Annotated in this window: 54 protein-coding genes and 2 tRNA genes (1 of these 56 only partly in view); 21 read left to right on the top strand and 35 right to left on the bottom strand. The window is 69.1% G+C overall.

The window, feature by feature from the left end:
* Positions 1-39 precede the first annotated feature (39 nt).
* From ACFW0G_RS08075 to ACFW0G_RS08035, 9 genes are all read right to left on the bottom strand, one after another.
* Positions 40-933 carry an ABC transporter ATP-binding protein gene (locus ACFW0G_RS08075; RefSeq protein WP_378324128.1) on the bottom strand — a complete coding sequence of 298 codons (894 nt, stop codon included), beginning with the start codon at positions 931-933 and terminating at the stop codon, positions 40-42.
* Positions 926-1741 carry an ABC transporter permease gene (locus ACFW0G_RS08070; RefSeq protein ID WP_378324127.1) on the bottom strand — a complete coding sequence of 272 codons (816 nt, stop codon included), beginning with the start codon at positions 1739-1741 and terminating at the stop codon, positions 926-928. Before ACFW0G_RS08070 ends, ACFW0G_RS08075 begins: the two co-directional genes overlap by 8 nt.
* Positions 1734-2597, bottom strand: coding sequence for an ABC transporter permease (locus tag ACFW0G_RS08065; RefSeq protein WP_378324126.1), 864 nt, complete (start codon positions 2595-2597; stop codon positions 1734-1736). The genes ACFW0G_RS08070 and ACFW0G_RS08065 overlap by 8 nt, the downstream gene beginning before the upstream one ends.
* On the bottom strand, positions 2594-3634 hold the full coding sequence (locus tag ACFW0G_RS08060; RefSeq protein WP_378324125.1) for an extracellular solute-binding protein: 1041 nt from the start codon (positions 3632-3634) through the stop codon (positions 2594-2596). Before ACFW0G_RS08060 ends, ACFW0G_RS08065 begins: the two co-directional genes overlap by 4 nt.
* A gap of 9 nt (positions 3635-3643) precedes the next feature.
* On the bottom strand, positions 3644-4933 hold the full coding sequence (locus ACFW0G_RS08055; protein WP_378324123.1) for an aspartate aminotransferase family protein: 1290 nt from the start codon (positions 4931-4933) through the stop codon (positions 3644-3646).
* Between the two features lie 40 nt (positions 4934-4973).
* On the bottom strand, positions 4974-6419 hold the full coding sequence (locus tag ACFW0G_RS08050) for an NAD-dependent succinate-semialdehyde dehydrogenase (RefSeq protein ID WP_378324122.1): 1446 nt from the start codon (positions 6417-6419) through the stop codon (positions 4974-4976).
* 238 nt (positions 6420-6657) lie between these two features.
* Positions 6658-7242, bottom strand: coding sequence for a TetR/AcrR family transcriptional regulator (locus tag ACFW0G_RS08045; protein WP_378324121.1), 585 nt, complete (start codon positions 7240-7242; stop codon positions 6658-6660).
* A 504-nt stretch (positions 7243-7746) separates the two neighbouring features.
* Complete coding sequence (locus ACFW0G_RS08040) at positions 7747-8163, bottom strand: YybH family protein (RefSeq protein WP_378324120.1); 417 nt, start codon at positions 8161-8163, stop codon at positions 7747-7749.
* 561 nt (positions 8164-8724) lie between these two features.
* On the bottom strand, positions 8725-9228 hold the full coding sequence (locus tag ACFW0G_RS08035) for a DUF3291 domain-containing protein (protein ID WP_378324119.1): 504 nt from the start codon (positions 9226-9228) through the stop codon (positions 8725-8727).
* Positions 9229-9287: 59 nt separating this feature from the next.
* Between ACFW0G_RS08035 and ACFW0G_RS08030 the strand changes: the two genes are divergently transcribed.
* Positions 9288-9938 (top strand): TetR/AcrR family transcriptional regulator, encoded by a 651-nt coding sequence (locus tag ACFW0G_RS08030; RefSeq protein ID WP_378324117.1) that lies wholly within the window; start codon positions 9288-9290, stop codon positions 9936-9938.
* A gap of 363 nt (positions 9939-10301) precedes the next feature.
* On the opposite strand, the gene ACFW0G_RS08025 is transcribed toward ACFW0G_RS08030, so the two are convergent.
* A tRNA-Ile gene (locus tag ACFW0G_RS08025) sits at positions 10302-10375 on the bottom strand.
* Positions 10376-10647: 272 nt separating this feature from the next.
* Here ACFW0G_RS08025 and ACFW0G_RS08020 point away from each other — a divergent pair.
* Positions 10648-11886 carry an alginate lyase family protein gene (locus ACFW0G_RS08020; protein ID WP_378324116.1) on the top strand — a complete coding sequence of 413 codons (1239 nt, stop codon included), beginning with the start codon at positions 10648-10650 and terminating at the stop codon, positions 11884-11886.
* Positions 11887-12107: 221 nt separating this feature from the next.
* Here ACFW0G_RS08020 and ACFW0G_RS08015 read toward each other — a convergent pair whose 3' ends face one another.
* Entirely contained in the window at positions 12108-12536 is a 429-nt protein-coding gene (locus ACFW0G_RS08015; RefSeq protein ID WP_378324115.1) for an Lsr2 family protein, read from the bottom strand.
* Between the two features lie 253 nt (positions 12537-12789).
* Between ACFW0G_RS08015 and ACFW0G_RS08010 the strand changes: the two genes are divergently transcribed.
* Positions 12790-14430 (top strand): sulfatase, encoded by a 1641-nt coding sequence (locus tag ACFW0G_RS08010; RefSeq protein WP_378324114.1) that lies wholly within the window; start codon positions 12790-12792, stop codon positions 14428-14430.
* A gap of 9 nt (positions 14431-14439) precedes the next feature.
* Here ACFW0G_RS08010 and ACFW0G_RS08005 read toward each other — a convergent pair whose 3' ends face one another.
* Positions 14440-14931, bottom strand: coding sequence for a hypothetical protein (locus ACFW0G_RS08005; RefSeq protein ID WP_378324112.1), 492 nt, complete (start codon positions 14929-14931; stop codon positions 14440-14442).
* A gap of 146 nt (positions 14932-15077) precedes the next feature.
* Here ACFW0G_RS08005 and ACFW0G_RS08000 point away from each other — a divergent pair, with 146 nt between their 5' ends.
* A complete protein-coding gene (locus ACFW0G_RS08000) occupies positions 15078-15551 on the top strand; it encodes an ATP-binding protein (RefSeq protein ID WP_378324110.1) in 474 nt (157 codons plus the stop codon).
* A 25-nt stretch (positions 15552-15576) separates the two neighbouring features.
* On the opposite strand, the gene ACFW0G_RS07995 is transcribed toward ACFW0G_RS08000, so the two are convergent.
* Positions 15577-17283 carry a serine/threonine-protein kinase gene (locus ACFW0G_RS07995; RefSeq protein WP_378324269.1) on the bottom strand — a complete coding sequence of 569 codons (1707 nt, stop codon included), beginning with the start codon at positions 17281-17283 and terminating at the stop codon, positions 15577-15579.
* Positions 17284-17632: 349 nt separating this feature from the next.
* Between ACFW0G_RS07995 and ACFW0G_RS07990 the strand changes: the two genes are divergently transcribed.
* From ACFW0G_RS07990 to ACFW0G_RS07975, 4 genes are all read left to right on the top strand, one after another.
* A complete protein-coding gene (locus ACFW0G_RS07990) occupies positions 17633-18490 on the top strand; it encodes a lysozyme (RefSeq protein WP_378324108.1) in 858 nt (285 codons plus the stop codon).
* Between the two features lie 124 nt (positions 18491-18614).
* Positions 18615-19049 (top strand): MarR family winged helix-turn-helix transcriptional regulator, encoded by a 435-nt coding sequence (locus tag ACFW0G_RS07985; RefSeq protein WP_378324268.1) that lies wholly within the window; start codon positions 18615-18617, stop codon positions 19047-19049.
* Between the two features lie 83 nt (positions 19050-19132).
* Positions 19133-19459, top strand: a complete 327-nt coding sequence (locus ACFW0G_RS07980) for an LLM class flavin-dependent oxidoreductase (protein WP_378324107.1) — start codon at positions 19133-19135, stop codon at positions 19457-19459.
* 171 nt (positions 19460-19630) lie between these two features.
* Positions 19631-20599, top strand: coding sequence for a LysR family transcriptional regulator (locus tag ACFW0G_RS07975; protein WP_378324106.1), 969 nt, complete (start codon positions 19631-19633; stop codon positions 20597-20599).
* Between the two features lie 43 nt (positions 20600-20642).
* Here the strand turns inward: ACFW0G_RS07975 and ACFW0G_RS07970 are convergent, their stop codons facing one another.
* The 9 genes from ACFW0G_RS07970 to ACFW0G_RS07930 form a co-directional block, all read right to left on the bottom strand.
* Positions 20643-21524, bottom strand: a complete 882-nt coding sequence (locus tag ACFW0G_RS07970; RefSeq protein WP_378324105.1) for a sugar phosphate isomerase/epimerase family protein — start codon at positions 21522-21524, stop codon at positions 20643-20645.
* 7 nt (positions 21525-21531) lie between these two features.
* Positions 21532-22278, bottom strand: coding sequence for a cyclase family protein (locus tag ACFW0G_RS07965; protein ID WP_378324104.1), 747 nt, complete (start codon positions 22276-22278; stop codon positions 21532-21534).
* Between the two features lie 28 nt (positions 22279-22306).
* Complete coding sequence (locus ACFW0G_RS07960) at positions 22307-23095, bottom strand: chorismate-binding protein (protein ID WP_378324103.1); 789 nt, start codon at positions 23093-23095, stop codon at positions 22307-22309.
* A gap of 715 nt (positions 23096-23810) precedes the next feature.
* Positions 23811-23984 (bottom strand): hypothetical protein, encoded by a 174-nt coding sequence (locus ACFW0G_RS07955; protein WP_378324102.1) that lies wholly within the window; start codon positions 23982-23984, stop codon positions 23811-23813.
* Positions 23985-24416: 432 nt separating this feature from the next.
* Positions 24417-24488, bottom strand: a tRNA-Val gene (locus ACFW0G_RS07950).
* Positions 24489-24549: 61 nt separating this feature from the next.
* Positions 24550-25200: a VC0807 family protein gene (locus ACFW0G_RS07945; protein ID WP_378324101.1), complete on the bottom strand. Its 651-nt coding sequence runs from the start codon at positions 25198-25200 to the stop codon at positions 24550-24552.
* Positions 25197-25523, bottom strand: coding sequence for a hypothetical protein (locus ACFW0G_RS07940; RefSeq protein ID WP_378324100.1), 327 nt, complete (start codon positions 25521-25523; stop codon positions 25197-25199). Before ACFW0G_RS07940 ends, ACFW0G_RS07945 begins: the two co-directional genes overlap by 4 nt.
* Positions 25520-26209, bottom strand: coding sequence for a DJ-1/PfpI family protein (locus ACFW0G_RS07935; RefSeq protein ID WP_378324099.1), 690 nt, complete (start codon positions 26207-26209; stop codon positions 25520-25522). Before ACFW0G_RS07935 ends, ACFW0G_RS07940 begins: the two co-directional genes overlap by 4 nt.
* 126 nt (positions 26210-26335) lie before the next feature.
* A complete protein-coding gene (locus ACFW0G_RS07930; RefSeq protein WP_378324098.1) occupies positions 26336-27157 on the bottom strand; it encodes an NBR1-Ig-like domain-containing protein in 822 nt (273 codons plus the stop codon).
* A gap of 219 nt (positions 27158-27376) precedes the next feature.
* On the opposite strand from ACFW0G_RS07930, the gene ACFW0G_RS07925 reads away from it, so the two are divergent.
* The 4 genes from ACFW0G_RS07925 (at position 27377) to ACFW0G_RS07910 (ending at position 31255) form a co-directional block, all read left to right on the top strand.
* The gene (locus ACFW0G_RS07925; protein WP_378324097.1) at positions 27377-27820 is read left to right on the top strand and encodes a hypothetical protein; all 444 of its coding nucleotides are present in this window, start codon (positions 27377-27379) and stop codon (positions 27818-27820) included.
* A gap of 176 nt (positions 27821-27996) precedes the next feature.
* Positions 27997-29394, top strand: coding sequence for a DHA2 family efflux MFS transporter permease subunit (locus ACFW0G_RS07920; RefSeq protein WP_378324095.1), 1398 nt, complete (start codon positions 27997-27999; stop codon positions 29392-29394).
* Positions 29391-29825: a MarR family winged helix-turn-helix transcriptional regulator gene (locus ACFW0G_RS07915; protein WP_378324094.1), complete on the top strand. Its 435-nt coding sequence runs from the start codon at positions 29391-29393 to the stop codon at positions 29823-29825. Before ACFW0G_RS07920 ends, ACFW0G_RS07915 begins: the two co-directional genes overlap by 4 nt.
* A gap of 104 nt (positions 29826-29929) precedes the next feature.
* Positions 29930-31255 (top strand): serine/threonine-protein kinase, encoded by a 1326-nt coding sequence (locus tag ACFW0G_RS07910; RefSeq protein ID WP_378324093.1) that lies wholly within the window; start codon positions 29930-29932, stop codon positions 31253-31255.
* A gap of 51 nt (positions 31256-31306) precedes the next feature.
* On the opposite strand, the gene ACFW0G_RS07905 is transcribed toward ACFW0G_RS07910, so the two are convergent.
* The gene (locus ACFW0G_RS07905; protein WP_378324092.1) at positions 31307-32134 is read right to left on the bottom strand and encodes a peptidoglycan-binding protein; all 828 of its coding nucleotides are present in this window, start codon (positions 32132-32134) and stop codon (positions 31307-31309) included.
* 297 nt (positions 32135-32431) lie between these two features.
* Positions 32432-33355, bottom strand: coding sequence for a hypothetical protein (locus ACFW0G_RS07900; RefSeq protein WP_378324091.1), 924 nt, complete (start codon positions 33353-33355; stop codon positions 32432-32434).
* A gap of 185 nt (positions 33356-33540) precedes the next feature.
* Between ACFW0G_RS07900 and ACFW0G_RS07895 the strand changes: the two genes are divergently transcribed.
* Positions 33541-34125 (top strand): D-alanyl-D-alanine carboxypeptidase family protein, encoded by a 585-nt coding sequence (locus ACFW0G_RS07895; RefSeq protein ID WP_378324090.1) that lies wholly within the window; start codon positions 33541-33543, stop codon positions 34123-34125.
* A 158-nt stretch (positions 34126-34283) separates the two neighbouring features.
* On the opposite strand, the gene ACFW0G_RS07890 is transcribed toward ACFW0G_RS07895, so the two are convergent.
* The gene (locus ACFW0G_RS07890) at positions 34284-34889 is read right to left on the bottom strand and encodes a MarR family transcriptional regulator (RefSeq protein WP_378324089.1); all 606 of its coding nucleotides are present in this window, start codon (positions 34887-34889) and stop codon (positions 34284-34286) included.
* Between the two features lie 35 nt (positions 34890-34924).
* On the opposite strand from ACFW0G_RS07890, the gene ACFW0G_RS07885 reads away from it, so the two are divergent.
* Entirely contained in the window at positions 34925-36319 is a 1395-nt protein-coding gene (locus ACFW0G_RS07885; protein ID WP_378324088.1) for a hypothetical protein, read from the top strand.
* 238 nt (positions 36320-36557) lie between these two features.
* Here the strand turns inward: ACFW0G_RS07885 and ACFW0G_RS07880 are convergent, their stop codons facing one another.
* Both ACFW0G_RS07880 and ACFW0G_RS07875 read right to left on the bottom strand, forming a co-directional pair.
* A complete protein-coding gene (locus ACFW0G_RS07880) occupies positions 36558-37493 on the bottom strand; it encodes a dihydrodipicolinate synthase family protein (RefSeq protein ID WP_378324087.1) in 936 nt (311 codons plus the stop codon).
* A 27-nt stretch (positions 37494-37520) separates the two neighbouring features.
* Positions 37521-38936 (bottom strand): sialate:H+ symport family MFS transporter, encoded by a 1416-nt coding sequence (locus ACFW0G_RS07875; protein ID WP_378324086.1) that lies wholly within the window; start codon positions 38934-38936, stop codon positions 37521-37523.
* An 85-nt stretch (positions 38937-39021) separates the two neighbouring features.
* Between ACFW0G_RS07875 and ACFW0G_RS07870 the strand changes: the two genes are divergently transcribed.
* The gene (locus tag ACFW0G_RS07870; RefSeq protein WP_378324085.1) at positions 39022-39702 is read left to right on the top strand and encodes a FadR/GntR family transcriptional regulator; all 681 of its coding nucleotides are present in this window, start codon (positions 39022-39024) and stop codon (positions 39700-39702) included.
* 18 nt (positions 39703-39720) lie between these two features.
* Here ACFW0G_RS07870 and ACFW0G_RS07865 read toward each other — a convergent pair whose 3' ends face one another.
* The 3 genes from ACFW0G_RS07865 to ACFW0G_RS07855 are packed head-to-tail and all read right to left on the bottom strand — an operon-like array spanning position 39721 to position 43402.
* Positions 39721-40743: an alpha/beta fold hydrolase gene (locus tag ACFW0G_RS07865; protein ID WP_378324084.1), complete on the bottom strand. Its 1023-nt coding sequence runs from the start codon at positions 40741-40743 to the stop codon at positions 39721-39723.
* A 9-nt stretch (positions 40744-40752) separates the two neighbouring features.
* Positions 40753-41976 (bottom strand): amidohydrolase family protein, encoded by a 1224-nt coding sequence (locus ACFW0G_RS07860; protein ID WP_378324083.1) that lies wholly within the window; start codon positions 41974-41976, stop codon positions 40753-40755.
* 34 nt (positions 41977-42010) lie between these two features.
* The gene (locus ACFW0G_RS07855; protein ID WP_378324082.1) at positions 42011-43402 is read right to left on the bottom strand and encodes an MFS transporter; all 1392 of its coding nucleotides are present in this window, start codon (positions 43400-43402) and stop codon (positions 42011-42013) included.
* A gap of 125 nt (positions 43403-43527) precedes the next feature.
* Between ACFW0G_RS07855 and ACFW0G_RS07850 the strand changes: the two genes are divergently transcribed.
* Entirely contained in the window at positions 43528-44409 is an 882-nt protein-coding gene (locus ACFW0G_RS07850) for a MurR/RpiR family transcriptional regulator (protein ID WP_378324081.1), read from the top strand.
* 25 nt (positions 44410-44434) lie between these two features.
* Here ACFW0G_RS07850 and ACFW0G_RS07845 read toward each other — a convergent pair whose 3' ends face one another.
* On the bottom strand, positions 44435-45655 hold the full coding sequence (locus ACFW0G_RS07845; protein ID WP_378324079.1) for an MFS transporter: 1221 nt from the start codon (positions 45653-45655) through the stop codon (positions 44435-44437).
* A gap of 114 nt (positions 45656-45769) precedes the next feature.
* Here ACFW0G_RS07845 and ACFW0G_RS07840 point away from each other — a divergent pair, with 114 nt between their 5' ends.
* Positions 45770-46651 carry a LysR family transcriptional regulator gene (locus ACFW0G_RS07840; protein WP_378324077.1) on the top strand — a complete coding sequence of 294 codons (882 nt, stop codon included), beginning with the start codon at positions 45770-45772 and terminating at the stop codon, positions 46649-46651.
* Between the two features lie 270 nt (positions 46652-46921).
* On the opposite strand, the gene ACFW0G_RS07835 is transcribed toward ACFW0G_RS07840, so the two are convergent.
* Genes ACFW0G_RS07835 through ACFW0G_RS07825 form a run of 3 tightly spaced genes read right to left on the bottom strand, consistent with a single transcriptional unit; the run spans position 46922 to position 48527 of the window.
* The gene (locus tag ACFW0G_RS07835; RefSeq protein WP_378324076.1) at positions 46922-47779 is read right to left on the bottom strand and encodes a phosphotransferase; all 858 of its coding nucleotides are present in this window, start codon (positions 47777-47779) and stop codon (positions 46922-46924) included.
* On the bottom strand, positions 47776-48255 hold the full coding sequence (locus ACFW0G_RS07830; RefSeq protein ID WP_378324075.1) for a glycine-rich domain-containing protein: 480 nt from the start codon (positions 48253-48255) through the stop codon (positions 47776-47778). The genes ACFW0G_RS07835 and ACFW0G_RS07830 overlap by 4 nt, the downstream gene beginning before the upstream one ends.
* Positions 48256-48266: 11 nt before the next feature.
* Positions 48267-48527: a hypothetical protein gene (locus ACFW0G_RS07825; RefSeq protein ID WP_378324074.1), complete on the bottom strand. Its 261-nt coding sequence runs from the start codon at positions 48525-48527 to the stop codon at positions 48267-48269.
* Between the two features lie 215 nt (positions 48528-48742).
* On the opposite strand from ACFW0G_RS07825, the gene ACFW0G_RS07820 reads away from it, so the two are divergent.
* Positions 48743-50071 (top strand): helix-turn-helix domain-containing protein, encoded by a 1329-nt coding sequence (locus tag ACFW0G_RS07820; protein ID WP_378324073.1) that lies wholly within the window; start codon positions 48743-48745, stop codon positions 50069-50071.
* 180 nt (positions 50072-50251) lie between these two features.
* On the opposite strand, the gene ACFW0G_RS07815 is transcribed toward ACFW0G_RS07820, so the two are convergent.
* Entirely contained in the window at positions 50252-51349 is a 1098-nt protein-coding gene (locus tag ACFW0G_RS07815) for a S1 family peptidase (protein WP_378324072.1), read from the bottom strand.
* A 191-nt stretch (positions 51350-51540) separates the two neighbouring features.
* On the opposite strand from ACFW0G_RS07815, the gene ACFW0G_RS07810 reads away from it, so the two are divergent.
* The 3 genes from ACFW0G_RS07810 to ACFW0G_RS07800 form a co-directional block, all read left to right on the top strand.
* A complete protein-coding gene (locus tag ACFW0G_RS07810; protein ID WP_378324071.1) occupies positions 51541-52755 on the top strand; it encodes a P1 family peptidase in 1215 nt (404 codons plus the stop codon).
* Between the two features lie 225 nt (positions 52756-52980).
* A complete protein-coding gene (locus tag ACFW0G_RS07805) occupies positions 52981-53796 on the top strand; it encodes an endo alpha-1,4 polygalactosaminidase (protein ID WP_378324070.1) in 816 nt (271 codons plus the stop codon).
* Positions 53797-53844: 48 nt separating this feature from the next.
* On the top strand, positions 53845-54974 hold the 5' portion of the coding sequence (locus ACFW0G_RS07800; protein ID WP_378324068.1) for an ABC transporter substrate-binding protein. It continues 181 nt past the right edge of the window; 1130 of the gene's 1311 nt are visible here — the first part of the coding sequence; its start codon is at positions 53845-53847; its stop codon lies beyond the right edge, outside the window.

Here is a 54974-nt window from a genome sequence, read left to right as displayed (position 1 = left end):
GGGGGGGCGGCGCCGGTCGGTGAGCCCGCCCGGGTTGGGTCAACCGCGCTCCCCCCCGGGGGTCCCCACCGCGCCGGCACGCTGATGCCCGGCCGGAACCTGGCTCTCCGCATACAAAGTCACGCGTTCCGGACGCACGATCGTCACCTCTCCCGGCGTGAAGCGCAGCGCGTTGGACTCGCCGATGAACTGCGCGACGAAGAGCGTTTCCGGCCGCTCGTAAAGATCTTCCGGGGTGCCGACCTGTTCGACGCGGCCCTCGTTGAAGACCGTGATCCGATCCGAAAGCGTCAGCGCCTCCTGCTGGTCGTGGGTCACGAACAGGAACGTCATGCCGAGCTGCCGGTGCATCCGCGCGATCTCCCGCTGGAGCTGGTCGCGGAGCTTCTTGTCCAGCGCTCCCAGCGGTTCGTCCATCAGCAGCGCCCTCGGCTCGTAGACCACGGCGCGGGCGAGCGCCACCCGCTGCTGCTGCCCGCCGGAGAGCTGACGGGGAAAGCGGTCACCGACCGCGGACAACCCGACCATCTCCAGCGCGTCGGCTACCCGCTGCTCGATCTCGGCACGCGGCCGTCCGCGGCGGGCAAGTCCAAACGCGACATTGCGGGACACGGTCATGTGCGGGAAAAGCGCGTACTGCTGGAAAACGACGCCGAGGTCGCGCCGGTGCGGTTTGAGCCGCGAGATCTCACGGCCGTCGACGGTGATCGACCCGGCGGTGAGCGGGGTGAACCCGGCGATCATCGACAGCATCGTGGTCTTCCCGGAACCGGACGGTCCCAGGAAGGTCATGAACTCGCCGTCGGCGATGTGCAACGAGACGTCGTCCACCGCCGGACGGTCGACGCCGGGATAGGCCTTGGTCACGTGCGCGGTGGTGATCCCGCTGCGTTCATCAAAGCGGCGTTCGTCGAAACGGTGATCGTCAGTCATGGTGGCTCCGTCGGCGAAGGAACTGGGGCACGAGCAACAGGACCGTCGTGAACACGACGATGAGACTGGACGCGGCGGCGATGGTCGGGTCGATCTCCAGCACGATCGACTCGTACATCTTCACCGGCAGCGTCTTGATGTCCGGTGTCTGCAGGAAGAGGGCGATGACCACCTCGTCGAACGAAGTGGCGAAGGCGAACACGAAACCGGACATCACGCCGGGCGCGACGAGCGGCAGGACCACCTTCCGCAACGTCGTGAACCGGTTGGCGCCGAGGCTGGCGGCCGCCCGCTCCATGACGGGGTCGTAGCCGGCGAGGCTGGTCTGCACGGAGGTGATCACGAACGGCACGCCGAGCACCGTGTGGGCCAGCACGAACCCGAGCATCGTGCCGTTCAGCTGCCACCGCAGGAAAACACCGTAGACGGCGACCGCCACGACGATCCCCGGCAGGATCATCGGCGCCATCAGCAGCTGCCGGACGGCCCCGCGGCCGCGGAAGCGGGCCCGGTCGAGCCCGAACGCCGCTGCGACGCCGAGCACGGTCGCGAGCGCGGCCGCCAGCAGCGCCACCTGGACGGAGTTGGCCAGCGACCCCAGCCACTGCTTGCTGCCGAAGAACTCGCCGTACCACCGGAGCGACCAGCCGTCCGGCGGGAACTGGAAGGTCGAGCCCGCGCCGAAGCTCATCGGGATGACCACGAGCGTCGGCGCGATCAGGACGAACCCCACGAGCACGACCCAGATCCGCAGTCCCACACCGAGTGTGCGTTCCTTGCGGGCGACGCGGGTGACGGAGTCAGCCACGGTCCGCACCTCCCGTCATGCTGCTGCCGAGCGGCGCGGCGATCCGGCTGATCACCGCGAGCACGATCAGCGTGAGCACGAGCAGGATCGCGCCCAGCGCGCCGGCGCCCGCGAAATCGAGCAGATCGTTGACCCGGGTACCGATCACCTGCGCGGCCAAAGCCTGCTGGGGCGTGCCGAGCAGCGCCGGGGTGAGGTAGAAGCCCAGCGACATGATGAACACCACCGAAACCCCTGCGAGCACACCGGGCATCGACAGCGGCAGGTACACCCGCAGGAACGCGACGGGTCCGCGTGCGCCGAGGCTTCTCGCCGCGTGCAGGAGACTGCGGTCGATGCCCAGCATGGTGTTCTGCAGCGGCAGCACCATGAACGGCAGCATCACCTGCACCATCGCGACGGTCACCCCCGCCACCGAACCGAGCAGGCTCACGCCATGAATCCCGACGGCGCCGAAGAGCTTTTCGATCACCCCGCCCCGCTGTTCCAGTACGTACCAGGCGAAGTTGCGGGCCATGACGCTGGTCCAGAACGGCATCAGCACCAGCAGCGTCAGCAGACCGCGGGCCCGCCTGCCCACGCGGCTCATCGCGTAGGCGTAGGGATAGGCGATGACCAGCGTCGCGGCGGTGATGATCAACGCCGTCCGCAGGGTCCGGAGCACGACGCGGATCTGCACCTTGTCGCCGAGCACGGCCAGGTAGTTGGCCAGGCCGAAGTCCGGCTCGGAGAAGCTGCGCCACAGGATCACGGCCAGCGGGTAGCAGAAGAACACCAGCAGGACCGCCGCCGCGGGGAACAACAGCCAGGACGCGGCGACGCGGCGAGTCGCTCTTCCCGGTACCACGGCGGTCATCCGGTTTTCCAGTCCGACCAGGTCTTCACGACCCTGGTCCGGTTGGCCGCCCACCACTTCACATCGCTGAGCACGCGCAGGTCCTCCTTGTCGTCCCCCCAGATGTCCAGAGCACGGGCGATTTCCGGGTAGCGGGGTTTCGCCGCGGAGTTCGCGGGACCCACCCCGGCCCGCTCGGCGAACGCCGCCGATTGCGCGGGCTCGGCGGCGTAGCGGATCAGCTGCTTTGCCTCCTCCGCCCGGCGGGATCCCTTGGGTACCACCAAAACATCCCAGGTGACCGGGATCGGCACGCCGGAGACCACCTTCCAGTTGGTGGCCCCGGTCTTCAGCAGTGAATAGGCGCGGGCACTGACGATGAGCGCCAGATCCGCCTGTCCCCCGGCCATGCGCTGCTGCTGATCGCCGTAGGTGTCGCTGATCGACAGCTCGGGCCGGATGCGGTCGTACATCGCCAGCGCGCGCGGCACGTCGAGCGGATAGAGCCGGTCCTTCGGGACGCCATCGGCGAGCAGCGCCGCCTCCAGCGTGCCGACGCTCGGGTCGTTTCCGTAGATGATCCGCCGCCCGGGAAACTTGGCGGGGTCGAAGAAATCGGCCAGCCGGGAAGGCGGGTGATCGCCGTAGACGTTCGCGTTGTACATCAGCGTCATGCCGAAGAACGCGTCCGGGATGCCGCAGGGCGTCAGCGTGTCCCGGGGGAACGCCGCGGCCAGCGGTCCCATGTCGACCGGCTCGACCAGGGTGCCGCACGACTGGGCCGCCGACGACGCCTCGGTGTCGACGACGTCCCAGGTGACCTTGCCCGCCTCGACCATCGCCTTGAGCTTGGCCATGCTGGACGGGCCGTCGATCGTGACCGTGGTGCCGGTCTTCTCCGTGTACGGGTTCAACCAGGCCGAGCGCTGGCCCGCCTGGTAGGCGCCCTGGCCGTAGGAGACGAAAACGAGGGAGTTCGCGCCGCCCTCGGAGACGGCGCATCCGGCGGCCAGGAGGATCGTCGCCGCGGACAACAGCGTTGGTATCCGGCGTCGCACGATGCCTCCTCAGCCCGCGGCGGCCGCGACGTGACGGCACAGGACGTCGGCGAGGGTGTCGAGCTGCTCCTCGGTGATCACCAGCGGCGGCGAGAGCACGATGCTGGCGCCCGACGCGCGCACCACGACGCCGTCCGCGCGGCAGCCGGACTGGACGGACGCGGTGGGCACGCCGTCGAACTCGATGCCGTGCATCAGTCCGACCCCGCGCACCTCGCGCACGTGCGGGAGTTTCGTGAGCGGGTCGAGCCGTTCCCGAAGACGCGCGCCGAGGACGCGGGCGCGCTCGGGGAGGTTTTCCCGCTCGATGATGTCGATGTTGGCCAGCGCCACCGCCGCTCCGACCGGATGGCCGTTGTAGGTGAACCCGTGCAGGAACGTGGCGCCGTCGGCCAGGTCCAGCACCCGGCGCCCGATCAGCACCGCGCCCATCGGGATGTAGCCGCTCGTGATGCCCTTCGCGAGCACGATCATGTCGGGTTCGATGCCGAAGTGGTCGCTGCCGAACCAGTGCCCGGTCCGGCCGAAGGCGGTCACGATCTCGTCGACGATGAGCAGGATTCCGTGCCTCCGCAACACTTCCTGCACTCGTGGCCAGTAGCCCTCCGGCGGCGGGACCATACCGCCGACGCCGAGGACGGGTTCGCCGATGAACGCGGCGATGCGGTGCGGTCCGATCTCCTCGATGCGCCGTTCCAGCTCGGCGACGAGGACGCCGGTGGCGTCCGGGCCGTGCTCGATACTGTGCGGTTTGCCCAGCCATTCGACGTCCGGCAGCAGCGGGCCGAACCCCGCTCGCAAGCCGTCGATGCCCGTCGCGGCAAGGGAACCGCCGCCCATGCCGTGGTAGCCGCCGGTGCGGGCGAGGATCACCGTGCGCTCCGGCGAACCGGTGTGGTGGTGGGCGAGACGGGCGAGCTTGATCGCGGTCTCGTTGCCTTCGGAACCGCCGTTGGTGAGGAAAACGCGTTCGAGCCCTTCGGGTGCGAGCTTCAGCAGCCGGTCGGCGAGCCGGATCGCCGGGGCGTTGGAATAGTCCCCGAAGGACGAGAAGAACTCCAGCCTGCCGATCTGTTCGGCGGCGACGGTGGCGAGTTCGGCGCGCCCGTGCCCGACGGGGCACTGCCACAGACCGCAGGTGCCGTCGATGTACTGGCGGCCGTCAGTGTCCCAGAGCAGGGCGCCTTCGCCACGGTCGAGGATGAGCGGTTCGGCGGGCGAGCCGATCACGGTGTGCGGGTGTACCAGGGTTTTCCGGTCCAGTTCGGACAGCTCCGTTGTGGACAGTGTGCTGGTCATCGAGGTCCTTTCCGATGTGGACGGTTCGGAAGCGGGCGGTTCAGAAACGCAGCGCGACGGCCTTGGCCTCGGTGTAGGCCTCGATGCCCTCACTGCCGCCTTCGCGTTCCTGGCCGGAGTTCTTCTGCCCGCCGAACGGGAGTTCCGGACGGACCGGGGCGGGGTCGTTCACGCCGATCACGCCGAAGTCGAGCCGTTCGAGGACACGCCAGATGCGCCGGAGGTCGGAGCCGAACACGTACGCGGCCAAGCCGTATTCCGTCGCGTTGGCGAGAGCGACGGCTTCTTCGTCGTCCGAGAACGTCGACACGGCCAGCGCGGGACCGAACGTCTCTTCCTGGGCGATCAGCATGTCGGGAGTGACGTCGACGAGGACGGTCGGCTGGAAGAAATGGCCTCGCAGAGCCGAATCCTCGGGCTCCCAACGGCTTCCGCCGACGAGTACCCGGGCGCCCTTCTCGACGGCGTCGGCGACCTGACGCTCAACCTTCGCGAGCCCTGCCTCATCGATCAACGGTCCTATCGCGACGCCGTCGGTGTCCCCGCGGCCGAGCCGTAGTGCCGCCGTCTTCTTTTCGATCAACGCCAGAAGGTCGTCGCGGACGCTCTCGTGCACGTACAGCCGGTTCACCGCGGTGCAGCTCTGACCGGCATTGAAGAACTTCGCGGTCACGACACCGGCTGCGGCGGCTTCGAGATCGGCGTCCCCGAAGACGATCGCCGGGGAATGGCCGCCCATCTCCAGCGACGTCCGGCGCAGCACGGAACCGGTGCGGCGCAACAGTCCCAGTCCGACCTCCGTCGACCCGGTGAAGCTCACCTTCCGCAACCGGCGGTCGGCGAGCAGGGCGTCGGCCAGTTCCCCGGGCCGGGTCGTGGTCAGCGACTGGAGGACACCCGCGGGCAGGCCGGTCTCCTGCAGGATCCGAAGAAGCGCCGTGGCGATGAGCGGCGTCTGCTCGGCGGGTTTCGCGATCACCGGGCAGCCCGCCGCCAGCGCGAGCCCCACCTTGCGGATGAGCATGCTGGCCGGGAAGTTCCACGGCGTGATGGCCAGTACCGGGCCCACCGGGCTGCGCAGCACCAGTCCGGGACCCGCCGCGTTCGCCGGGGTCACCCGCCCGTTGGCGCGGCGGCCCTCCTCCGCGGCCCACTCCAGCATGCGCGCGGCACCCGCCAGCTCGCCCGCCGCTTCGGCCAGCGGCTTTCCGTTCTCCTGGCTGAGCAAGCGGGCAAGTTCGTCACGACCGGCGCGGATGGCGGCCGCCCCGGCACGCAGGTAGCCGCCGCGCGTCTCCGGATCCGTGTCGGCCCACCCGCGGAAGGCCGCGGAGGCCGCGTCGATGGCGGAACGAGCGTGCTCGGGGCCGGCGTCCGAGGCCTGGCCGATCACCTCGAGACTCGCGGGGTCGACAACGTCGAAAGCCGAGGGCGCGGCAGCCCAGCTCCCCTCGATCAGCAGGGTCGCGACAGCGGTGTCTGACATCGGAACGCCTTTCACAGCGGAGATTCGGGCCGTGGTGGCCGGGGAACGCGATCGGGTGCGCTGGAGCGTGGCACCTCGATGCGCCGAGTCTGAACTCAAGTGTTGATGAAGTCAACACCCAGGCCGCGGCGAATTCGTCTCGTTACCCGGGGTTTTCCGTTGCAGTACAAGGAAATGATCAATGCCCCCGTGTCGACAGTGGACACGCGGGTCATTGGCGAACAGCGGCGGCGAGAGGTCAGGTGTCCACGATGGACGTTTTCGCGGCGCCGCTCGCCTTCAGCAGCGCGCGCAGCGCGTCGAGTGCCGCACCGGGGTCGGCCCCGGGGTCGGCGACCTGATGCAGGAACATCCCGTCGAGCGCGTAGTAGACGAGCGAAGTGAGCCCGTCGCCCGGCGGGGCCCCGATGGAGGCGAGATCCTTCGCCACCGCGCCGAAGTAGCTCTCGTACAGCCGTTGCACCCCCGGCCGCAGCTCCGCCCGGCCGGCCGACTCGACGACCAGCCGGTACTGGAAGATCTGGATGTCGGCGCTCTCGGCGAAGCGCTTCCGCACGTCCGGCCCGCCCGCGAAGATCCCCGCCCGCGCGCCGAGGAGACCGTTTTCGGCGCTCTCCTCGAGTACCCAGTCGAGCGACGAGCGCAGCAGGTCGTCGATGGACGAGAAGTGATGCTGCACCGCGCCCGTGGTGACCCCGGCCGCACCGGCGACCGCGCGATAGGTCAGCCCGCGGATCCCTTCGCGCGCGACGACTTCGACGGCGGCGCGCTGCAGCGCGCGCTTCATCTCCGCGGGCGCTCGCTGCCCCTTCCGGCTCGCCATGCGGTCTCCTTCCGCGCACCCCCGGACGCGCTTACATTACAAATGTAATGAACAAGAGTCAACCAGCGTTGGAGGCGGGAGTGCCGAAGGACGCCTTCGGTGCACGCAATACACTGAAGCACTTCGGTACCCCACCGGCAGCCGTGCCCGCTGCGCGATCGTGCCTGATCCCTGCCGCATGTGATCGCCTGGCCCCGTTCATCGGGGCTGCCGCCGAGCCGTCGATGCGCCCCACCACGTGCTGGCGCCGGGCACCGGATTCGATCCTCGTCAGGATCGGTATGTCGCCCCCGATACGGCCACCGTGCGGCCGGTGACCGGCCGCCTCGACGGTGACGTCCCCGGCGACGTGATCAGTGCCTGACCGGCCAGGCACGACACCACAACCGCCGATCCCGACCCGCTGCCCGCGGAGCGTCGTGCATCGTCAACTCCCTGCGCCGTCAGCAGCCGGCGATGATGCTCAGCACCCCTGCAGGGAGCCCCTCGCTGATTGCCTGCCGGTCACGGCAGTTCTTCCTGGGTGCCGAAGGGGCTGTCGATGACGAGGCGCCAGTATCCGTCGGTACCTCGCTGGGCGACATCCGTCGCCGTGCCGGAGAGATCGACGGTTTCACCATTGGGTGCGGTGCCGCGCAGGGACCAGTTGGTGATGAGGAGAGCGATGTCGCCTGCGACGTAGGCGTGCCGGAGCCGAATGTCGATGGGAAGCCGGAAGTCGAGGAAGCCCTGGTTGGCGGCGAGCAGGTCGTTACCGGCGACCGGGTGATCGTGGCTGGGCACGAGTACCGCGGATGCACTGTAGAAGCTGGCGACACGCTCGGCGTCACCGCTATTGAAAGCATCCATGAACGCCGCCGGCAGCTTTTCCGCCTCGGTCGGCAGGACTGTGCGCACGGGGTCAGCATCGGGAGAGGCCATAGCGCCGACTTTACAAGCGACTACGCGAATGTCGCACGCCGACGGGAAGGATCCCCGCTTCACGGTGATTGGCGGCGAGCAGAACTCATAGTGTCCTATATGCACTGTTCGGCGAGCGCGCAGCTGATCAGGACTACGGCTTCCCACTCGGGTGGTGGCATCCGCCAACCCGGAGACCCCAAGCCCGCACACCCGGAGATCATGAAGGGACCACCACGTTGCCCGTCGTGGGCCCGCCGGAAACAGGTGATCCACCAAGAGAACACGTTCCAGATCCACCGCGCGGAGCGATCAATAGCGACGGCGACTAAACGTCCGGAAATGCCGAGAAGCGGGCGTGGGAATTGATCCTCGTCGCCGCTGCCCGCGTGGAAGGTTCTCCGGTCAGGTCGGCCGGCTGTGTCACCTGCTCGGACGACAGCGCGCCTCGCAGACTAGCCTGCGCACGTCGCCTTCACGCCTGGGATCAGGCAACAGATAGCGCGGGATCTTGTCCACCCCGTGCCCGCGTTCGCCCTGGTCGGCGGATTCCATTGGCAGCCCAATGACCTCGCTGCGCCGTCATGCTCGGCCCCATCGCGAGCCGAAGGTAAAGCGCTGTGCGGACTCTCCGTCCCGGGCAAGAGCCTCGAGTCTGGCTACGCCGTCCGACCAGCGGGGCACCGAGCCGTCCTCGACGTTCCAGAGAACATGCCCCGGCCAGGACCCCTTCAGGAACCAGTCGTACCTGAGTTTCAGAGCCTCGCGGTGCAATCCTCTGTAGACGAACAGACGTGCGCTCTCGACGTCCTGCCACAGGCTCAATGTCGCGATGTGGACGTGCGGATCGTGACCCGCCAAGCCCGGAAGACCCAGGGGTAGCACGTAGGATCCCCAGCGCCCGAAATCTTCTGCGGGTGCGTGTACCGCGTCTCCGTCATAGTCGTCCTCGGCTCGGCCGAGGAACCCCTGGGCGTGGTCGCCGGCACTGTAGATCTCGTCGCCCCGGCTGGAGAGGTCGTCCAGCGCGGCCGGCTCCATGGCGGGGTCGAGCAGGCCGAATGTGTAAAGCGCAATGTTGCTCACGGGAACTGCTTTCTATTTTTTTTGGACGGGCATTTCAAGCCCGAGGCGGCCCGTCGAGGGTGGGGACGGCCGATGACATGACGGTCGGCGTGCGGGCCCCGCAGCAGGCGCGCAGCCGCGAGACGAAGGCCAAGCTCCTCGCCGCGACCGAGGACCTGCTCATCGAAGGCGGCGCCGACGCGGTCACCATGGGCGCGGTCGCTGCCCGCGCCGAGGTCTCCGTCGGCACGGTTTACCGCCGCTTCGAGAACAGGGAACTGCTCCTGCGCGCCGTCAAGGACCGCATGCTCGCCCGGTTCGGGGACCGGCTCACCGCTCGACTCCGGGACCCGCTGGCCGATCTGGAGTCGGTGATCAATGCCTGCACCGCTGCGGTTGTGGACTGGATGGCCGAGAGCGGACGCCTCCTGCCGGAGATCTTCGGGGTTCGCCTGCGGCCCGTCCCGGACCAGCGCGCCGAGGGCCTGGCCGCCCTGCGGCGGTTGCTGGTCGAGGCAGCCGCACCACACCGGGAAGCGGTCCGGCTCCCAGACGCGGACGCGGAGCTGGGGTTCATCAGCCGTATCATCACCGCCTCGGCGATGCACCGCGCGCTCAGTATCGAGGCGGCTCCGGACGGGATGACCTGGGAGCAGTGGCGCATCCGGACTGCGCTCATGGCGGTGGCCTACCTGACCACCGACCGATCGTCGGCCCCGGACCCACCGTGACGACACCCAGGTCGGCTCCCCGACACCCCGGCCCACCGCGCAGGTCCCCTGTCGATCAGCCCGCGAACGAGTCCAGCAGTTAGCGGACAGGGGTAGCACAACACGCGCCAAGGGGGTATGTCGGCGGACGCGCGAAGATCACGACGACCGTTGACAACCCACTATTCCCCGCAACTCGTTATATACAGCCAAAGCTCACCACACCGAACACCTGCCGGCCCACCCCGAAAAGCGATTAGCCTAAGCCCGCCATCAGCACGACAGTGAGAACGGAGCCCGAACGGAACCCGGAGCGCGATCCGACAGGTCACGCCCAGGTCACAACAACGGGAGAATCCTCGAGCAGGGCCTGATATATCAGGGTGGGCCGGGTCGGGCTCGAACCGACGGCCAAGGGATTATGAGTCCCCTGCTCTAACCAACTGAGCTACCGGCCCCTCGACGGGACACCGCGCAGCATTAGCTTTCGCACAGATGCCCCAGTTCGTTTCAAGCTATCACAGCCGATGACCGGTCCCGAGGCGGCAGGTGACACACGTCGGGTCGACTGTCCCACACCCCGAACTTCGCACCTCGGGACGGGGCAGACATCTGATCTATTGCCGCTTAATCCCGGTGATCAGGACGATCGCCCGCACTAGATCCCGGACAGTAATCCGATGTATTTTGGCGATCCGCGCCGCACCACGTCAACACGAGGGAGAAGTCCATGGGGCAGCCCCGTCCGCACCTGTTCCACCGCGGTCACGTCGTGCTGTGGGCGGCGGTACTCGCGCTGATCGCCGCGGGTGGCGTCGTCGCGCTGACGCGGACGTCCGCGTCCGGCACGCCGGCGATCGCGCGCGCCGCCGCGTCCGCGTCCTTCACACATCCGGGCGTGTCCGACACCAAGCAGAGTCTCGATTTCGTCCGCCGGAAGATCGACGCCGACGCCGAACCGTGGAAGTCCGCTTTCGCGCAGATGAAGGCCAGCCCGCTGGCCTCGCTGAGCCGCACGCCGAAACCGATCGCGGATGTGCAGTGCGGGCCCAGTTCGAAGCCGGACATCGGCTGCACCGACGAACGGACCGACGCCCTCGCGGCCTACACGGACGCGCTGATGGCATACCTCACCGGCAACGAGGCCTACGCCGCCAAAGCGGTCGAGCTCATGGACGCGTGGGCCGCCACGATCACGAAGCATTCGCTGAGCAACGCGCCCCTGCAGACCGGCTGGGCCGGGGTCTCCTGGGCACGCGCCGGCGAACTCGTCCGCGCGACCTCGACGGCCTGGCCCGCGGCGAAACAGGCCCAGTTCGCCACGATGCTGCGCAAGGTCTACCTCCCGGCGCTGTTGAAAGGCTCGCACGCCAACGGGAACTGGGAACTGATCATGACCGACGCCGCCGTCGGGATCTCGGTGTTCCTCGACGACCGCGCCTCCTACGACAAGGCCGTGAACACCTGGCGGGGCCGCGTCCCCGCGTACGTCTACGTCAGCTCGGACGGCGCGCTCCCCAAGGCGGCTCCCGGCATGCCCGACGACCGGGACGCGCTGGTCAAGTACTGGCACGGGCAGACGAAGTTCGTCGACGGCCTCGCCCAGGAGACGTGCCGCGACTTCGGGCACACCGGCTGGGGCCTGGTCGCGGCGAGCCACGTCGCCGAGACGGCGAAGCTGCAGGGCGGGCCCGATCTGTTCGGCGAGATGCGCGATCGCCTGGTGGCGGCGCTGGAGTTCCACGCCGGGTACGACCTCGGCGCGGCCGTGCCGTCCTGGCTGTGCGGCGGCAAGGTGAAGAAGGGGCTGGGGCCGGTTCTCGAAACCGCCTACAACCGCTACCACAACCAGCTCGGCGTCCCGATGCCGCAGACGTCCGCGCTGCTGGCCCGCACCCGGCCCGCCGGGACCGACAACCACTTCCTCGCCTGGGAGACCCTCACCCACGGGGACAACCCGGCTGCCTGAGCCGGGTGGCGCCGCAGGTCAGCGGACATCCATTCACACTTCTGGGTGAATCGATGTCCCAGGCGTCATCCGGGCGCCGCCCCGCCCCTCTCTGATGCCGTGGTGGTACTCCGGTCAGGCAGCCCCCCGACTGGCCGGGGTACCACCATCGACATCCGGCGGCCGGACCCGTACAGCGAAACGGGCCCCGGCCGCGAAGCCGGGGCCCGTCCCACCGGACGTCACGCGGAGGCGCCCGCCTTCTTCCGGGAAGCCCGCTTGCGCGGCGCCTTCACCGGCTCTGGCTCGGCCTCCGCCCGCTCGAACGCCTCGACGACCTCGCGCGGGATTCGTCCGCGCTCCGACACCTCGTAGCCGTTGTCCAGCGCCCACGCCCGGATCGCGCGGGAGCGCTCCCGGTCGGCCTGCGAAACGGGAGCCGGCGCCGCGGTCGCGGCCGCGACCGACTGGCCGGCGGCCAGCCGGACCTTCCGGCCGCCCACGCGCCGCGAAGCCGCCAGGAACGGGGCCAGCCCCTCGCGCAGGCTTTCGGCGTTGTCGTCCGACAGGTCGATCTCGTACTGCACACCGTCCAAACTGAACGGAACGGTCTGGCTGGCCTCGCCACCGTCGATGTCGTCCATCATCTGGACAAGAACCTTCTGCGCCATGGTTACTTCCTTCGAGCTGGAACCCGCCCGGACTCGTACAGCCCGGAACACGCCGCGCAGCCTAACCTCTCGGGTGCCCCGGCACCGCGCGCCGGGCCCGGGCGCGTCCGTTCGGCCTATGTCCGGTGTGGACAGTCGGGGGCCGGGGTGAACCGATGACGGCGCCACGCCGTAGTTACTCTCGGGGCCGCGATGCCGCACGGGACGGTGCCGGGGCCCGGCCGATATCGCCGCGTGGAGGGAAGGTGCGGTCTTGCCGTCGTCTCGTTTTCTCCGCGTGCCCGGCCGAGGACGCCTTCCTCGGGCCGAAGAGCTGGCCACGGCGTCGGCCTTCGTACTCGTCCTGTTCGCGCTCCTCGCGCCCAACGAGATCAGCCACCTCACCCCGGCGATGTTCGTGCGTGTCCCGGTCGAAGGACTCGTCGGGATCGCTGTCCTGCTCGTCCTCCCGCCGCGGCCGAGGCGGGAGGTGGCGACCGTGCTGGGCGTCCTGCTCGGGCTGCTGACCCTGGTGAAGATCGTCGACATGGGTTTCTTCGCGGCCCTCGACCGGCCGTTCGACCCGGTCTTCGACTGGACTTTCCTGCGTGGCGGCCTCGATTTCCTCTCCGGCGGTCTCGGTAAACCGGGTGCGATCGCCGCGGCGATCGGCGTGGTGGTGCTCGCGCTCGCCATGGTGGTCCTGGTGACGATGGCGGTGCGACGGCTGAGCCGGGCCGTGGCAGGACGCCGCACCGCGTCGACCCGGGTGCTGGCCGTGCTCGGGGTCGTCTGGATCGTGTGCGATCTGGCCGGGGTGCAGGTCGCGCCCGGCGAACCGGTCGCCGCGCGCAGCGCCGTCGCGCTGGCCTACGACGACCTCCGCCAGGTGCGTACCGATCTCCGGAATCGGCGGCCGCTGGCCGAGGAAGTCCGCGTCGACGCGTTCCGCGACACACCCGGTGACCGGTTGCTCACCGCGCTGCGCGGCAAGGACGTCGTCTTCGCCTTCGTCGAGAGTTACGGACGGGTGGCTCTCGAGGATCCTCGGCTCGCGCCCGGGATCGGCGCCATGCTCGACGACGGCACCGAGCGGCTGCGCGCGGCCGGATTCGGTGCCAGGAGTGCGTTTCTCACCTCGTCGACGACGGGCGGCGGGAGCTGGCTGGCCCATTCGACGCTGCAATCCGGTCTGTGGATCGACAATCAGCAACGCTACGAGCAGCTGCTCGGGACCGACCGGCTCACCTTGACCCGCGCTTTCGGGCGCGCGGGCTGGAAAACGGTCCACGACGTGCCCGCGCACACCCGCGATTGGCCGGAGGGAAGGTTCTACGGCTTCGAGTCGTACTACGACGCCCGCGACGTCGGCTACCGCGGCCCCGGCTTCTCCTACGCCACGATGCCCGACCAGTACACGCTTTCCGCCTTCCAGCGCGCCGAGCGCGCGCCGGGCCACACCCCGGTGATGGCCGAGATCGATCTCGTCTCGAGCCACGCGCCGTGGACTCCCCTGCCCCGGCTCGTCGACTGGAACGCCGTCGGCGACGGCACGGTCTTCGGCCCGATGCCGGCGCAGGGCGAGGCCCCGGAGTCCGTGTGGCCCGATCCCGACCGGGTGCGCGCCGCGTACGGGAAGTCCCTCGGCTACACGCTGAACACCCTGATCTCCTACGTGCGGACCTACGGCGACGACAACCTCGTCCTCGTCCTGCTCGGTGATCACCAGCCGCCGGTGGTCACCGGCGCCGGCGCCGGGCGGGACGTCCCGGTCACCCTCCTCGCCCGGGACCCGGCCGTGCTGGACCGGATCTCGGGCTGGGGCTGGCAGGACGGCCTGAAACCCGCCCCGCGCGCCCCGGTGTGGCAGCTGGACGCGTTCCGCGACCGGTTTCTGACCGCCTTCGGCCGGTGAACGACCAGGTCATCCCGCCGTGCCGCCGGCGCCGGTCTGTGGTGCTCCCACCGGCTTCACCGGGACTTGGGACGTGCCGGTCTTGGGCGGTTTGGCGGTCGTCTTCGGCGGCGCGGGTTTCGTCGTGGCAGGTGGCGAAGTCGGCGGGGTTCCGATGACGGTGAACGTCTTCGAGGCGACCCTGCCGTCGTAGCAGGTGAACGTCGCGGTGTACTTGCCGGGCGTCTTCACGACAGTGCCGTAACCGCCGTGCTTGCCCCAGTTCCCGCCGATCGTCCACTGGAGCGGCGCGGCGAAGCCCGGCGAGGTCACCGGCGTGGTCGGCGCACAGCCGTTGCCCTGGCCGAAGTAGGTCTGCGCGTAGATCTGCCCGCCGGGCTCCACTTCGAGCGGGAGGAGCGTCCACCCGACCTCCCCGGTGGCCGCGGGCGCGGCCGTCGCGAGCTGGGCCGCGCCGATCAGCGCGGCGCCGCACACCCCGGCTACCAGTGTCTTCCGCATGGCGTTCCCCTTTCCTGACCCCCGGAGGGAACACGCCCTTGCCCGCGGCGACGTTGCCGCGCGGATTGATTTTCGCCGTTCTGGGTATACCCCCTGTGCACGCCTCTTCAGCCGAGAGGAACACGTCTCCGGAGAGGAGTACCGCCATGACCGAAGTGGCCGAGGACGTCCTTCCGGGCACGTGGGTACTCGACCTGCGGGACGCGTCGGCTCGCGCGCTGGCCGAAATGCGGGCGTGGGCCTCGCGGCAGCTGACCGGTCTCGGCGAGATCCACCGCGGTGACGTGCTGCTGGTCGCCACCGAACTGGTGGCCAACGCCTTCGAGCACGGCGGTGGGCCGCGGCACATCCAGCTGTGGCGGTCGGTGTCCCCGTGCGCCGTCCGGATCGAGGTCGCCGACCTCACCTACCGGCAGCCGATGATGGCCCTCCCGGTGGCCCGGGATCCGCGCGGGCGCGGCCTGCTCCTGGTCGACCGGCTCGCCGCGGCCTGGGGCGTCGAGCAGGATCCCCACCGCGACGGCAAGACGGTGTGGGCACACGTGCCCTGCTACGGCACCGGCCGCTGCCGCCCGGTCCGCGGCCAACGACGTCATCCCGTGCTGATCGGCCACGATTGACTGTCCACAGTAGAGGATTGGGCGCTCATCGGTTCCCGGGGTGGTTCATCGGCCCTGCCGAGTCGACAGCGGCGCTCGCGGCCGACACCAGCGCCGGTTTGGCACCGCTGTCCCGGGACAGGTTGATGTACAACGCATTCGACTTGATCAGGTACCGGTGCGTCTGCCTGCTGTAGCCGCCGCGGACCGCGCGACTGGTGTCCTTGTTGTCGTCGCAGATCTCGGCTCCGGGCCCGCTGCCAGGGCACATGATGCCCCAGGAGCCGGAATCATAGGCGTCGTAGGCGGTTTTGGCGGTCTGGTCGTTCTTCATCGGGACGACCCACACCATGACCAGCACCTTGCCGGAGCTGTCGCGGTACGTCCCGGCGACGGCCTTGTCGCAGCCGGAGCGGCGCAGGAGATCCCGCACCTCCTGGCTCAGATATTCGGTGACGCAGTTGCGGACGCCGCCGTTCGTCCGGGTATAGCGCACGTTCTTGTCATCGGTGAACGAGTCCGCGAGCAACGCGGACGCCGTCAGCGGAGTGGTGTCGCCCGCTTCGCTGTCGAGATCCGCGGGCTTGGCGCGCGGGGTGGTCCGTTCCCGGGTGGTGGACGTGGTGCGCGACCGCGACGGAGTGGTGCTCGGCGTGGTGCGTTCCGTGGTGGATGGAGTCGCGCTCGTGGAGGAGCTGGTCGACGCCGACTTCCCGAAGAGGTTGGACGCGACATAGCTGACGGCACCCCGCGTGACGAGCAGGACCACCAGGCCCACGACGACGAGACCGGCCACCGCGCTCCCCACAAGAACCGGAGAAGTGGTCTTCGGCGGCGTTTTCGGCGGTTCGGCGATCTCTTCGAACTTCCTGGTCTCGTTGACCGGCTTGTCGAGCTTTTCGGTCCGGTCGGCCGCGCCGCCGAGCTTCTTCGTCGCCGACGCCGTCAGCAGGGCCCGCGCCTCGGTGATGCCCGGCCGCTGCTCGGGGTCCTTGTCCAGCAGCCGGGTGATCAGCGTGGTGAGCACGCCGCCATGTTCGGGCGGTGGGGCCTCCTCCAGCAGGACCGCGGTGAGCGTGGCGGTCGGGGTGCCGCGGCGGAACGGGGAAAGTCCCTCGACCGCCTGATACAGCGTCACCCCGAGGGAGTAGAGATCGCTTTCGGCGAGGCCGTCCTTGCCGTTGAGCCGTTCGGGCGCCATGTACTCGACCGAGCCGATGAGCGTTCCGGTGCCGGTGATCGTGGTGTCGGCGTGGTGCACCGCGATGCCGAAGTCGGCCAGCAGCGTTTCCCCGTCCTCGGCCAGCAGCACGTTCGCGGGTTTGACGTCGCGGTGGACGATCCCGGCGCCGTGTGCCGCTTCGAGGGCGTCGAGCAGATCACCGGCGACCCGGACCGCCTCCTCGGCGGACAGCGGACCGTCGGCGAGGCGTTTCTCCAAGGACCGTCCGGAAACCAGCCGCATCACGATCCACGGGACGTCCTCCTCGACGACGACGTCGTGGACCGCGACGACGTGCGGGTGATCCCGCAGCGCGGCGGCGTTGCGGGCTTCCCGTTCGGCCCTCGCCAGCCGCTCCTGTCGCTCGTCCGCCGTCATCGCCGGGGACAGCCAAACCTCCTTGACCGCGACGTCGGCGCGCAGGACCTCGTCGTGCGCCCGCCACACCCGTCCCATCCCGCCGAAGTCCAGTGTCCCGACGAGCCGGTACCGCCCGCCGATCACCCGGCCCGACCCGGTTTCCTCCGCCATCACCACCCGCTGACGGTAGATCCCGGTCGATGACATCCCGATGACAAACGGATCCCCCCGCTGAACACGCGAGATCTCCGCCTGATCACGCGAGTTACGCCTCCAGTCACGCGAGATCTCCGTCCGGCACCGGCACCCCGGGCAGCCGCACGTCCGCAAACGGCCCGCTCCCTCGGGTGAGTGAGGCCGTTCGGCCGCATTTCCTGGCCGGTTCCGGCCAGGAACCGGGCATACCGCCGAAACGTCGGTAATGAATTCACCTGACGTAGTCAGAATGCGTCGTTCAGCAACGGATGCCCCGGTGACCGGGTCTGGGGGTCGCCGCGAGCGGACCGAAAGGACGATGATCATGTTCGGACACCGACGGAGATGGCAGGCCCTGTTCGGCGCGGCCGCCCTGATCGCGCTCAGTACGACCGGGACGGCCAACGCCGCCGAGCCCACCGGGCCACGGCTGGACCCGAGCGTGGCTCCCGCGCTCGCCGGGCTGATCCGGCAGGCGGATCACCCGATGGGTTCCCAGGTGCGCGCGCACGAGCGCACCGGCTCCGGCCCGCGGCGGGTCACCGCGCCGGCCCTCGGCGTCGAGGACGCCGTCTACGGCATCGACGTCAGCGGCTGGCAGGGCAATGTGGACTGGAACTCCCAGTGGGGCCAGGGAAAGCGCTTCGCCTACGTCAAGGCGACCGAGGGCACCGACTACACGAACCCGTACTTCGCGCAGCAGTACAACGGCTCCTACGACGTCGGGATGATCCGCGGCTCGTACCACTTCGCCCGGCCCGACGTGTCCGGCGGCGCCGCGCAGGCGGACTACTTCGTCGATCACGGTGGCGGCTGGTCGGCCGACGGCAAGACGCTCCCCGGCACCCTCGACATCGAATGGAACCCCAACGGCTCCGCGTGCTACGGCTACAGCCAGTGGGGCATGATCGGCTGGGTCAAGGACTTCAGCGACCAGTACCACAACCGCACCGGGGTCTGGCCGGTCATCTACACGGCGACGTCGTGGTGGTCGCAGTGCACCGGCAACCTGGCGGGCTTCAAGACCACCAACCCGCTCTGGGTGGCGCGCTACGCCGACGGCCCCGGCCAGCTGCCCTTCGACTGGGACATCTGGACCTTCTGGCAGTACAGCGACAGCCCGATCGACCAGGACGTGTTCAACGGCGGCTACGACCGGCTGGTCGCCCTCGCCCTCGGCTGACCCCGCCGGGTCGCTCCCGGTCCGGCGGGCCGGGAGCGACCCTCGCACAGGAAGTTCGTCCTGCGAACTGTAGCGCGCGAAATGTTAGGCTCGCGATGTGGGCAAGAAGAATGACGGCGGCCGAATGGGAGTGGTGACCGCACTGGTGCGGTCGGCCTTCCTGGTGAACGCGGTATATGCCGAGTCGAGCCGGGAACACGGCATCACACCCCAGCAGGGACAGCTACTGTGCGTGCTGATGGCGCAGCCCTACGGCATGAGCGAACTGGGCGCCACGCTGGGACTGGCCAAGTCGAGCCTCACCGGCCTGGTGGACCGCACCGAGCGCAACGGCCTGGTCCGTCGCGAACCGGATCCGGTGGACTCCCGCGCGGTGCGGGTCACCCTCACCACGGAAGGCCGGCGGCTCGCGGAAGAGTTCTACGCCGAAACCTGCCGCCGCGTCGACGAACTGCCGTCGGGGCTCAGCGCCGCCGAGCGCCAGACGCTCGCCGGGCTGCTCGGCCGCGTCGTGCTGGACAACGAGGTCCCGGTCGTCTTCATGGAGCACGGACACTAGGCGGCAACGGCCACACCTTTCGCTTGCAGTTCGCACTACGAACTAATATAGTTCGCAGAACGAACTCAAGAAGGGTCTGACCAATGTCCACTCAGGAAGTCGTGTTCGGTTTCGGCGCGCACAGCGAGGTCGCCGACGGACCGGAACTGGTGCGCATGGCCCAGCAGGCCGACCGGGAACGGCTGGACCTCATCTCGCTCTCGGACCATCCCTTCGCCAACGTCACCAACCTGCCGACCCGTCCCGCGCCGGTGCTCGCACGAACCGTGACGTCGCTGTCGGCGCTTTCCGGCGGCCGTGTCGTACTCGGCATGGGCGCGGGCGGGCTGTGGGACCGGATCACGGCGATGGGCGTTCCGCGCCTTTCCCCCGCCGACGCCGTCGAAGCCTTCGAAGAGGCGTTGGCGTAGACGAAGGAGCAGATCGCCAGCAGGATCGCAACGATGCCCGCGCATCGGCAACCGCGGCGCGGACCGTGGCTGCTCATTTGGCCTTTCCGCGGAGAATCAGGAGGGGGCGCCGGTCGTGCCCGCTGCGGCATAGACTCTTCTGTCGGTCGCTCGGACTAGTGGAGGCGTGACGTGGAGCTGCGACACCTAACCTACTTCCTCGCGCTCGCCGACCTGCGGCACTTCGGTCGGGCGGCTGCGGCGGTCGGCATCCGGCAACCGCCCTTCTCCCAGCAGATCAAACAGCTCGAGGAGGAACTGTGTGTGCGGCTGGTCGATCGCGGGCCGCGTGGCTCCGAACTCACCGCGGCCGGGGAAGTATTCGCCGACCACGCCCGGGCAGTGCTGGACGCCGTTGAACGGAGTCGGCTGGAGACTCGCCGGGTGGCGCGTGGCGAGGTCGGAAAGATCGAAATCGCCGCGCTGACATCGTCGTTCGCCACGGTCCTGCCCCGGGTGTTACGGGCGCTACGGGGCAAGCATCCCGAGGTCGTTGCGCACCCGGTGGAGTATCAGCGCACCGCCGACGCGGTCCAGGCCGTCCTGGACGGCGTGGCCGATGTCGCGTTCGGGCGGCCACCCCTGTCGACCGTTCAAGGTCCGGGCACGTTGCTGGCCATGCCGCTGGGCATGGAGCAGGCCGTCGTGATCATGGCGCGAGACCACGCCTTGGCCGGCGAGAAGTCCGTCCCGATCGCCGCGCTGCGCAACCAGAAATTCATCCTCACTCCGCTGGAGGAACGTTTCCCGCAGTATTTCCACCTGGCTTGCGCCGCGGCCGGGTTCCAGCCCGAGCTCGCGGCGCGAGTACAGGGCGTCCAGGCTGTGGTGGGGATGGTGGCAGCAGGTCAGGGGGTCGCAGTCATTCCCGAGAGCGCCGTGCTGCCGGGACGGCTCGACGTGGTGTTTCGTCCGATCGCGCCCGCGGTGGTGGCTCCGCCGCTGTGCCTGATCTGGCTTGCTCGCGACACCGCTGCCACCACGACCATGTTCTCGGAGCTGGTGCGCCACAGCCTGAAGCTCACCGGCACACCACTGAGCGAGCACGATCTCGACCGTGGCTACCTCGTCGGAATCCAGGCGGGACGCGGTTCTTCGTAAAGGAAAAGTCCGGTTTCATGACCGGCAAGAGGAGAGACACGTGTCAGGCTTCCTCGCGGTCGAGCCATCCGGGAGCGTTGCAGGCACGCAGGACGTCCGCGTTGTGGCGCAATGTCGCGAGCGGGGTTCGCTGCGTCGAAAAGTCCTCGATCGTCACCCACCCCTGATAACCGATCGTGTCGAGGTGGGCCAAGACGCCGAGCACGTCCACTTCGCCTTCGTCGAGCGGGCTCCACACCGGGCGATGCACTCGAACGGGCCCTGGGCCTGCGGAGGGACGGTGTAGGGCGTTTTTCAGATGGACGTGATGCAAGTACGGGCCGAGCAGTTCGGTGCCGATCCGGTGATCTTCATAGCCTTCGACGACCAGGTTGCCGACGTCGTAGATCACCCCGATGTGTGCCGGATCGAAATAGGTGACCAGGCGGTGGACCAGTGCCGCGCTGGAAAACATCGTCTGCTGGTGAATCTCCACGACCAGCCGTATCCCCCTGCGGTGCGCGCGCTGCTCGGCGACGCTGAGGAACTCCAGAAACCTCGCGAACAATTGCCGGTAGCCCGCCCCGTCCGCGCCGAAGCGGGGACCCTGCAGCCGGACCTGGGGAGCATCGGCCGCTTCGGCGACGGCCAAGGCCAGGTCCAGGGTCGTCACATCGCCGACAGCCACGTACGGGTCGACACCGATGACCGCGAGTCCCGCGGCAGCGCTTCGCCGGGCGATCCGTGCGCCTTGTGCCGGATCGTCCAGCGCGATGGTGGTGCGGTTGCCCAGCAGGAACTGCTCGGCCGAACTTCCCGCCGCATGCGGTGCCTCCCCGACCTTCCATTCCAGCCCGGCGTAGCCCGCCGCGGCGGCATGCTCGATCGCTTCGTCCGGGGCGAGAGTGGGCAGTCCGACCGTCGCATAGCCGTAACGCATCACCATCGCCGCCTCAGATGCCTTCGACCACGGCCACCGCGCGTACCGGGCTGCCGGCGGCGCCACGCAACGGCAACGGCAAAGCGGCGAAGTGAAACCGGTGAACGGGGATGGTGTCGACGTGCACGAGGTTCTCCACGACGCCGATGACGTCGGAGTCGGGCAGCCCCAACGCGCTGGGCCGCAGCAAGATGGTGTGCACGTCCGCGGTGGCCGCCGTCGCCGGCGATTCGATCGTGACACAGTCGATCGCCAGGCACCGCACACCTACCGCGCGCAGATGTTCCGCGGCATCGCGGGTCAGCCCGCGGAATGTGGTTGCGTAGCCCGCGGGATCGGACACCGCGTCATCCGACGCACCGGTACGCAGAACCAGGATGTCGCCGCGTTCGATACGGACCCCGGCCTCGTCGGCCGCATCGCGTAGTGCCTGCGCGGACACCGCCCCGGACTCCGTGGCCGCCGTCGTGCAGTCCAGCCAGACAGCCGGGCCCCACGCGGTCTCCAGCGGCACCCGTTCGATAGTCACGGAGTGGGCGGGGTCGACGTGGAAGGGCGCATCCATGTGCGTGCCGGCTTGGTCGCTCAGGATCCATTGGCTCACTTCGAAGGACACCGGAAGGTCCGCGTAGCGGGTGCGACGGCCAGTGCCGAGGAAGTCGGCGTGCTTCATCACCGGCGACAGCGACAGCACCGACCGGCCGTGTGAGGGGTAGGCGGTGATGCCCTCATGCAGTTCCATCGTGAGGTCGATGATCATGGGGTCGCTCCATCGTGAGGTCCGGTGTTCATGAGGAAGCCCGGCGTGCCGTCACACGCAGTGCGCGCGTTTTGAGCACCGACTCCGCGTACTCGTGCTCGGCGACACTGGCGGGTACGACTTTGGCGCCTGCCTGGGTGACGCTTCCACGTGGAGTGGTCCACATCGAGCGGGTGACCGCGGTGGCGTCCACCTCCTCGGCGGTGAACAGGCCGACCAGCCCGGCGAACGGGCCACGGGGGAGCTGTTCCAGTTCGGCGATCAAGGTCTGTGCGGCGGAACGCGGATGACCGACGGTGGCACCGTGCGGGTGCATCGCGAGCACGGCGTCGACCGCGTCGCATTCCGGCGCGAGTTCGGCCTGGGCCTCGGCGAAGAGGTGCCCGAGTCCGAAGAAGACCCGCTGCTCCCGTTCACGGGTCAGCTGCAGGGTGCCTGGGGCGGCAACGTGCGCGAGGTCCTCGACGAGCGCGTCGGCGACCACTTCGTACTCGCCCAGTTCCTTGGGGGAGGGTTGCCAATGGTGTTCCTCGTCCGCGACGGGATGCGTGGCACCGTCGGTCTCGGCGGTGATGTGCCCGTCACTGAGGTGCAGCAGCGGCAACGACGTCGCCCCCCACAGCGCGAACTGGTCGTGCCGGAGGAAGAACATGCGGGTGGAAGGGTTGACCGTCCGGAGCACCCGGTAGCTGTGCATCGGCTCGGCGCGGTGCTCGCTGGCGACGCGGACCGACAGCACCACTCCGCTGGCGCCCCCGCGCTGCTGGAAGGCACGTACGCCGCGGTGTACTGCTCGGCCGAGGTTTGCGTGGTCCACTGGAAGTCCGCCTCGTGCGAGGTGAGGTCGAGTGAGGTCGCGGTTCCCGAGCCGCAGGCGCTGGCCCACTGCTCTGGCGTCCGCTCGGGATCGGGTTCGGTGGACGTGTGCACCACCCGGCCACGACCGGTCCGGTGATCGATCGTGAGGTAGTCGATCAGCCGCATCAGCAGTGCATCGGGAATGCCCGCGTCGCCGTGGACGGTGGAGTGCGGGCCGGGATAGCCGAGGAATGCGAACACGCCGCCGTGCGGCCCGTCCGCGCGAGCAGCCACGGTCGCTGCCCGCAGCGCTGCGGCTGTATCCGTGCCCTGCACGCGTGTGGCGTCGGTGCGCAGCCCGATCCAGGTGGTCAGCGGCTGGCGAGTGAGAGGGTCGATGCGCTCGTAGACGAAGACGGGCAGCTCGGAATCGATGCCGGCCAAGGTGTGCAAGAGCGTGTCCACCCCTCCCTCGGGCAACGTGAATTCGGCGGTACGGGACTGCGGTGCCAAGCGTCCCTTGGGGCTGGTCGAGTGCTTCGTTGACCTGTTCACGATTGCAGTATGTGGGCTGAGGCGACCGCGAACGCCGGGTCATAGGTCAACCCGTACGTTCTGAAAGCCTGGAGATATCGCCCTCGGTTCCATCGTCGTCTTGCTCGAATGGGGGTCGACGTCAGACTCGTGCGGAACGAACAAACCGGGTGACCGCGGTTGCAATCGAGGCGCGGTGGTCAGCGATTCGCCCGGGGGTCGGTGGGATCTGAGCCGTCCGCACGCAGCAGGCCGGTCGGCGTGAGGTACCAGGCCTGGGCGATGGCGTAGATGAAGACCAGCAGGTCGACTGCTGTCAGCGGGGTGCTGTCGAGGCCGGACATCGCAATGGTCTTGGAGACGTAGCTCTCCATCGGCTCGGCGGCGGCTTCCGGGCGTTCGAGGTGGGCTCACATGGTGATGCGCAGGGTTGAGTGCCTGTGTCATATCCCCGAGCGTCGCGAGTCGCAGTGGATGCCGACTCGCGATGACGCGGTATTCACGGGGCGCGAGGCGATGATCGGCCGGGTTCGCTAGCCGGGTGACCAGGGCATTCGCTGTGCCCTGGGCCGCAGGCGGATCAAGAATGCTGGTGTAGCAATGGTTTCTTCTGGCGAGTCCGCTATGGCGTTGCGGGGCCGGTGAGCTGTAGTCTTTGCCACCGTTCGCAGAAAGGCAACCACGCTGGGTCGAGAGTTACCGCACCGTGGGGGTCCGGGGGCTCGGCCCCCGGGTCAGCACGGCACGACGCGTACGGTAAAGGGGACGTCGGCCACGACGTCCCCTTTACAGCAAAACCCGAGTCGTGCGCGATACTGGGATTGAACCAGTGACCTCTTCCGTGTCAGGGAAGCGCTCTCCCGCTGAGCTAATCGCGCGTGCCGTCGGCAACGGGGAGAACTATAGCGGACCCGTTCCGCGGCACCGTCGCAGGGTGCGTCAGCCGTGTCCCGGCAGCGGGTCCGATGTGGACGGACGCGGCGCCGGGCCCGCCGACCCTCCGGCGAGGAGGCCCCGGGCGTCGCGGTAGGCGGTCCAGGCGCTCAGGACGATCAGCACCAGCGGGCCGAGCAGGCGGGTGAGCACGACCGCGCCGGTGAAGTCCACTGTGTACACGATGACGAACCCGGCCGCGGACTCCAGCAGGAGCCCCGCCACCCACAGCACGGTCAGTCGCCGATGGACGCGGCGATAGCCGGGGCGGGCGCGCCACAGCCTGTCGAAGGCCGCGGGGTCGGCGGCCAGTTCCCGGCGGATGCGCGCGGTCAGCGGCAGGCCCGCGAACAGGGTGCCGAGTGCTCCGCAGGCGACCAGCGCGGTGAACGCCGGGTCCTTGGCGAGGGTGAGCGTCGCGTCCCCGGTGCCGAGCGCGACGACGACGCCCGCCGCGAACCGGGCCAGCATGATCAGCCCGAGCGTGGAGCCGGTGCCGGTCCGGCGGTAGCGGCCGGCCACGATCAGGATCGACGTCGTGGCCGAGCCGACCAGCGCCCAGACCTCCGGCACTCCCACCGCGCTCAGGATCGCGAACGTGGCCAAGGGCAGCACGACGGCCTCGCCCAGTACCCGCAACAGTGACCGGAAGGTCATGTGCCGCTGGCGCTTTCCGGATGGGCGGAGATCCGGGTGCCGGTCACCTTCGACGCGGGCAGCCGCCCGGCCTTGGCCGTCCCGGACAGCGCGTCGCCGGTGACGAGGACGTCGAACCGCAAATCGAGTTTCATCGGGCGGGTGATCGACTGGGCCCAGGTCAGCCGGTCGCCGTCGAGCGCGAGGTCGCGCAAGGCGACGTCGCCGGTCTCGCCGCGCGCCATCCCGGCCAGGCCGCTTTCGGTCTCGGTGAGTTCGAGCGTCCCGGTCTGCCGTCCGATCGGCGTGCGGATGTCGAGCTGCCACCTTCCGGTCACGTTCATGCCGCACCCGCCGGAGTCGCCACGGCGTCGAACGTGGTCCGGGGTTCGAGCCCTTCGCCACGCCAGACCGTGCCACGGCGTTCGTAGGCGAACAGCTGCTCCACCGACCGGGCGACACGGGGGCCGAGTTCGCGCTCCAGCAGGTACAGCCCCAGGTCGAGGCCGGAGGTCACGCCGCCGGCGCTGACCAGGTCGCCGTCGTCGACGACCCGGGCGTCGACCACGTGCGCGCCGGTGGCGGCGAGCGCGTCCATGGCCAGGTGGTGGGTGACGGCGTGGCGTCCCTCGATGAGCCCCGCCATGCCCAGCACGAGCGAACCGCCGCACACCGTCGCGACGAGGACGGCCGGATCCCGCAGTGCGCGGCCCAGCAGCCCGGGCAGCTCGGTCTCCAGCGTCCGCGCCAGCAGGACGGGGATGGTGTCGACACCCGTGTCGTCGGGGTCTTCGAGCGGGCCCGACGCACCGGGCACGAGCACGATGCCGGCCCGGTCCGGGTCCAGTGCCGCGGTGGCGCGCAGGCTCAGCCCGCCCGCGCCGCCGACGACGTCACGCGGCCCTTCGGCCGACACCAGCTCCACCGTCAGCTCACCGCCGGTGGCCATTCCGCCCGCGACCAGCACCTCGAACGGCGCGATCACGTCCAGCGGGTCGAATCCGTCGAACAAGACGACTTGTGCGTACACCGGTTCCCCTTACTTTTGGGACAGAGCGGCGAATTCGCGCGCTCCACCTGCGAGCGTAGGGATCTCGCACACCCGGCACGGGTGGCAAAACTGCCTGATACCAACGGATTCTCGCCGTCGGCGGGATCAGGAGCCGACGACGTTCACCGACAGGTACACCGGCCGGGAGGTCGGGAAGAACGACTTCCCGGAGCCGTCGACCATCTTGAAGCTCACGGTGCACTGCTTGGGCACCGGCGGCGCGGTGACCTGGATCATGATCTTCACGCGCTCGTTGGGCAGCACGTCCCCGACCGGCGTGCGTTCCGGGGTCACGCAGTCCCCCGGGTCGACCGGCAGTTCCCGGCGCTGCAGGTAGCGGTCGTGCCAGGCCACGGTCCCGGCGTTCTCGATCTCCCACACCTTGGTGAACTTCTCGCCGGTCCGGACGGTCGAACCGTCCGGGTAGTTCACGTCGACGACGAATCGGCTGACGTCGCCGGGAACCAGCGGCCCCGGCGAGTCCTGCTGCTGTTCCGGCGCGGTCGGAACGGACGGCGTGATCGCGACGACGACCGCGGCCGTGAGCGCGGCACACAGCAGGCCGGCCACGCTCGCCAGCAGCACCACGGCGCGGGTCGACCAGCTCCGCCGCGCCGGTGCCGGGGACTCCGGGGTCGGTGGCTCGCCGGTTTCCGGGCGGTCCTTGACGCGTTGCCAGCGCGCCTTCCACTCGGCCTCGTCGCCACCGCAGACCCGGACGAATTCCCGTGTCGTCTCCCACGACGGCATCCGGACGCCCTGCGCCGCCTCGTGCAACGTCGTCCGGGAGACGAAGTCGGACGCCTCGGCCATCTTCCGGAACGACGGATCGCCCGCGCCGGACCGCAACTCGCGTAACTCCGCCGCGAACTGCGCGATCGCCTCCTGCCGCTCTCGGCAGGAACCGGGAACCACCTCGTCCGCCACGTCTCCCCTTGTCCGAACTTCCGTCCGGGCCTACCGGACAGCGCTTCCACCGGGCGATTCTGGCCTCGGCAACCGCGGGCCCCCGGCTCCGGCCAAGCCGTGGGGGTTTCCCGGCGGCCGGACCGGGTGGCCAGGCTACGCGGGACGCCCACGGCCGTCCGGCACCCGGTCCGGCCGATTGATCACGAGTCACACGAACGAGAAAGTCTGAGTGTCCACATGAGCGAAACGAAGTCGACGAAGCGCGGCCGCGTCGTCGCCGCCGTGACGGCGACCCTGGCGATGTCGGCCCTGTCGGCCGGTTTCACCGCCACCTCCGCCTCCGCCGCGGAACTGAACGCCAGCAGCATGTGCCAGGGCACCGCGTCCGGCGCGCTGATGAAGTGGGGCCCGGTGTCCAAGCAGTGCTCCTACACCAGCCCCGCGAGCGGCTGGAAGGGGAAGGTCAAGGTGACCTGGAACGTGCAGTCGGGCACGAACCAGTACGCGTGTGTGGAGGCGCGGATGGGCAAGGCCCGCAACCCGGACAAGTGGCAGTCCGTCGGCTGTGGACAGTCCGGGTCCGGCACGATCAAGTGGCCGTCGAACACCGCGTCGAACGTCGAGGTCCGGGTGCAGGCGCGGCCCAACGCGCTGCTGGCCAACGTGGACTACTCGATCTGACGCCACCCACAGGTCCGTGAAGGCCTCCTTACCGGCACTGAGCGCCGGTAAGGAGGCCTTCACGGCATTTGTCCACTGTGGACGACGCAGTGGGACGTGAGCGAACTCACCGGCGCGACCGGACCAGTTGGTTATACTGTCAACACTGTTGTAGTCGTATAACCAACTGGAGCGAGATGACCGAGCTGAGCCGTGGCCGCCGGTTCCTGGTGCTGGGCATCTGCAGCCTGTCGCTGTTCATCGTGGGGCTCGACACGACGATCGTGATGCTGGCCCTGCCGGACATCCAGCGCGATCTCGGCTCCTCGGTGACGGGTCTGCAGTGGACGATCGACGCCTACACGATCACGCTGGCCAGTCTGCTGATGCTGGCCGGGTCCACCGGGGACCGCCTTGGCAGGCGCCGCACATTCCAGACCGGGCTGGCGCTGTTCACGCTCGGCTCGCTGCTGTGCAGCGTCGCGCCGGGCACCGGCTGGCTCATCGTGTTCCGGATCGCGCAGGCGGTGGGCGGATCGATGATGAACCCGGTCGCCATGTCGATCATCACCAACACCTTCACCATCCCCCGCGAACGCGCGCAGGCGATCGGGCTGTGGGGCGCGGTGGTCGGGCTGAGCATGGCGCTGGGGCCGGTGCTGGGCGGCGCGCTCGTCGCGGCCGCGGGCTGGCGCTCGGTCTTCCTGATCAACGTGCCGATCGGCGTCGCGGCGATCGTGCTCACCGCGCTGTTCGTCCCCGAATCGAAGGCCACTCGGCCGAGGCGGCTCGACCCCGTCGGCCAGGTGCTGGTGATCGCGCTGCTGGGCAGCCTGACCTTCGGCATCATCGAAGGCCCGCATCTCGGCTGGGCCTCGCCGTGGATCGTCGGCTGCTTCGTCGTGGCCGCGCTCGCCCTGCTCGGCATCCTCGGATACGAGCGGCGGCGCACCGAGCCGCTGCTGGAACTGCGGTTCTTCCGGAGCGTGCCGTTCTCCGGCGCCACGGTCATCGCGATCTGCGGCTTCATGGGGCTCGCCGGGTTCCTCTTCCTCAATTCCCTTTACCTGCAACAGGTCCGCGGCTTCAGCCCGCTGCACGCCGGGCTGCTGACCCTGCCGATGGCGGTGCTGGCCGGGGTGCTGGCGCCGGTGTCCGGGCGGATCGTCGGCACCAGGGGGCCGCGCCTGCCGCTGGCCGTCGCGGGCGTCGGCATCACCGCGAGCGCGGTCCTGCTGACCACCGTCGTGCCCGGCACCCCGGTTCCCGTCCTCGTCCTCGCCTACGCGGTCTTCGGGATCGGGTTCGGCATGCTCAACGCGCCGATCACGAACACCGCGGTGTCCGGGATGCCTCGCGAACAGGCGGGTGTCGCCGCCGCGGTCGCCACGACGAGCCGTCAGGTCGGGACCTCGCTCGGGGTGGCCGTGCTCGGCGGCGCGGGCGCGGCGGGCTGGTGGGTGATGGCCGGGTGCGGGGCCGTCGTGCTCGTCTTGGGTATCCTCACCACCGGCCGATGGGCGCGGCGTACCGCGTCCGCGACCATGGCAGCACCCCTCGACCCCGAGCCCAGGAGCGCGGTGACCACGCGATGAGCGCAAGCGCGAGACGCAGCTGGCAACGCATGCGCGCGCTCGTGCTGGACTCCCATGACCGGCGGCCCCGGGTCGTCGCCGAACTGGGCATGAGCTTCATCCGGATCAAGGCGCTGCGTCAGGTGGCGCGGGGCCCGCTGACCATGACCGAACTCACCGAGCGGCTGTCCACCGACAAGCCGTACACGACCCTGATCGTGGACGACCTGGAGGAGCGCGGGCTGGTCGAGCGCGCCGTCTCCCCCGCCGACCGCCGCCGGAAGATCGTGACCATCACCGAGGCGGGCCTGGCCGTTTTCGCCACCGCGGAGCGGATCCTCAACGAACCGCCCGCCGAGCTGCTCGCGCTCGAACCCGCCGAACAGGCCGAGCTGGACCGCATCCTCGCCAAGCTGGCGGCTCCGTCCGGGAGCGCGCGCCCCGGACGGTGACGGTGCGCACAGTCGTCCACTGTGGACGATGCTGTCATCACGATGTCACGGAATAGTCATGATCGTCTTCCTAGACTCGGCCGACCGGGTCGAAGGAGAAAACTGTGACGGAACTGGGGGAAGCCTCGGCCGTTTCGCGCACGATCGCGGACCGGTACACGCTGGTCGAGGAACTGGGCCGCGGCGGGATGGGCGTGGTGTGGCGTGGTCGGGACAGGATCATCGGCAGGCAGGTCGCGCTGAAGGAACTGCTGCTGCCGCCGGGCCTCGCCGGACCGGAGCACACCGCGCTGGCCGACCGGCTCCTGCGCGAAGCACGCGCCGCGGGAACGCTGAACCATCCTTCGGCCGTGACCGTCCACGACGTGATCGTCGAGGACGGCGTGCCGTTCGTCGTGATGGAGCTGATCGAGGCACCGACGCTGCAGGACCTGATCGCCACGGGCCCGCTGCCCGAGCAGCAGGTGGCGGCGATCGGCGGGCAGGTACTCGACGCGCTGGTGGCGGCGCACGCGGCCGGGATCGCGCACCGCGACGTCAAGCCCGCCAACATCATGGTGAGCGCGGACGGCCGGGTGAAGCTGACCGACTTCGGGATCGCGCAGTCCGGCATGGACCAGCGGGTCACCGCGACCGGAGCGGTCATCGGCTCCCCCGCGTATCTCGCACCCGAACGGATCAGGGGTGAAGCGGCCACCCCCGCCACCGATCTGTGGTCGCTCGGCGTGGCCCTGCTCGCCGCGAGCGAAGGCGGCGAGCCGTTCCACCGGGACAACACCGCCGCGACGCTGTTCGCCGTGCTCAACGACCCGCCGCCGCTGACCAGGACGCGCGGCCTGCTGGCCGAAGTCATCTCCGGCCTGCTGGCGAAAACACCCCACGAGCGGATGACCGCGGACCGGGCGAGCGCGCTGCTGGCACAAGCGGCGAGCCCGGCGGGAGCCACCACGGTGGTCGCGGCGCCCACCGTGAGCACCCCTGCGTCCTACCCGCAGCCATGGGCGCCGGGCGTACCTCAGCAAGCGAGGCCGGATTCCGTGGCCGCTGTCCTGGTGGGCGTGGTGTCGCTCGTGTTCGGCGTGTACCTCCTCGCGGACGCGCTGCTGGTGCACGAGGTGTATCTGCTGGCTGAACTCAGCACGTACCCGCCGCTCCTGCTCGGGCGTCTCAGCATCGTGTTCGGCGGGCTGGCCGCGCTGGTCGGCGGAGGTCTGCTGCTCGCGCGGGTACGCGCCGGGCAGGGCCTTGTCACGGTCTGCGGCGGGCTGACCTTTCTGTTCGTCTGCCTGCTTTCGCTCATCCCGGACGAGAGGCTGGACCTCGGCCGGGCTCTGCTGCCCGGCCTCGCCCTGGATCTCCTCGCGCTGGTGATCGCCCTCGCCCTGGCGGTCATGGTCTGGCTCCCGCCGGTACGCCGAAGCCTGCGATGAAACGCCGGGACCCGGACGCGGGGACGTGCGTCCGGGTCCCGGCGGCCGGGGTCAGCCGCGCTGGTACTCCTCCCAGGTCACCTTCGGAACCGACGGGCCGTCGTCCGCGCCACGACCGGCGAGCCCGTTCATGCCCAGGTAGTAGTCACCGGTCTGGTGCTGGGCGCCCGAGGAGAGGTCCGGGTCGGAGATCGCCATCGCGTGGATGTGGTAGGCGAAGCCCTGTGCCGGGGTGCGCAGCCACGCCGCGAACCCGACCTGGCGCAGCGCCTTCAGCACCGTCGTGCGGGTCGCGGTCGACATGCCCGACACCGAGATGTCCATCGCGCCGCCGCCGTCGTGCGTGCCCGCCGAAGCGTCCACGCCGCCCGGGTTGTACGAGCCCTGCGTCAGGCTGACCTGGTAACCCAGCTTCTTCTCGGCCTCCACGAGCATTGCCTTGGTACGCGTGTTGAGCGTGACACCGTGGTAGGTCACGTGGCTGCCCGCCGAGACCACGCCCGACACCGTGAACCGGCCGTCGCCCAGCTTCTCCAGCGAGGTCTTGCCCGGCAGGCCCGACGCGTCGATCCCGGTGTAGCCCAACGACTTCTGGTACTTCGAGTACGCCGTGATCGTCGTGGTGCCGAAGTAGCCGTCGACGTACTTCGCCTCCAGCAGCCCCTTCGCCTGCAACGCCTGCTCCACGAGCAGGACGCTGTCGTGCGCGCCAGGGGTCTGGGTGCTGTCGGCGCGGCGGGGGTCGATCTGCGCCGCCTTGAGCACGGCCTCCATGTTCGCCGAGGGCAGCGCCGCGGTGGCCGCGCCGGCCTGCACCGGTACGGCCACGGCGAGCGCCGCGGCGGTGAGCGCCGTCAGCACGGCGGCCTTGGTGAGCATCCCTGTCCTCCACTCTCCCGGATCGGATAGCGCAGAGGATCACGCCACGGGATACAAAGGACGTACAAACGGCGCACCGCCACCCGTCCGCGTGAGTCCGGGGCCCGGACCGCCTATCGCAGGAAGTTGTCCAAGGCCGGCGCGACGGGCACGGAGGAGATCCTGGCCTCGGCCGGGTGCGCCGGCCAGAGGGACGCGGACCTCCTGACCCGCCGCACGCTGGTCTTCCAGTCCCGCCGGGCCCGGCACCGGCTCCCGCACCATCCACAAAGGACATCGAGCCGCACGGTCATCGGCTCAGTCCCCCGGCCGGGACAAGCCGAGGAACTCGTCCTGTTCGCGGTCGTAACGGCGGACGAGGCCGTTCCCGTACCGGTCCCACCAGTTCTGCGTGTGCCCGCCCTGCCGGGTGGTCGTGTCGCCGTAGACCTGCCGGTCGTACTCGATGCGGGCGTCGTGGAACTGCTGCTGGAACTGTTCGGGGGTGAGCCCCTGCACGTAGCCGGCGGTTCCGGCGTCGAGGGCCCGCGCGCTGCGCACGACGTCCGCGCCCGCCATGTGGTTCAGGATCGCGCGCACCCCGCCGGCCCCGCGCATGTGCGCGCCGGACATGATCGCGGCCTGGGTCCCGGGATCGGTGAAGTTCAGCGCCCCGGCCCGGCGGGCGTTGGCCGTCATCAGCTCGGTCACGACGGCGCGTTCCTCCGCGCTGCCGATGCCGTGCTCCCGGCGGGCGGCCATGATCCGGTCGTAGCCGTTGTGCATGCTCTGCCGGAAGCCGTACGCCTCGGGCACACCGCCCTGTTCCCCGGTCGCGCCCTCGGACCGCATGATCGAGTCGACGACCCGCGGGTCCAGCTGCCCCGGCGCGGCCACCGCGGCCGGTGCCGCGGCACCACCGCTGTGTGGCGTCTCCCGCCTGCCGCCGTAGCCTTCGGCCACCGCGCCGTCCGTGTCGGCATACGCCTTGGCGGCCACCTTGACGTTGCCGTTCACCTCCTCGACGAGGTGAAGGAACCGGCCCAGCGCGGCCCCCAGCTGCGAGTGCATCGCGGAGTTCCCCGCCGCGACGGCACTGCCGATCCCGGCGAACGACAGCGCGTCGAGCACGAGCGACTCCAGGTCACGTGTCGCCGAAAGCAGCGACACCCCGATTCCTTCGACCGTCTTCGCCACCGCCCCGACCTCGGACGGCAGCACCCGGTAGGCACCAGTGGTCATGCCCGACTCCTTCCCGCACCGGCGTTGCGCGTCGAGAATTCCGCATCGGCGGACGGTCACCCACGGCCGAATTACCCACTACCGGACCGGCGGTCGCGATCGTGATCAAGCTCCCGGCGCGCAACCTTCCCCGGGACCGCACGTCTACCGGGAAAGCGTGTCATCCGAATGGGGGAAGTGTCATCGTGACCACAAGCGGGCGGTCGATCCTCGCGCTGGCCGAACTCGCCATCGCGCTGGTGCTCGCGGCGCTGGTCGTCTTCGGCATCAGCGGCGCCGCGCCGTGGAGTTCGACGACGCTGCCGGGGCAGGCCACGCCCTTGTGGGAGGGAATCCCCGGGCCGGACGGCGGCACGGTGTGCCCGCTGGACAAGCGGTACGCCGACGAACCCCCGACCGGGTTACGGCCCGAGGTCGGCGAAGCGTTCAACCGCCTGCGAGCCGCCGCGAGCAGCCAGGGGACCACGTTGTGCCTGATGGACGGCAAACGCAGCCTGGCTCAGCAGCAGCACGAGTTCGACGACGCGGTCCAGCGGTTCGGCACGCGGGAACTGGCGGCCAAATACGTTCTTCCGCCGGAAAAATCCAATCACGTCAAGGGAATCGCGGTGGATATCCAGCCGATCGCCGCGTCCACCTGGGTGGAACGGAACGGGCGGGCGCTGGGCTGGTGCCGCCGGTACGAGAACGAAACCTGGCATTTCGAATACGACCCCGGCTACGTCACCGCGGGCTGCCCGCCGCTGTTGCCCAGCGCCACCGGTTCCTGAACCCCGCGCACCGAGCCCGCCGTTAGGCCGATAGCGCGAAAGGCGTAACCATCGCGCCACTCCCGGCGACTATCGCTGAGGTAGTGGGAGGGCGCGTGGATTCCGGATGCGGGCACCGAACCGGCGATCTGCCGGGCAACGACGTCGAGCGGAAATGGTCAGTCGCTTTCGCGTTCCGCCAGCCGAGCGGCAATCGCCTCGCCGCGCGGGGTGGCGTACCAGCCTTTCGACCGGCCGTGCCGGGTCTTGACGACGAGCCCGCGTTCGAGGAGTGCTTTGCCACTGCGGCTGATCTGCGCGTCGTGCACGTCCAGCCTGTCGCGGATGGCGGCACTGGTGATGTGCGGTTCCCGATACGCGAGCACGAGCATTCTGGCCGCCCAGGAACGTGGGTCCAGCGTGTCGGCGAGTGCCGCCTGCTCCGCCCGGTCGAGACCGGACTGGGCGACTTCGGCCAGCCCCAGGATCACCGCCTCAAGACGCGCTGTCGCACCGTTCGGCTGCAATCGCGTCGCGGCGGACCGGAAGGCACGCAAGGCGGATTCCAGCCCGGAGATGTCGGCGAGCAGAGCGGCGTCGACCAGCCATCTCCCCACCGCGGCCGCCCATCGGTCGACAGCCGCGCGCTCACCGAGCACCTTCCCTTCGCCGGTTTCCTCCTTGAGCTTCTCCGCCCAGACCTCGAAGCCTCGCCGCAGTCCCGCCCGTCCGTCGTCGACCGCTTGGTCCGCGCCGGACGCGGCGACTTCCGCCGTAGGGAGCATGAGGCCCACCTCCGTGAATCAAGGAAGTGTTAAGTATGGATCCCGCTGACGCGTTCGTCAACCTCTACGACCGGCTGAGCCACATCCCCGCGGATCTGCTCGGCGACTGGTCCGAGCTGGAGGAGGTCCAGAAGACCGCCGCCGCGGTCTGTGCCGAGGTCGGCCGGACCGGCGTCCTGGCCGAGCACTGGCTGTCCTCCCCCGCCCTCGACCAGCCGGAGCGGTTCGGCATCCTGCTCGGCCTGGACCTCGCTCTGCTCGGCGCGGTCGGCGAGACGGCTCGCCTCGACGCCCGCGCGCTCGACTACCTCCAGGTGCGCTTCGAGATGACGGGCAGGCTCAACGACCGGAGCAGCGGGATACTGCTGCCACGGCGGTCGTCGGCGCACCGTCCCGGCGAGGATCCGGACTCGATCGACGGCTTCCTGCACCTGCTGCGGATCCCGTCCCAGCTGAGCGAGAACCTTCAGGTCTGCCACGTCCACGCCCTTCACGACCTGCCCAAGGCGCCGGTTCGGCCGGGAGAGCGCGAACTCGCCCCTGCCCCGCCGCTGGCCGTCGCCCAGTTGCCTCTGCTGGCCGAGCGAGCCGACGTCCGCTGGGACACCATCGACAAGCCGGGAGGCGCGTTCTACACCGCCGCACCCGAGGCGGCCCGTCTCGAAGGACGGCTGGGCGCGGCGCTGACCGCCCTCGACCAGAGCGGCGCCGTGCTGGCGGTCCTGCCCGAAGGCTGCCTCGACGACGGCCTGCTCGAAAAGTGGCGTGAGCTGCTCCGGGCGACCCCACAGCCGGAGGACAGCGCGCTCACCTGGCTCCTGCTGGGAACCGGCCCGGTGCGCGCCGCCGGGCCGATGCCCGTCAGCGGCCGCCCGCCGAACCGCGCCGTGCTGCTGCACCGCGGCGGCTGGCTCGACCCCTTCCTCACCCAGGACAAGCTGTCGGGTTTCTGTTTCACCACCGAGAAACAGACCGAGTACGGCATCGACCTCGGCGGCGTCAAACGCGACGAATACATCTCTCACGATCCCGTCATCACCCTGCTCGAAGCCCGGTCGGGCCGGTTCGCCGTGCAGATCTGCGAAGACGTCGGACGCCAGGAACGGCAGCGGCACCTCATCGCGGCCGGGGTCACCCATCTGCTCGTTCCCGTGCTCGCGGCCCCGATGTGGGAACACGGCTGGCAAGCGGGCGCCGGACAGGCACTCGCCGTGGAAATCGGCACGAAAGCCGTGGTGAGCAACGGTTTGGCGATCACCCGGTTCTTCGAGAAGGAGCCCGCGAAGACGTTGCTGATCACCACCGTGCCACCCCGTCGCCCCGAGCAGTACCCGACGACGGACGACATGGTCCGCACCCACCACAATCCGGACGCCCCCGCGATGACGGCCGTCGAGGACGCGCTGACCCCACGCCAGACCGAGTGGTGAGCCGCCCCCACGGCTTCCCGCACCGGGAGTCCACAGGGGCGGGTCGCGTGGCGGTCTTGGATGTCGCGAACGCTCCGTTCGGGACGTTCATCGTCGGCAACGGAGCGTTCGCGACGTCAGGTGATGCCGTCGGCGTGGACGGAAGGAGTCCGAGAGGCACCCCGTTGCAGCCACCCACTCCGAGCCGTACCGAATGCCGTGAAGGAAGCCTTCGCAGCGGAACAATCCACAAAGGACACTACCGGGGTTGAAGCACCGGGCCAAGGTCGAGTTCGGTGAGCAGAGCGGCGATTTCGCGGATTTCCGCCTCGTTGAGCGGCAGGAGCGGCGGGTTGGTGCGCGCGTCGGCGATGACGCCACGCAGTGCCACGGCCGCCTTGAACGCGCCGAGGGCGCCCGCGGTGTGGCCGATCCGCCGCCGGTCGGCGACGGTCGTGATGGTGAACAGCCGGGCCAGCCGGTCCTGTTCGGCCGCCGCGGCCGCGAAATCCCCGTCACGCGCCGCTCCGTAGAGCCGGACGTAGCCCTCCGGGTCCACGTTGCCCAGTCCTGGCACGATTCCGGCCGCGCCCAGTTGGACCGCGGTGTCCGCGAAGAGTTCGGATCCGGTCAGCGCGGGCAGTTCCGGAAGCCGGCGCAGGATCTCGCGGAACGTCGCGAGGTCGCCGCTGGAGTCCTTCAACGCCACGACGGTGTCCGTTTCCGCGAGCCGCTCCACGATGTCCGGAGTCAGCCGCGCGCCGACCGCGGACGGGATGTCGTAGGCCACCAAAGGAATTCCGGCCGTGTCCCGCACCGTGTGGAAATGCGCGACGATCTCGTCCGGGTGCGGCTGGACGTAGTACGGCGCGGTGACGACGACGGCGTCGGCGCCCAGGGTTTCCGCCTGCCTGACGTGTCCGATGACCTGCCTCGTCCCGCTGTCGACTGCGCCGACCAGAACCGGAACGGCCCCGGCGACCTCGTCCACGGCCGTCTCGACGGCCACGTGCCGCTGCCCCGCGTCGAGGAGCGCGACCTCGCCGGAGGAACCACAGAGAAACACGCCGTGCACCCCGGCCGCCAACTGGAAGCGGACAAGCCTCCGCAGCGACGCGGCGTCCACGTCCCCGTCCGGGCCGAGCGGGGTGACCAACGGCGGGACGACGCCGTGAAGCCGCAGGGAGTCAGCCATGGCAGAAGAAACCTTTCTCGGGCAGGGTCATTCGACGGGGACGAGCGCGGACGAGTCCTGTGCGCGCCGGGAAAGCCTTGCGGGGACGTCGAATCCGACGAGCAACGCGGTGAGCAGGGTGAGTCCGGTGGCGAGCAGGACCAGCGCCGTCCCGAGTCCGAGATGTGCGGCGATCTGGGTGCCCAGCACCGGTGCGACCGCGCCGCCGAGCGCCCCGACGTTGTAGGTGAAACCGAGCCCGGCGGCCCGGAGCCGCACCGGGAAGTGGTCGCCGATGTACTTCGGCAGCAGCCCGGCCACCCCGGCGCCGGTGAGTTGCAGGGCGAACAACAGCACGCACACCAGGAGGAAGTTGCCGGGACCGAGCGCGAAGACGGGGAAGACGAACACCAGCGACAGCAGCAGGCCCACGACGTAGGTGCGCCGGGTGCCGAACCGGTCACCGGCGAGACCGGCCAGGCAGCAGCCCACCGCGTAGCCGAGACCTGCCCAGGTCAGGGCACCCGCCACCTCGCCGGCCCCGTAGTGCGACACGGTCTTGAGGTAGGTGGGCAGCAGCGACTGGATCGGCCACGAAAACAGGAACGCGCAGAACACGGTGACCATCAGCGCCACCGCCGTCGGCCAGCCCCGGCCGGTCAGCTGCACCGCGAACACCACGAAACCCAGTACGCACAAGGCAATCCACAACCAGGACAGCCCGCCGGCCGAGCCGGAGAAGATCAGCACGAGGGACACCGCGACCACCACACCGAGCCCGGCGTTGACCCAGACCCGCCGGCCGGACAACAGCACCGACGCGCTGGTCTCGCGCACGCGCCGCTTCGCCACTTCACGCGTCCAGTCGGCCGCCTCGGGCAGCGACCGGCGGATCCACAGGGTGAGCAGGACCGGGACGATCCCGAGCCAGAACAGCCATCGCCAGCCGAAGCTCGGCACGATGAGCCCATAAGCCTGCGCGGCGAGGACGTTGCCGACCGGGAACGCCGCGAGGAGGAACCCGCTGGCCCGGTTGCGCAGGGCGGCGGGCCAGCTTTCCATGACGTACGTGGTGCTGGAGCCGTACTCGCCCGCCATGCCGATGCCGACGATCGCCCGGAACACGAACAACGACCAGTAGCTCCAGGCGAAACCGCACAGCGCGGTACCCACGGCGTAGCACAGGATGCTGAGGATCATGGCGGGCCTGCGGCCGAAGCGGTCGCCGATCGCGCCCAGCAGCAGGCCGCCGAACCAGCGTGACACGAAAGCCGCGGAGACCAGGCTCGCCGCGCTCGCCAGCGTCAGGTGCAGCGAACCCGCCAGCTCGGTCAGCACCAGCGTGATGATCACGAAGTCGAACCCGTCGAGCAGGTAGCCCAGCCAGGCCGCGCCGAACGCCTTCCACTGCCCGCGATCCAGCCGCCGGTACCACGGCACGCCCGAGAGTTCCACGTCGCTCACCTTCTTCGATGGTCGCGTGTATACGTAGGACGTTGGACGTCTTACGATGGATGGGTACCGTAACCCACGGACCGAGGAGGGGGCAATGGTGCGAGCACTGCGCAGCCAGGAGCTGGTCGAGTCGATCATCGCGCTGATCGACCGCGAGGAGCTCGGAGCCGGGGACCCCCTTCCCCCGGAGCACAGGCTGATGGCGGAGTTCGACGCCGCCCGCAACTCCGTGCGTGAGGCGGTGCGCACGCTCCAGGCGCTCGGCATCGTCGACATCCGGCGCGGCCACGGCACCTTCGTCGGCACCGCGAGCATGACGGCGCTCATCCCGTCCCTGCTGTTCCGCACCAAGGCCCGCTCCCGCGACGACCTCAGCGGACTGTACGACCTGATGGAGGTCCGCCAGATCCTGGAGACCGATCTGGCCCGGCGCGTCGCGGAGAACCCGCCGGCGAAGCTGCTCGACGAGCTCCAGGACCGCGTCGAGCGGATGCGCACGCCCGCCACGGCCCCCGCCGCGGACCGGGAGTTCCACGAGCTGATCTGCGCGGCCGCGGGCAACGACCTCGCACTCGAGCTGGTCCGGTTGTTCTGGGAGGTCTACCAGCAGGCCGAGTCACTGGTCGGGCCGACACTGTCCACTTCGGACGCACTGGTCGCCAAGCACCAGAAGATCGTCGACGCGATCCGCGGCGGGAAGCGCGCCGAAATCACCGAAGCCGTGCACCACCACTTCGACGAGATCCGCGAACGAATCGCGGCCCGCAAGGGCTGACGCGCTGCCGCCGACGGCTCAGCGAGCCAGCAGTTCCTTGAGCGCGGCGTCGATGAACTCGATGTCCACCGGGTTGTTGCCGCCACCGGCGAAATGGCCCCAGACACCGGGAATCACGCGATGCTCGGCGTTCGCGATGTGCCGGCACGCCCACGCCTCGTCCTCGGGCGGGAAGTAGAGGTCCTTCTCCGCGGGCAGCACCATCGCCTTCGCGGTGATCGAGCGCAGCGCGGCCACCGTGTCGCCGTCGAATCCCGGCGTCCGGCCGACGTCGGCGTTCTGCCAGGTCCACAGCATGGTGAGCAGGTTGTTCGCGTCGCGGTCGTCGAGGAAGAACCCCTCCCAGAAGCCGACCAGGAAGTCCTCCAGTGAGCTGTAGCCCATCTCCCGGTAGACCTGGTTCCAGTAGAACGCCTGGGAAAAGCCCCAGCCCGCGTACACCCGCGCCGCCGCGCGCAGGCCTTTGACCGGCGGCTGGTCGTACCACCCGCCGCGGAAGGCGTCGTCCGCGGTGAGCGCGGCCTTGACGCCTTCGAGGAACACCTTGTTGTGCTCACTGGTGACCGAGGAGCCGCAGAACGGCGCGATCCGCTGCACCATCTCCGGATGCGACACCGCCCACTGGTAGGTCTGCCCGGCGCCCATGGACCAGCCGGTCACCAGCGGCAGCGTCCGGATGCCGAAGTGCTCGGTCACCAGCCGGTGCTGGGCCTCGACGTTGTCCGCCATGGTGACGTTGGGAAAGCGCGCCCTGTCGTACGGCGGCGGGGTGTTGCTCGGCGAACTGGACAGGCCGTTGCCGAGCATGTTCGGCACGATGACGAAGTACCGCGCCGGATCAAGCGCCCTGCCCTCGCCGATCAGCCACTCGTTGTCCCAGTGGCGGCCCGAATACCAGGTCGGGTAGACGATCGCGTTGCTCTTGTCCGCGTCGAGCGTGCCGTAGGTCTTGTACGCCAGCCGCGCGCCGCGCAGCGTCGCGCCGTGCTGCAGAACGAAGTCGCCGAGGTCGAAGATCTCGTAGTCGTGCACCGAGTCCACCTTTCCTGCTCAGGCCGCGGCACCGGCGACCGGGACGCCGCCCTGGACGATGTGGCGGAAGCGCTTCGGTTCGGCCAGCACGCCGAGGTCGGCCAGCGGGTCTTCGTCGAGCACCAGCAGATCGGCGTGCGCTCCTGGTACCAGCGTACCGATCTTGCCCGTCAGGTTCAGCAGCTCGGCCGCGGTCGAGGTCGCGGACCGGATGACCTCCAACGGCGACTGCACCTCCCCGCGCAGCCGGAACTCGTGGTTCTGGTGCCGGTGCATCCCGCCGAGCAGATCGGTGCCGTAGACCAGCTTCACGCCGCCGCGCGCGGCCCGTTCCAGCGCCGCCATGCCCGCGCCGAGGACGTCGTCGACCTTGCGCCAGCTGCCTTCCGGCAGCCCGTGTTCGCGGCCCTCCTCCTTCAGCGCCCAGTACGTCACGAGCGTCGGCACGAGGAACGCGTCGTGTTCGGCGAACAGCTCGACACTGCGGTCGTCGAGGAGATTGCCGTGTTCGATCGAGCGGACACCGAGTTCCAGCGCGCGGTTGACGGCGCGGGCGGTGTACGCGTGCGCGGCGACGTAGCGGTTCGCCGCCTCGGCTTCCTCGACGATCGCGCGGATTTCGCCTGCGGAGTACTGGATCGAATCGATGCGGTCGGTCGGCGAGGCCACCCCGCCGGAGGCCATGATCTTGATGTGGTGCGCACCCTTGCGCAGTTCGTCGCGGGCCGCCGCGCGGACGGCGTCCACCCCGTCGGCGACCCGGCTGAGCCCGGCGCAGCACGGGTGGGCGTCCTTGACGTGGGTGCCGCGGCCACGGTCGTCGCCGTGCCCGCCGGTCTGGCTCAGCGCGCGGCCGCAGAACAACAGCCGGGGACCGCGGAACAGCCCTTCCGCCTGGGCGTCGGCGAGGCCGTAGTCGGCGCCGCAGGCGTCCCGGACCGTGGTGAAACCGCGGTCGAGCATCCCGCTCATCGTGCGGGCGCTGTGTGCGGCCACATAGGACGGTGACCACGACGGCAGCGAGGGCAGATCCGCGGTCGATGCGGTGACGTGGACGTGCGCGTCGATCAGTCCCGGCAGCACGAACGCGCCCCGCAGGTCCTCGGTCCGGACGTCGGCCGCGGCGAGGCCGGGCCCCACCTCGGCGACGCGGCCCTCGGCGCACCGCAGGTCACCCTCGGTGTACTCCCCCGTCAGCGGGTCGAGCAGCCGGGCGTTGCGCAGCAGCAACGATCCGTTCACGTGATCTCCTTTTCCTCCACAGTGGACAGTTCGGTCACTTCGTCATCTCCTTCGCGGTGGCCACCGGTGCACCGTGTTCGGTCAGTTCTTCGAGCGAGCGGCCCGCGGTGGCCAGGCCGAACACGACCACGCACACCACCCCGGCGGCGAGCACGGCCGTGGTGAGGCCGAAGACACCGGCGAACCCGAGGCTCGCCGCGGACAGGCCGATGATCGTCGGCGCCAGGATGCTGCCGAACCGGCCGAACGCGCTGGACAGGCCGGTGCCACTGGCGCGGATCCAGGTCGGGAACACTTCGGGGGTATAGGAGTACACGCCGGCGTAGGTGCCGTTGAGGAAGAACGACAGCACCGCACCGGCCAGTGTGATCGACCACGGCGCGTTCGTCCGGCTCAGCCAGAAAGCGCTCACCGCCGAGCCGGTCAGGTACAGCGCGATGGTGTGCTTGCGGTCGAGCCGTTCGGACAGCCAGGCGGCGGAGAAGTACCCCGGCACCTGGGCGAGGTAGATGATGATGGAGAACTCGAAGCTCTTGGTCACCGTGATCCCGCGATCGACCAGCAGCGTCGGGATCCACGAGAAGAAGCCGTAGTAGGAGAACGTGATCACGAACCAGACGGTCCAGATCACCGCCGTGCGGCGCGCCATCGCCGGGCTCCACAGGAACTTCAGCGCGCTGAGGAGGTTGACCTTCGGCGTCCGCGTCGCGGGCTGGGCGTCGGCGGCGGGCACCGGGGGCAGCGCGGTCCCGGTCGCCTTCTCGACGGCACGTTCCAAAGTGGACACAACATGTTCCGCCTCGGCGTCCCGTCCCTGCGCGAGCAGGAAACGCGGTGACTCGGACAGGGACCGGCGCCACCACAGCAGCAGGACGATCGGCAGCGCGGTGATCAACTGCGCGACGCGCCAGCCTTCGGGCACCGACGGCACGACGAACCGGCCGATCAGCGCCGCCGCGACGAAGCCGAAGGAGAAGAACCCGGCGAGCGCGCCCACGAACCATCCACGCCGCCTGGCGGGGACGAACTCGGCCAGGAACGGCGCGATGATCGCGCTTTCGGCGCCCCCGCCCGCACCCGCCAGTACCCGGGCACCGAGAAACACTTCGTAGTTCGGGGAAAACGCCGCGACGACCGTGAACGCCGTGTAGAAGGCCAGCGCGTACATCATGACCTTCTTGCGGCCGATGCGGTCGCCGAGCAGGCCCGCGGCGATCGCGCCGAAGAGGAAGCCGAACGGGGCGGCCGAACCGATCAGCCCCAGCTGGCCGTTGTCGAGGTGCCAAGCCGCCTTCGCGCTGGGAAGGAGGAAGGCGACGATCGCGGAGTCCATTCCGTCGAAGGTGTAGCCCAGCCCGCCGATGAGCAGCAGTTTGTAGTGGGGGCGGCTCAGCGGGAGCCGGTCCAGTCGTGCCAGCAGCGTCATGGAAAACGCCTTCCGTGTCCGGGCAACGAGACTGCGGACAACGTATACTGCATTTCCGCAAAGCTGCAATGCTCTTTGCAGAGGATCGTGGTTCGTTGCGGTCACGCGGTCGAAGGAGGTGCGTCGTGGTGGCGCGGACGAGGACCGGCGACGGTTTCGAGGCGTGGCTGCGGGACCGGCTGCCCGAACGGGGACTCCGGCCGAAATCGGCCGCGGTGCTCGAAATGCTCGTCTCCCAGCCGAGGCGGGCGTCGTTCGGTTCGACGGCCGAACTGGCGCAGCTCGCCGGGGTCAACGTCGCGACCGTGACCCGCACGGCGCAGGCGCTGGGCTTCGCCGGCTGGCCCGCGCTGCAACAGGAGCTGCGGGCGCGCTACCTGTCGTCGCTCAGCGCGCCGCAGGTCGCCGAGGAGCACCGCGGCGCCGGCTCGCCGGGCTCGGCCTCCCTGCGCCGCGACCTCGACAGTCTCGCCCTGCTCGACCGGCGGTTCGACGAGAAGGTGATCCGTGAGGTCGCCCAGGCGCTCGCCGGGGCGCGCCGCACGGTGGTGCTCGCCGACGGCAGCTATGCCGCCGTCGGAATCGCGTTCGCGCACAACGCGCGGCTCGCCGGCTACGACGTCCACGCGGTGACGGCGGGCAACGCCGAACTCGCCAACGTCGTCGCGAAGCTCACCGCCGCCGACGCACTGGTCGCGATCAGTTTCTGGCGCCTGTACGAAAGCACGGTCCGCGCCGCGAACGAGGCCAAGAGCAGGGGTGCGCGGGTGTTCGCCATCACCGACGCCGCGAGTCCCGCGCTCGCGGACGCCGCGGAACACGTCCTCATGGTGCCCGCCGAAGGGGTGACGTTCTTCCCGTCCCTGACCGCGGGAATGGCGCTGGCCCAAGCCATCGTCGCCCAGCTGGCCGCGGTCGACCCGGCCCGCACGAGCGAATCCGTCGAGGCCGCGGAGGCGATGTGGTCCCGGTTCGACCTGCTGCACCGCCGCCCCACCGGGAAGTAGTGTCCACTGTGGACGGCGGGCGCGCTCAGGAGGTGCCGAGCGTGCGGCGCGCCGCCCAGCCGAGCAGGAGCAGTTCCAGTACGGAGAAGCCGAGCAGCGCCGTGGCGCTCGGCAGCCAGACCAGCGCCACGCCGACGAGCAGGATCGGCAGCACGAGCCCGGCGTAGGCGACGAGGAACAACGCCGCGAGCGTCTCCCCTCGCGACGACGGATCGGCCAGCGCCGCGACCGTGGCCACCGACGCCCGGAACCCCAGGCCGAATCCCGCTCCGGCGACGACCGCGCTGACGAGGAACAGGGGCAGCGAAGCCGCGAAGACCGCTACCGAGAGCACGACAAGGCCCGTCATCATCGACCCGAAGCCCAGGCGCAGCTGAGTGCGCGCTCCGAGCCGGTCGAACACCACCTGTGCCAGCGCCGCCGACCCGAGCATCGCGAACGGCGCCACCCCGGAGAGCAGCCGGGAGGTCTGGTGCAGGCCGGTCGCGAGCAGCGTCGGCGCGAGCGCCATGAACAGCCCGGAAATCGCGAACGCCGCGAATGCGCCGGTCGCGGCGCCGACGAACTTCGGACGCGCCGACGCCGGTAGCGAAACCCGTTGCGGGCGGTAGGCGGGACGCTCCTCGCGGCGCTCGACCGTCTCCGGGACCAGGCTCACCACCAGGGCTTCGAGCAGCAGCACGATCAGGAAGACCACGAACGGCGTCTTCAACGGACGATCGGCGAACTGGGCGAAGAAGCCGCCGACGAGCGGGCCGACGGCCAGTCCCCCGGCGTTGACGACAGTGGCGACCAGTCCGGAGCGGCCGAGATCGGCCTCGGGCCGCGCGATCGTCCGCAGCTCCGACAGATGCGCCGTCGCCGTCGCGGTGATCGTGCCGACCCCGGCGCCGCTGATCAGGCGCGCGACGATCAGGACCGGCACGTCCCCCGAGACGAGGAACAAGGCCGCGGCCAGCGCTTCGGCCAGCAGCGCGGCGAGGATGACGCGGCGCCGCCCGAGCCAGTCGCTGACGTGTCCGGCGAGGTAAAGGCTCGCCATCACACCGACCGCGTAAGCCGCGAAGACGACCGTGACGACGAACGTCGGGAAGCCGTCCTGCCGCTGGTAAAGCGCATACAGCGGGGTGGGCAACGTCGAGAACGCCATCGCGGTGAGGAAAGCGACGGCGATGACCACGAACCCCGAGCCATGACTCACCCGCCGCACGCGAACGGGGCGGGCAGGGGTGGCGATGTCGACCATGACGGGACCTTCCGGTGTACGAACCTTTCGCCGTCCACCTTGCGCCCTTCGATTGACCAAGTCCAACGAACAATCTTTGTCTCAGTAATCGACAGTACCGATAAGATGGGCCGCATGGACAACCGGCAGCTCGCCTACTTCGTCGCGGTGGCCGAGGAGCTCAGCTTCACGCGCGCGGCACGACGGCTCTTCACCGTCCAATCCACGGTTTCGGCCGCGATCACCGCGCTGGAGACCGAACTCGGCACCAAGCTGTTCGACCGCTCGACCCGCCGGGTCGCCCTCTCCTCCGACGGCGCGCTGTTCCTCCCCGAGGCGAAAAACGCGCTGGAGGCTTTCGAACGCGCCCGCGCCGTGGTCCAGCAGACGTCCGCGGGTCTGCGAGGCAGCCTGCGGTTCGGCACGCTGAGCTCGATGGGGCGCCTGGACCTGCCCGCCGTGCTCGGCGCGTTCCACCGCAAGCACCCGCTGGTCGATATCCACGTCACCGTCTCCGTGGCCGGTTCGACCGGTCTCGCCGCCGATGTCCGGCAGGGCAGGCTCGACGCGGCGCTGGTCGGGCTGCCCAGCGCCGATCTCGCCGGGCTCCGGGCACTACCGCTCGAGAACCGGCCGTTCGTTGCGCTCCTGCCGTCCCGGCATCCGATGTCGGCGAAACGCGCGGTGACGCTGGCCGATCTGTCGGGCGAGCGTTTCATCGACACGCCAAGGGGATTCGGCAACCGCGTCGTCACCGACCGCGCCTACGACGACCTCGGCTCCCCACGCCGCGTCGCCGTGGAGGTGGCCGACATCCGCGTCATTCCCCGGTACGTCCACGCCGGACTCGGCGTCGCGATCGTGCCCGAAACCGATTCCCCGCCCGTCGAGGACATCGCCGTCCGCCCACTCTCCCCCGGCCTCGACTGGCCGCTCAGCTTCGTCACCGCCGACACGCGGCCGCCGATCCTGGCCGTGCGCACCCTGGAGGACATCCTCGCCGCCGCGTCCCGGTGATCCTAGGGTGGGGCGGTAAGTCCGTGGGGGCTCCTCGAGGGCCCCAGAGTCGTCCGGGGCGCAGACTTGCAAACTCGGTTTGTGCTGGTCAGCGGTATCCGCCATGAGCGAGACCATGATCAAACCGGGACCCCGGGCGATGGGGCCCGCCCTCATCCTCTTCACCGAACGCATAAACCAGCGATTTGCAGATGGACGACCCTAAGCGAATTGCTCGGTGATCTGAACGGAAGGGCCCCCGCCGATTTCCCGGCACCGGTCCAGTTGTTGCTACTTCTCTGTGAGATACCGGACATAATTTCGTGCTGCCCCGATCAGTTCAGGGAAATGCTTCCGGTACCGCCACATGCCGAGCACGGCCGCCGAGAACGCCACTCGTTCACGCTCTGTCGATTCCTGCCATGCTGCTATCTGGCCAGCCCATGATTCGGCCTGCTTCGGTGTGTGTCCTGCCCCGATCAGCCGGAGCACCAGAAAAGCCGAATCAGCCCACCTCGGACCAGCGCAGGACCAAGCCCAGTCGATTAGTCGAAGCCGGTCACCGATGATCACGTTGTACTGGTGAATGTCGGAGTGAATCAGCCCCGGGCCGTCCATCTGGCCGATTGCCTGGGATTCGAGTTTTAGTAGTGATACGATATTCTTCGTTTCCCAGTCGTCCAAAGTTTCCGGGGTTCCGGCCAATCGTTTCCACGGTGAAACCTTCGCCCAACGGACAGCGAGGCTATCGACGGCAACAGGACTTGGCGTCAATTCCACAGCCAGCGTCGAGACGGCATTCGCGAGCAAGGGAAGGTCGGGTGATCCTGGCGAGAAATCAGCATAGCGGCCGGTGACGTGCTCGTATCCGAGGACGAGCCAACCGTCAGTCTCGATTTCCCAGAGAACCCTAGGTGCGAGATCGGGAAGTATCCCGTTCACCTTGGCTTCGTTCCGGTGCATTCTGACCCTACGATCGCCGACCTGAATCCCTTTCAGGAAAACCGGGCCTTGCCTTGTCTCCACTGTGATGGACAGGTCCGAACTTCGACCTTTCGCCGGGTACGACGTGGCCAGGACAGACGAGCCGAGCTTTTCCGTCACGGCCGCCCTGACCGACGCCGGAAGATCCTGCCACTCGTGTTTCATGCGGACATCGTAGCGGGCGGTGGCGGCGGGTCCTCGTGACAGCCGTTGTGACACCCGGTGCAGCTCCCCACGACGCCGTGAGCACCCACCCATAACTCTTCGTCAACGTAGAAACCAGCGGCACGGATAGCTTTCACCGTGCGCCCAATCTGGTCCTGCGCCTTCACTTTGGGTGCCTTCTCGTTCTCGTCGTCGGGAACGTGATGGATGAACCGGCCGGCAATCCGGTCACAGAATTCGACGTATTCGCGCGTGTAGAGAATAAACGTGTGCCATCCGATATCGACGGTTTCGCTCGGCGCCAACGGTTCGGTAGCTTTTCCGCACGCTGCCAGGAACGCCAATGCCTGATCAACGATCCTTTCGGATTTACCAGTCGAAATTCCTTCTTTCTCGATGATTCGGTTCGCCAGCCGCCTAAATAGTACTTCGGAAACTAGGCCCTGCCCGGTCAGATGCTCGACTGCAATGGTCACGTGCTTTCCCTCTATTTCTGCGTAATCGCCCCGTAGAGCATGTTGAGTAGATCCATGCAAAATCGGTGGAAGATGAGCCACTGTCGAGCTTGGGAGACTGCGTGTTCCATGGCTACATGGAGGTCTGCCCAGGAATCGCCGGTGACGAAGAACAGCTCGTCCGATCCGTCCACAAACGACAGTGCGGGACTTCCGCCCCGGTACATGGGGATCGCGCGGACCTTGCAAGAGGCGTGGATACCAATCTCCACACGTTCACCCGTGTATTTCATGGCCACACCTCTCGACGTACACGGACACTGGCCGGGCAGGGTGCCGCGCCTACCTTGTGAGGGTGAGGATCTTCCCCGCCCGTCCGGCTGCTCGGGTGTGGCACCAGGAGCGCTGATCGAAACCTCTGGCGCCACGAGCTACAGCCGACTGCCTGAAACTTGGCGGTCAAGGGCAAGGCTGCTGTAGCGGTGAGACGTGATCAGGCCCTGTCCACATGTGGTACGCGAGACCTGATCTTGTCCCAGTGGCTCACGTTACGAGCGGGCAGCGATGCGGAGTGACAAGAAAATGGCAACCTGATCGGCGTAACCTGGCGGAACGGCCGGACAGGCGGGAGCATGTGGTCGTGGACTTGGCGGGAATCGGTGGCCGGATCGCTACAGCGCGAAAGATGGCCGGACTCACTCAGGCGGGACTTGCCGCGCGCATCAGCTACAGCAAAAGCCTGGTAACCAAGGTCGAGCGCGGCGAGGTCGAGCCAACACCCGAGTTTCTGGGGCGCGTCGCCGATGGGCTTGGAACCGACGTCGAACACTTAGCGTGGCATCGGTTCGAGTGGCAACGGCGCGGTGATCAATTGGGCGACTTGCTGACCCCGGTACGGTCCGCGCTCGACCTTCTCGACTTGCCGCCGGATTCGTCGGTTCGGCCCAGACCGCTGGCTGTGCTGCGCGCCGACGTCCGGCACGTCAACCAACTTGCGCAGGCCGCACAGTACGAACCGATGGTGGCGCTGCTGCCCGCGTTGCTGGCTGAGTTGCACTTGGCGGCTATGACGTTCACGGGCCGTGAGCAGGAAGCGGCGTGGGCACTTCTGGCGCTGACTAGCCGGTGCGGTCACTCTGTCGGCATAGCGCTAGGTGACAACACGCTCTCCGTAAGCGCCTTGAGTCGGATGGATTGGGCAGCCAAGCAAGCGGGAGACCGCGCGCCGGGATTGCGTGCTGCCCGTGAATACCTCCGCGTCACGGCCTACCTCCGACTTCGTGACTACGAAGCGTGTTGGCGACTCAATCAGTCAGGCGTGCGGCACTTGGACGGGGCGAAGGATGCTCCGGGAGCGTTCCTCGCACGGGGGCAACTCCATCTCGGTGCCTCCGTGATTGCCGCTCAGACGGGTGACCGTGACGCGATGGCGAACCACCTGGACGAGGCCGCCCGCGTCGCTGAGATCACCGGAGAGGACCCAGAAACGTTCTGGTTCGGATTCGGGCCGACCAACGTAGCTATTCACCGTGTCGTCACGCTGGGCACCATCGGGGAGCATGGCCGCGCGGTCGAAGCTGGCGCGGGCCTCCGTTTCCCGTCTGACTGGCTACCAACGCGCATCGGGCACCACCACCTGGACATGGCACGTGCCTACCGTTGGCTGAACCAACCCGACCACGCGCTACGTGAGCTTGAGCGTGCTCGGCTGGTCGCACCAGGGCAGGCGCGGCGCCACCCGATGACCCGAGACACCGTGACCGCACTTGTCCAGGCGCAGCGTCGACGTTCAGAGGCGCTGTCCGGCTACGCGTCTTGGCTTGGGCTTGAGCTGTAGCCGGGTGTCCGGGCGCCCATCGTCGACGTACGGCAGGCACCCGGTACCCGGCATTGTGGCGTGGTTCACATCTTGTCGGGTTTCAGCGGTCAGCGGGAGTTTTTCGGTTTGTGAGTCTGCCTCCTCCGACTCCCTCGGAGAGGCCCCACGGAACGATCCACTCGGATCCACAGAGGACGGTCAGCGGTTCAGGGTGACCCCGTACGCGCGGATGGCCGCGGTCAGCGGCTGGAACCACGTCACGGAGACGGTGTCGCCCGCGCCGGTCATGCCCAGCCCGGTCGCGCCGTCGTACCACGGGCCGCCGCTGTCGCCGTGATCGGCGTGGGTGTCGGTCTTCACCATGCCGCGCACCACCTGGCCGTCGCCGTAGTCGACGGTTTCGTTCAGCGCCTGCACCGAACCGCAGGTGACCTGGGTGGTGCGCCCGCTCTTGCAGATCTGCTCACCGACCGTGGCGTCGCCCGCGGCGGTGATCGGCTGCGTGGAACCGTCGTACAGGTCCACCGCGCCCGGTGCGTCCCCGGAGTCGTTGCGGATCAGGCTGTAGTCCGTCCCGGGGAACCGGGCGTCTTCCGTCGGGCCGATGCCTTCCCAGTACGGCAAACCCTGGGCACAGTGCCCGGCGTCGACGATGTAGTTCTGGCCGCCCTTGTTCGAGTTGAACCCGGCGGAGCAGACCGACTGCCCGTTGCTGATCTCGTCACCGTCGTAGATCAGCGGCTGGAAGACGCCGTGCGCGCGTTCGACCCGGACCCGGTCCCCGAACCCGCGTGCCGCGTCGAGCAGCCCCGCGGCCTCCTCGGCGGGCGCCGCGTCGGAAACGGTCAGCACGACCTGATCGGCCACCGGGTCGAGGCCGGTCGCCGTGTTCGGCACCGGGTGCAGTGCCGCCTGCACGGACGTCAGTTCCGCGGTGCCGTACCGCACCGGACGCGGGGTGGCACCCGCCGCGCGGACCGTCTCGGCCGCCCGCGCGTCGAGCACGTTGACCACGGCCGAGCCGGTGCGCGGATCCAGGTAGCCGCCCGCCGAGCGAGCACCGAGCCTGCGGTCGAGTTCCTGGACCTTCGCCGCGCCGGCACGCTGGACCGCGAGCACGTGCGCCGCGTGCGCCGGGTCGGCACCCGTGGTGGACACCAGCCGGGCGATCGCCACGGACGCCGCCGAGGGCGCGAAAGTGCCGTGCGGCGCGGCCGCCACCGGGGTTCCGGCCACGGCCGCGGTGGCACAGGCGGCGGCCAGTGGCAGCGCGGCACGGTGTCGTAGTCGTTTCATCGCAAGGATTCCTTCCGGTCGGGCGCGGCAAGGCGAGGTCCAGGTTCCTCCCACGCCATGGCGCTGAAAACCCACCTTCGTAGGGGCGTTTCCACCAGTCCACAGTGGACGATAGGCAATCCGCTGGGCTTCCCCGGACGACACTGCACGTGCCATGCTCGGGTCTCACCCTGGTGACCCGGGAGGCGCTCGTGAAGCGGTCAGCGCGGGAAAAGGTGGACCGGCGGACGATGCTCAAGGCGTCCGCCGCCGCGGCGGTGGCGATCCCTTCGGGCACCGCCGAAGCGGGCGAAATACCACCCGAAGTGCGGGAGGGAATCCGGCGAGGCCGGCGGTACCGGCTGCGGGAACTCGGCGTCGTCATCGGCGAACTGCCCACCGGCCGGTACAACGCGATCACCGACGTACCCGGCGTCGCGGTCGGCTACCGGACGGTGATCTTCGACCGGCCGGGCCCGCCGCCGAACATCGCCAGGACCGGCGTCACGGTCATCGTGCCCCGCGACGAACCCGTCTGGCGCAACCACTGTTACGCGGGAATCCACGCGCACAACGGCAACGGCGAACTGACCGGGGCGCACTGGATCGCCGAATCCGGCTGGCTGACCTCGAACATCGGCATCACCAACACCCATCAGGTCGGCATCGTCCGGGACACCCTCGTCAAGCTCGAAGCCGAGCGGAACAAGGCACTCACCTGGCGGCTGCCGGTGGTCGCCGAGACCTGGGACGGCCCGCTGAACCAGATGGACGGCTTCTGGATCACCGAAGACCACGTGCGGGCAGCGGTGGCGGACGCGAAGGGCGGCCTGCCCGCCGAGGGCAACGTCGGCGGCGGCACCGGCATGTCCTTCTTCGGTTACAAGGGCGGCAGCGGAACCTCGTCACGCCGGGTCGATCACCACGGAAACGCCTACACCGTCGGGGTTTTCGCGCAGACGAACTTCGGCAGACCCCGCGATCTCCTGGTCAAGGGCGCGCCGGTCGGGGCGGAACTGCCCCCGCCGCCGAGTCCCGCGCCGGAGAAGTCCCAGGGCTCGTGCATCGTCGTCATCGCGACCGACGCGCCCCTGCTGCCCGGCCAGTGCCGCCGGCTCGCCGAACGCGCGGGTATCGGCCTCGGCCTGGTCGGGGGTGTCGCGTCCAACGGCGACGGCGACATCTACCTCGCCTTCTCGACCGGCAACGACATCCGCCCGGGCGAGCCCGCACCGCTGCGCGAGGCCAAGGCGATCGACAACGACGAGATCGACCCGTTCTTCCACGCCGTCGTCGAAGCGACCCAGGAAGCGTTGCTCAACTCGGCCACCAAAGCCGAGCGCATGACCGGGAATCTCGGCACCCGTGAGGCATTGCCGCTGCCCGAACTCGTCGGAATCCTGCAGCGGCACCGGCTTTATCCTTGAGCCAGCATGCTTGTTCTTGCTCGAAGCAGCACTGTAACGAGCAAAATCAGGCACTTGACATGACTGGATTTGCTCGGCTTTACTCCTAGGCACGTCGGAACGAACGCCCGGCGTGAGAGGTACGCCCAGCCGGTAGGTGGCGGTAGCCACGAGTCCGGCCTGAGTCGCCAGGACGGGTACTCGTCCGAGGCGGGGTCGTGCCCACCAGCATCCCGGAGTTCACTGATGCACTTCACCCGCGTTCAGGTGCTGAGCTGTGCCGCCGCCCTCTCGGCCGTACTCGGTTGCTCCCCTTCCGCCACGGCCACCCCTTCCCCCGCCGAGGCGCACACCGTCGCGCCGCCACCGGCCGGAGCCGGATTCGACTACCAGATCGGCGGCGCCTACCAGCCGCCGTCGGGTGTCGGGGTGGTGAGCCGCGACCACGACGCCGCGCCCGCCCCCGGGCTCTACAACATCTGCTATGTAAACACTTTCCAGGCCCAGCGCGGCGCCGAGGGCAGCTGGGATCCCGACCTGCTCCTGCGCGACGCGAACGGCACCGTGGTCGTGGACAAGGACTGGAACGAGGCATTGCTGGACGTCCGCACGGACGCCAAGCGGCAGCGGATCGCCGCGAAGGTCGACGGCTGGATCGACCAGTGCGCGGCCAAGGGATATCAGGCCGTGGAGCCCGACAACTACGACAGCTTCACCCGTTCGCAGAATCTGCTGAGCGCCGACGACGCGCAGGCCTACATCCGGCTGCTTTCCGCGCACGCCCACAGCAAGGGGCTCGCGATCGCGCAGAAGAACACCTCGGAGCTTTCCGATCGACGGCAGCAGAACGGTCTGGACTTCGCCGTCGCCGAGGAATGCGGCGAGCAGAACAACTGTGGCGAGTACACCCCGGCCTTCGGCAACCACGTGATCGTCATCGAGTACACCGGCCAGGGCCTGGCCAACGCCTGCGACAAGTGGGCAGGCAGCCTGAGCGTCGTCCGGCGTGACCGGGACGTCTCCCCGCAGGGCAGCGCCAAGTACGTCCGCGAAACCTGCTGAGCGGCTCGCGCGATTTCCCTGTCCCTGCCGCATTTCCGGAGGAAACCGATGGACGTTCGTGGTTCCTCCGCGCCGTTTTCCCGGCGCGGGTTCCTCAAGGGTGTCAGCGGTCTGGCACTCGGCACCACGCTGGCGGGCTGCGCCTCGAACGCGCAAGCCGGTTCCGGCGGACCCGTCACGATCGAGCTGTGGCACGGGCAGAACGACGTCGGCCGCAAGGTCGTCGAAGAGCTGGTCGCCGACTTCCAGCACGCCCATCCCGGCATCCGGGTCGACATGGGCGGCGGCGTCCTGGCCGACGCGATGCTCCAGAAGGTGACGGCGGCACTGGCGTCCGGGTCCTATCCCGACATCGCCTACGTCTTCGGGGCGGACCTCGCCAGCGTCGCCCGCAGCCCGCAGGTGGTCGACGTGACCGACCTGGTGAACTCCGGCCCCACGCCCTGGCCGGACTACTGGACGTCCGCGCGGGACGCGGTCACGCTCAACGGCCGCGTCCGCGCCGTCCCGGCGATGCTGGACGTCCTCGCCGTGGTGTGCAACAAGACACTGTTCGCGCAGAAGGGGATCCCGCTTCCGGACGAGAACTGGACCTGGCCGGAATTCGTTGCCACCGCGCGGAAACTGAGCGATCCGCAGAACGGCACCTTCGGCACGAGCTGGCCGGGCGCGGGCGACGAGGACACCGTGTGGCGGCTGTGGCCGCTGGTGTGGGACCTCGGTGGCGAGGTGATCGGCAAGGACGGCCGGAGCATCGGGTTCGCCGGCTCCGGCGTCCGCGCACTCGAAGTGCTCCGGGATCTCGCCGCCGGCAAGAGCGTCTACATCGATCCCAAACCGGGCAGCGAACAGATGTACAAGGCGTTCGCCGCGGGGCGGATCGGCATGGTGGCCACCGGTCCCTGGCAACTGCACGACATCATCGACGCCGGAATCGACTACCACGTGGTCCCGCTCCCGACCTTCAGCCGCAGGCCCGTGACGATCTCCGGCCCGGACACCTGGACATTGTTCGACAACGGCGAGGAACGCGTGCGGGCGGCGCGGACCTTCGTGAGCTGGCTGATCCAGCCGGAGCAGGACGTGCGCTGGGACGTCGGCGCGGGCAGCCTGCCGCTGAGCCGTCGTGCCCAGGCGATGCCCGCCTGGCAGCAGAAGGCCGCGGAAACCGACGGGCT

This window comes from Amycolatopsis sp. NPDC058986 (genome assembly GCF_042741125.1).
GTDB lineage: Bacteria > Actinomycetota > Actinomycetes > Mycobacteriales > Pseudonocardiaceae > Amycolatopsis.
The sequence above is the reverse complement of the archived record's forward strand: the minus strand, read 5'-3'. Positions and strand labels throughout refer to the sequence as shown.

Excerpts from the sequence above, each read along its gene's own strand:
- ACFW0G_RS08075 (WP_378324128.1), bottom strand. The coding sequence starts at position 933 with ATGACTGACGATCACCGTTTCGACGAACGCCGCTTTGATGAACGCAGC.
- ACFW0G_RS08065 (WP_378324126.1), bottom strand. The coding sequence starts at position 2,597 with ATGACCGCCGTGGTACCGGGAAGAGCGACTCGCCGCGTCGCCGCGTCC.
- ACFW0G_RS08055 (WP_378324123.1), bottom strand. The coding sequence starts at position 4,933 with ATGACCAGCACACTGTCCACAACGGAGCTGTCCGAACTGGACCGGAAA.
- ACFW0G_RS08050 (WP_378324122.1), bottom strand. The coding sequence starts at position 6,419 with ATGTCAGACACCGCTGTCGCGACCCTGCTGATCGAGGGGAGCTGGGCT.
- ACFW0G_RS08045 (WP_378324121.1), bottom strand. The coding sequence starts at position 7,242 with ATGGCGAGCCGGAAGGGGCAGCGAGCGCCCGCGGAGATGAAGCGCGCG.
- ACFW0G_RS08040 (WP_378324120.1), bottom strand. The coding sequence starts at position 8,163 with ATGGCCTCTCCCGATGCTGACCCCGTGCGCACAGTCCTGCCGACCGAG.
- ACFW0G_RS08020 (WP_378324116.1), top strand. The coding sequence starts at position 10,648 with ATGGGGCAGCCCCGTCCGCACCTGTTCCACCGCGGTCACGTCGTGCTG.
- ACFW0G_RS08015 (WP_378324115.1), bottom strand. The coding sequence starts at position 12,536 with ATGGCGCAGAAGGTTCTTGTCCAGATGATGGACGACATCGACGGTGGC.
- ACFW0G_RS08005 (WP_378324112.1), bottom strand. The coding sequence starts at position 14,931 with ATGCGGAAGACACTGGTAGCCGGGGTGTGCGGCGCCGCGCTGATCGGC.
- ACFW0G_RS08000 (WP_378324110.1), top strand. The coding sequence starts at position 15,078 with ATGACCGAAGTGGCCGAGGACGTCCTTCCGGGCACGTGGGTACTCGAC.
- ACFW0G_RS07995 (WP_378324269.1), bottom strand. The coding sequence starts at position 17,283 with ATGGCGGAGGAAACCGGGTCGGGCCGGGTGATCGGCGGGCGGTACCGG.
- ACFW0G_RS07990 (WP_378324108.1), top strand. The coding sequence starts at position 17,633 with ATGTTCGGACACCGACGGAGATGGCAGGCCCTGTTCGGCGCGGCCGCC.
- ACFW0G_RS07985 (WP_378324268.1), top strand. The coding sequence starts at position 18,615 with ATGGGAGTGGTGACCGCACTGGTGCGGTCGGCCTTCCTGGTGAACGCG.
- ACFW0G_RS07980 (WP_378324107.1), top strand. The coding sequence starts at position 19,133 with ATGTCCACTCAGGAAGTCGTGTTCGGTTTCGGCGCGCACAGCGAGGTC.
- ACFW0G_RS07970 (WP_378324105.1), bottom strand. The coding sequence starts at position 21,524 with ATGGTGATGCGTTACGGCTATGCGACGGTCGGACTGCCCACTCTCGCC.
- ACFW0G_RS07965 (WP_378324104.1), bottom strand. The coding sequence starts at position 22,278 with ATGATCATCGACCTCACGATGGAACTGCATGAGGGCATCACCGCCTAC.
- ACFW0G_RS07955 (WP_378324102.1), bottom strand. The coding sequence starts at position 23,984 with ATGGAGAGCTACGTCTCCAAGACCATTGCGATGTCCGGCCTCGACAGC.
- ACFW0G_RS07945 (WP_378324101.1), bottom strand. The coding sequence starts at position 25,200 with ATGACCTTCCGGTCACTGTTGCGGGTACTGGGCGAGGCCGTCGTGCTG.
- ACFW0G_RS07940 (WP_378324100.1), bottom strand. The coding sequence starts at position 25,523 with ATGAACGTGACCGGAAGGTGGCAGCTCGACATCCGCACGCCGATCGGA.
- ACFW0G_RS07925 (WP_378324097.1), top strand. The coding sequence starts at position 27,377 with ATGAGCGAAACGAAGTCGACGAAGCGCGGCCGCGTCGTCGCCGCCGTG.
- ACFW0G_RS07920 (WP_378324095.1), top strand. The coding sequence starts at position 27,997 with ATGACCGAGCTGAGCCGTGGCCGCCGGTTCCTGGTGCTGGGCATCTGC.
- ACFW0G_RS07915 (WP_378324094.1), top strand. The coding sequence starts at position 29,391 with ATGAGCGCAAGCGCGAGACGCAGCTGGCAACGCATGCGCGCGCTCGTG.
- ACFW0G_RS07905 (WP_378324092.1), bottom strand. The coding sequence starts at position 32,134 with ATGCTCACCAAGGCCGCCGTGCTGACGGCGCTCACCGCCGCGGCGCTC.
- ACFW0G_RS07900 (WP_378324091.1), bottom strand. The coding sequence starts at position 33,355 with ATGACCACTGGTGCCTACCGGGTGCTGCCGTCCGAGGTCGGGGCGGTG.
- ACFW0G_RS07890 (WP_378324089.1), bottom strand. The coding sequence starts at position 34,889 with ATGCTCCCTACGGCGGAAGTCGCCGCGTCCGGCGCGGACCAAGCGGTC.
- ACFW0G_RS07885 (WP_378324088.1), top strand. The coding sequence starts at position 34,925 with ATGGATCCCGCTGACGCGTTCGTCAACCTCTACGACCGGCTGAGCCAC.
- ACFW0G_RS07880 (WP_378324087.1), bottom strand. The coding sequence starts at position 37,493 with ATGGCTGACTCCCTGCGGCTTCACGGCGTCGTCCCGCCGTTGGTCACC.
- ACFW0G_RS07870 (WP_378324085.1), top strand. The coding sequence starts at position 39,022 with ATGGTGCGAGCACTGCGCAGCCAGGAGCTGGTCGAGTCGATCATCGCG.
- ACFW0G_RS07855 (WP_378324082.1), bottom strand. The coding sequence starts at position 43,402 with ATGACGCTGCTGGCACGACTGGACCGGCTCCCGCTGAGCCGCCCCCAC.
- ACFW0G_RS07845 (WP_378324079.1), bottom strand. The coding sequence starts at position 45,655 with ATGGTCGACATCGCCACCCCTGCCCGCCCCGTTCGCGTGCGGCGGGTG.
- ACFW0G_RS07840 (WP_378324077.1), top strand. The coding sequence starts at position 45,770 with ATGGACAACCGGCAGCTCGCCTACTTCGTCGCGGTGGCCGAGGAGCTC.
- ACFW0G_RS07835 (WP_378324076.1), bottom strand. The coding sequence starts at position 47,779 with ATGAAACACGAGTGGCAGGATCTTCCGGCGTCGGTCAGGGCGGCCGTG.
- ACFW0G_RS07825 (WP_378324074.1), bottom strand. The coding sequence starts at position 48,527 with ATGAAATACACGGGTGAACGTGTGGAGATTGGTATCCACGCCTCTTGC.
- ACFW0G_RS07820 (WP_378324073.1), top strand. The coding sequence starts at position 48,743 with ATGTGGTACGCGAGACCTGATCTTGTCCCAGTGGCTCACGTTACGAGC.
- ACFW0G_RS07815 (WP_378324072.1), bottom strand. The coding sequence starts at position 51,349 with ATGAAACGACTACGACACCGTGCCGCGCTGCCACTGGCCGCCGCCTGT.
- ACFW0G_RS07805 (WP_378324070.1), top strand. The coding sequence starts at position 52,981 with ATGCACTTCACCCGCGTTCAGGTGCTGAGCTGTGCCGCCGCCCTCTCG.